This window comes from Bradyrhizobium sp. SZCCHNRI3052, from assembly GCF_032484895.1.
Lineage (GTDB): Bacteria > Pseudomonadota > Alphaproteobacteria > Rhizobiales > Xanthobacteraceae > Bradyrhizobium.
Genome location: NZ_JAUETW010000020.1, coordinates 1 through 57,671 on the forward strand (window position 1 = coordinate 1; position 57,671 = coordinate 57,671).

The following is a 57,671-nucleotide window of genomic DNA, read 5'->3' on the forward strand; positions in this document are numbered from 1 at the left end:
CTCCAGCAGAAGCGCTTGACGAGCTGCTGTCACGAATGAAAACACTTGGTGTTGCGACCACCGATTGAGCCCGCCGGGTCTATCCGGCCGAACCTGTGGTTCTGCCGCGTGCTTTTTTGCTGCACGCGGACCGCAGGCCTCGGTCGAGGCCTGGCCTTCCCTGCACCCTCCGTGAGTTGGAGGGGAACGACACCAGCAAGACTCGGACGCAGATGCGCCGCGAGGCAGCAATGTCATGTCTGCAATGGGGGCAGCGCATTCAGTGTTGTTTGGATACAGCGGATCGCGTGGCGAGTATCGCGCCACACAAAGGCTGTCGTCCCGGCGAACGCCGGGACCCATGATCATAAGACGACGGTCGAGGCACGCGGGTCGCTACGTCAGCGCTTACGACGCTGCCCTGTGGTTATGGATCCCGGGTCGCGCTTCACTTGCCCGGGACGACAGCGGAGCGCGGCGGCTACGGGCGAGAGCTTCCATCGGCATTGCAAAGCCGCGAGTCTGGATTGCCGTCGTTGCGAGCGGAGCGAAGCAATCCAGGGCCTCATCCGCGGCCCTGGATTGCTTCGGCGCAAGAGCGCATCGCAATGACGGTGGCGATCGAGGGAGCTGATGATGCCGCTACCCCACCATCCGCCCGCGGCCCTCCCAGAACCGTGCGCGCAGCACCTTCTTGTCGACCTTGCCGACGCCGGTCATCGGCAGCTCCTTGACGAACGAGATGCTCTTGGGCGCATGGGCCGAGCCCTTGCGCGCCTTCACGAGCTCGATCAGCTCGGCAGCGTCGATCTGCGCGCCGGCGCGGGGCACCACGATCGCGGTGACAGCCTCGCCCCATTTGTCGTCGGGCACGCCCACCACCGCGCACATCGCGACGTCGGCGTGCTGCGTCAGCACGTCCTCGATCTCGCGCGGGAAGATGTTGAAGCCGCCGGAGACGATCATGTCCTTCTTGCGGTCGAGGATGTACATGTAGCCGCGCTCGTCGCGGCGGGCGATGTCGCCGGTGTGCAGCCAGCCGTTCTTCAAGGTCTCGGCGGTGATGTCCGGCCGCTGCCAATACTCCGCCATCACATGCGGTGCGCGCACGCAGATCTCGCCGGCCTCGCCCAGCGCGACCTCCTGATCATGGTCATCGAGGATCTTGACCTCGCAGGCCGCGATCGGGAAGCCGCAGGACAGGAACAGCTCCGGCTGCTTCGGATCATGATCGGCCTTCCGCAGTACCGAGACGGGATAGCATTCGGTCTGGCCATAGAGCTGCGAGAACACCGGGCCGATGCGCTCGATGCCTTCGACCAGCCGTGTCGGCGACATCGCCGAGGCGCCGTACAGCACGAGCTCGAGCGAGGAGAGATCTGTCTTAGCTAACGCGGGATGATCGAGCAGCACGTAGATCATCGTCGGCACGAACAGCGTGAAGTTGATGCGCTCGCGCGCGATGGTCGCGAGCACGGCCTCAGGATCAAATCCCTTCAGCATGTGCACGGTGCCGCCCCGCATCAGGGTCGGCAGCACCTTGGTGCCGGCGACATGGCTGATCGGGGCGACCGTCAGATAGCGGGCGCGCTCCGGGATCTCGAAATCGGCGAGGATCGCGGTGGCGAAGCCGCCATATTCCCGGTGATGGCGCAGCGCGCCCTTCGACTTTCCGGTGGTGCCGCCGGTGTAGTTCAAGGTCGCGATGTCCTCGGGCGTGGCGAAGTTGCGCGCGCTGGCGTGGCCTGACTGCTCGATCGCGGCGAGGAGGTCGACGCCATAGCCGGCTGCGCCCAGCGTGAACACGTGGCGCAGGCCACCCGAGCGCGCGGCCAGTTCGCCGCCGCGGTCGTGGAACGCGGCGGCATCGATCACCAGCACCTGCGATTCGGCATCGGCGAGCTGGAACAGCTGATCGTCAAGCGAGCCCAGCGGATGCAGCCAGGTGATGGCGAGCCGCGACAGCTGCGCCGCCGTGCCGGCGCACCAGGCATCGGCGCGGTTCGCGCTGAGGAACGCGACGCGTGTTCCCGGCGGCAGGCCGAGCCGCATGAACACGGACTGCATGCGGCCGATCAGGTCGATGGCGCCCTGATAGGTCAGCGATCCGTCCGGCCAGCTGAAGGCGGTGCGCGACGGATGACGCGACAGCGTGAGCAGGGTCTGCTCGCAGACGACCGGAAACGAATGAAGCTGTGGGCTCATGGACGATCCTCCCGAGATGCCGCGATCGTTGTGGCGTCGCGGGGCTTGTTGCCGACGCTATCAGAAAGCCCATCGCGCTCAAGGCGCGCTTGTCGTCCTCGGAACATCGCTGCGCGCGCCGCGTTGCCCGGCCGAACAATAGCGGAGCAAGGCCATGCGCACCTCGACAGCTTTTTTTGCGGGAGCCGGAACGGTCGCCATTGCCGTCGCGGCCGGTCTCGGCGGCGGGCTCATGATCGCGGAGGGCATGCATCCGAGTTCGCAGGCGTTCGAGCAGGCCAAGCTCGCGCGTTCCGTGCCGGAGACGCCGTCGCCAAGTCCGACGACCACCTCGTATCTTGCGGCAACGCAGGCGGCCGCGACCACGCCGATCAAGGTGGCGCCCGCAGCAGCGGAGACGGGGCCGGCGACGCCGGTATCGCCCAATCCCTCGCCCCCGCCGCAGGCTGCTGTGCCGGACGCGACGGCTGTGCCCGCCGCCTCTTCGGCGCCGGCCAGCACGCAGGCCGGTACCGCCGAGGACGTTCAGGAGAAGGGACAGGACAAGGCCGCAGCGAAGGCCGAGGACGCGGATCTCAAGGCGCGCGGGGCGGAGCGCAAGCGCGTCGCGGAGCAGCGCCGCGCCGAGCGGCACCGGCAATATGTCGAGCGCCGGCGCCAGCGCCGCGAGCAGGATCTGCGCGCGGTCGAGCAGGCCGTGCGTGAGGATACGACGCCGCGGGCCTATGCGGCGCAGCCGGTCGGCATGGAGGGGCCGCGCTTCAGCTTCTTCGGCGACGATTGATCGCACGCGGCGGCGCCGTTATCCCTGAGCCAACAAGGATCGGGGAGGAACGCGCCGTGCAGGACACTCGATGGGACGGGCTGCGGGCGCGGCTGCGCCTGCCGCTGATCGCAGCGCCGATGTTCCTGGTGTCGGGAATCGAGCTGGTGAGCACGGCCTGCACCAACGGCGTGATCGGCGCGTTCCCGACGGTCAATTGTCGAACCCCCGACGAGCTCGACGCCTGGCTGCTCCAGATTGCCGATCGGCTTGCGCGCAGCAGCGATGCGAGCGGCGCTGCGGCTGCGCCGGTCTGCCCGAATCTGATCGTGCATCAATCAAACGCGCGGCTGCAGGACGATCTCGCGGTGCTGTTGCGGCGCCGCCCGGAGATCGTGATTACCTCGGTCGGCTCGCCGGCAAAGGTTGTTGCGCCCTTGCATGATGCGGGTGCGCTGGTGTTCGCTGACGTCGCCTCGATCCGTCATGCAGAGCGCGCGGTCGAGGCCGGCGCAGATGGCCTGGTGCTGCTCACGGCCGGGGCGGGCGGCCAGACCGGCTGGCTCAATCCATTCGCCTTCGTGCGCGCGGTCAGGGCGTTCTTCGCCGGGCCGATCGTGCTCGCCGGCGGCATCAGCGACGGCGTGGCGTTGCGGGCGGCCGAGGTGCTCGGCTGCGATCTCGCTTACATGGGCACGAAGTTCATCGCCACGCGCGAAAGCCTGGCCGATGACCGGTACAAGTCGATGCTGGTCGCGAGTTCGGCCGACGACGTGCTGCTCACCTCGGCCTTCACCGGCCTGCCGACCAGCATGCTCCGGCCGTCGATCGTCGCGGCCGGGCTCGATCCCGAAGCCTTGCCGGCGCGTGGCGCGATCGAGATCGGCAGTGACATCGACATCGCTGCGCGCGAGGCGCGGCCGAAACGCTGGCGCGAAATCTGGAGCGCCGGGCACGCGACCTCGGGGGTCACCGACATCCCGTCGGTCGCCGTGCTGGTGGCGCGCACGGCTGATGAGTACGGCGGCGCGGGTGGCCTCCGGCCATGAGAAAACGTGATGTGTGTCCTTAAGGCACCATTAACCATCGGGTCCCACAATCCGCGGAGCTTGAACTTGGCGGAATCGTGCGATGGGCATCGGGCTACGGCAGGACAAAGAGCGGGTGACGCTCGAGGAGATCCGGATCCGCGTCGGGCATGCTCTGCAGCGGCATCCGCTATGCCGCAACGTCCAGTTCGACATCATGAGCGTTCCCCGCACCGCCCGCGGCGGGAACTGGACCATCAGCTTGCATTCGGTGGAACCGGCCGCGCTTTGGGAAGCCTCCGACATCGTTGCCGACATCCAGGCCGCGTACGATCTGCTGATGCCGGCCGAGCTGTCTTCGGCGGCGTGAAAAAAAATGTCCGTCATGTTCACAGGGCAGAATGGTGGCCTCTGTGTTTCTGTGGCATCGTAAAGCCTTAATTAACTCCCACTTTTCGGCAAAGTGCGGCTTTCCGCCGGGATACGGAGAATTGCGTGACGAAGTCGATCGCTTTTGTCGCTTTGCTGGGCGTGCTGATTGCAGGCGCGGCCGTGACGAGCGTCCTGATGCAGGACAGCGTGCCTTCGGCCGGTGCGATGATGCCGCCGGTGGTGGCGAAGAGCCCGCTCTCCAATCGTGAAGCCAAGGGCGACCGCCTGGCGATGGTCACACTTGCGACCCCCGAGGTGCAGCAGCCGAGTGCCCCGTCGAAGGCGACGCTGCGTCAGGCCTATGCCTATGCGCCGTCCGAGCCGGAGATGGCAAAGGCGTCGGCTGCCGCGGTCGTCGCTGCCGAGCCGATGGTGCCGAAGTCCAAGATTCTCGCCAGGAGCGAGCCGGCCCCGGCGCCGCTGAAGCCGGAGGTGCAAAAGGCCTATTCGTTGCTGTCGGACGGCCAGATCGCAGGCATCAAGGAACGGCTGCGGCTCTCGTCGAGCCAGGAATATTATTGGCCGGCGGTCGAGACGGCGCTGCGCGCCGTCGCCCGCAAGATCCACGCCGGACGCCAGGGCGCGGCGAAGCCGGGCGCGGTGGCGCTCGATCCGGATTCGGATGAGGTGCAACAGCTGAAGTCGGCCGCGATGCCGCTGCTGTGGCAGTTGCGCGAGGATCAGAAGGACGAAGTGCGGCGGCTTGCGCGCACCATCGGCCTCGACAAGGTCGCAGCCGCGATCTGATCGGGGGGGATCCTCCCGGCGTGAACATCAAACTTGGAGTGAACATCAAGAAGGCCGCGCATTGCGCGGCCTTCTTGCTTTCGAGAGGCGCTTTTTCACCTCGCCGGGGGATTGGCCTCCGGATGCCCGCCGCTCTCGGGGCCGGCTCCCGTCGACGACGACGCGGGCGCGGTACGCAGGTCCGGGCCGGGCCGTGCCGGCTGGGTCATGGTCGGGGCTTCCGGCGGGGTGATCGCGGCGCCGGCGCCGACCGTGGTGCCGCGGTCGGTGTTGGTCGGCGCTGACGGCACTGGCGTCGGCTTGTCGCCGCCGGCGAAGCGCGTCGCGCCGCCGCTCTGATAGCCGGCAACCAGCAGGCCGGCGACCACCAGCGCGAGCACGAACAGGCCGCCGAGCTCGGGCAGGGCGCCTGACGGGGCCACGCCGCGGCCCCGGTCGTCTCCCTCGAGCGCCACCGCCGCGATCTCTCGGTTGTGCCGCGACCGCAGGAAGGCCAGGAACGCGCCGGCGGCGATGATGATCGCGGCCGCGAGCGTGAAGAACATCAGCCAGCTGATGGGTTGATCGCCTTGCATGTCGAACATCCTTTGATCCGTGAGGGCTGCGCGACGTGCAGCCGCGTCAAACCCGCATGACAATCTCTGTTCGTTGCAATCGTCAGTGGCGTGAAAGGTTTCCCGCTCGGCGGCGGAAATCTCGCGTCAGCGCCCTTCGCCGGCGGCCCATAGCGCCTCGAGCCCGGCGCGATAGGTCGGGTAGGCGAAGCCGACGCCGAGCTCCTGCCTGGCGCGGATATTCCGGATGCGCCGGTTGCTGGCATAGAAGCTGCGCGCCATCGGCGACAGCTCGGCGCGGTCGAACGGAAGTTCCGGCGGCGGGGCGATGCCCATCAACGCAGCGGCATAGGCGATGACGTCCTGCGGCGGCGCAGGCTCGTCGTCGACGATGTTCCAGGCGCCGCCTGACCCGCGCTGGATCGCGCCCATGATCGCGCTGGCCGCGTCATCGACATGGATACGGTTGAACACCTGTCCCGGCTTGACGATGCGCCGCGCCCGCCCGGCCCGCAGCTCGACCAGCGCGTTGCGGCCCGGCCCGTAGATGCCGCCGAGCCGGAGCACCGCGAGCCGGTCACCGATCCGCGCGCGCCAGTCCTGCTCGACGCGGACCCGGGCCTGCACCCGGTCGTGCTCGGGTGCCAGCGGCGTGTCCTCATCGATCCAGCCGCCCTGATGGTCGCCATAGACGCCGACGGTCGAGAGATAGACCACGTGCCGCGCGCGCCCCGCCGTGATGGCGTCGCCGAATGCGGCCAGCACTGGGTCGTCGCCTCCTCCAGGCGGCACCGAGATCAGCACGACGTCGGCCTGCGCCGCCTTCGCCAGCGTCGCGGCCGCGGGGGCCGTGCCGTCGAACAGGTCGATGTCATCATGCGCCAGTCGCGCGCGCTTGTCGGCGCTGCGGACCGTGCCGCCGATGCGGGCGAACGCGCCACGGTGCAGCTCGACGAAGCGCTGGGCGGTGTAGCCGAAGCCGATGACGAAGAGGTTCATGGATGCCGTTCACCTGGACTTGCGCGAAGGAGCGAGCCTTCGAGTTACCCGGCACCGGGTGGCCCGCGCAATTCAAATGACGCGCGCGGAGTCACCCTGCGGACTTGGCGGTGCTGACCTGCCGCGCTTGTTATGGCTCCCGTCATGGTCCATGTCGTATGATGAGGCGACAGGAGATGGACTGCCACGATGAATTTCCATTCGATCTACCGCCACGGCTTTGCCCGCGTCGCTGCCTGCGTCACCGCCTCGAGCGTCGCCAACCCGACCGCCAATGCGGCGGCGATCCTGGCCGCGGCGCGCGCCTGCCATGACCAGGGCGCGGCGGTCGCGGTGTTTCCGGAGCTCTGTCTGTCCGGCTACGCGATCGAGGACCTCGTCAAGCAGGACCCGCTGCTCGACGCTGTCCAGCGCGGGCTGCTCACCCTCGTCGAAGCCTCGCACGACCTGATGCCCGTCCTGATCGTCGGTGCGCCGCTGCGCTTTGCGCATCGTGTCTACAATTGCGCCGTCGTGATCCACCGCGGCGAGGTGCTCGGCGTTATTCCCAAGAGCTACCTGCCGACCTATCGCGAATTCTACGAAGGCCGCCACTTCGCCTCCGGCGCCGGCATCCGCGGCGAGATGATCGAGGTCGCCGAGACCATGGCGCCGTTCGGCACCGACCTTCTGTTCGCCGCCGCGGATGTCGCCGGCCTCGTCATCGGCGTCGAGATCTGCGAGGACATGTGGATCCCGGTGACGCCGGCGTCCGAGCTCGCGCTCGCCGGCGCCACCGTGCTCGCCAATCTCTCGGGCAGCCCGATCACGGTCGGCCGCGCCGAGTCCCGCTCACTGTTGTGCCGCTCGACCTCGGCGCGCTGCCTCGCGGCCTATGTCTATGCGGCGGCGGGCGTCGGCGAATCCACCACGGATCTCGCCTGGGACGGCCAGACCTCGATCTTCGAGAATGGCGTGCTGCTCGCCGAGAGCGAGCGCTTCCGCCAGACCGGACAGACCATCTTCGCCGACGTCGATCTCGATCTGCTGCGCCAGGAGCGGGTGCTGATGGGCACGTTCGACGACAATGCGCGCGCGCAAGGCGCCGGCATGCACTGGCGCCGCATCGGCTTCGAGCTGCAGCCGGCCGAGGGCGACATCGGCTTCATGCGCAGCATCGAGCGCTTTCCGTTCGTGCCGAGCGATGCCGCGCGGCTCGATCAGGACTGCTACGAGGCCTACAACATCCAGGTCGCCGGCCTGACGCAGCGGCTGCGCGCAACCGGCACCAAGCGCATCGTGATCGGCGTCTCCGGCGGGCTCGATTCCACGCATGCGCTGATCGTCGCGGCGAAGGCGATCGACCTGCTCGGCCTTCCCCGCACCAACATCCTGGCCTACACGATGCCCGGCTTCGCCACGGGCGCGCAGAGCAAGTCCTACGCGCATGCGCTGATGTCGTCGCTTCAAGTCAGCGCCGCCGAACTCGACATCCGCCCCGCGGCGACGCAGATGCTGAAGGACATCGGCCATCCCTTCGGCCGCGGCGAACAGGTCTACGACGTCACCTTCGAGAACGTGCAGGCCGGGCTGCGCACCGACTATCTGTTCCGCCTCGCCAACGATCGCGGCGGCCTCGTGCTCGGCACCGGCGATCTCTCCGAGCTGGCGCTGGGCTGGTGCACCTATGGCGTCGGCGATCAGATGGCGCACTACAATGTCAATGCCGGCGTGCCGAAGACCCTGATCCAGCATCTCATCCGCTGGGTCATCGCCTCCCATCAGTTCTCGGCCGATGTCGACCGCACGCTCGAGGCGGTGCTGTCGGCCGAGATCTCGCCGGAGCTGGTCCCGGTGAAGGAGGGCGAGACGCCGCAGAGCACCCAGGCCACGATCGGCCCCTATGAGCTGCAGGACTTCAATTTGTTCTACACGCTGCGCTACGGCATGCGCCCGTCGAAGATCGCCTTCATGGCGCATCACGCCTGGAAGAATGTCGGCGACGGCGCCTGGCCGCCGCATTTCCCTGCCGACAAGCGCCACGCCTATACGCTTCCCGAGATCAGGAAGTGGCTGGAGGTGTTCCTCAAGCGCTTCTTCGCCTTCAGCCAGTTCAAGCGCTCGGCGATGCCGAACGGCCCGAAGGTGGTGGCCGGCGGCGCCCTGTCGCCGCGCGGCGACTGGCGCGCCCCGTCCGACGGCAACGCCACCGCGTGGCTGGAGGACCTGGAGCGCAACGTGCCGAAGTGACGACCATCTTGCTCCGCCGCCGCGCTTGCCATATCCGAGACGTGCGCGTCCGCCTTTGCGGCGTCGTCATCGACATCGTTGAACGGAGCAGATCATGAGCGTGACCGCCGCCGGCATTTCCTCGATGGCGACGAGGCAGATCCTCGCTGAGCTCGCCGCCGCCTATGAGGAGGCGACCGGCGAGGTGATCACGATCGAATCCGTCGGCGGCGTCGATGCCGCCAAGCGCATCCGCGCCGGCGAAGCGTTCGACTTCGCCGTGCTCGCCTCCGATGCGCTGCAGAAGCTTGAAAGCGACGGCCATCTCGTTCCCGGCAGCATCATCGAAATCGCGGAATCGCCGATGGCGATGGCGGTGCGCGCTGGCAGCCCCAAGCCCGATCCGCTCGACGAGGCCGCCGTGCGCAGGGCGATGGAGAACGCCAGGGCGATCGGCATCTCCACCGGCCCGAGCGGCACGTATGTGCAGAAGCTCGCCCGCGACTGGGGCCTGGAGAGCGAGGGCACTTCGCGCCTGGTCCAGGCCAAGCCCGGCATTCCGGTCGCCAGGCTGCTCGCCGACGGCGAGGTCGAGGTCGGCTTCCAGCAGCTCAGCGAGATGCTCGGCGCGCCCGGCATCGATATCGTCGGCCTGCTGCCCGCGTCGCTGCAGCCCGGCACGGTGTTCGCGGCGGCGTTGTGCAAGGCCGGCGCGCATACCGAGGCGGCGCGGGCCTTCATCGAATATCTGGTCTCGGAGGAGACCGCCGAAACCAAGCGCCAGCACGGCATGACGCCGGTGTGAGGCGCCGGCTCCACAGCCCGCGAAAAAATCCGATCGCCGCGTGTCGTCTCGGCCTTGTCCCGATCGTCTTCCAACCGAACAATCGGGAAGGAGACGGCGGATGAGCACATCGTACTATCGCTGGGTGATCGTGGCGGCCGGGGGCGTGCTCGGCTGCGTCGCCGTCGGCGGCCTGTTCTCGCTGCCGGTGTTCCTCAAGCCGATGGCCGCCGAGACCGGGTGGTCGGTTGCGGGGATCTCCACCGCGATGACGATCGGCTTCCTGGCGATGGCCGTCACCAGCATGGGCTGGGGTACGCTGTCCGACCGCATCGGCCCGCGTCCCGTGCTGCTGATCGGATCGATCCTGCTCGCCGTCAGCCTGCTGCTGGCAAGCCTGACATCCTCGCTGTTGGCGTTCCAACTGCTGTTCGGCCTGATCGCAGGCATCGCGACGGCGGCGATCTTCCCGCCGGTCATGGCGACCGTCACCGGCTGGTTCGACACCCATCGCAGCCTCGCGGTGTCGCTGGTCTCGGCCGGCATGGGCGTGGCGCCGATGACGATGTCGCCGCTCGCGGCCTGGCTCGTCTCCAGCTACGACTGGCGGACCGCGATGCAGTGCATCGCCGCGATCGTGGCCGCCATCATGATTCCCACGTCGCTGCTCGTGGGCCGTCCGCCATCGTCCGCGCCCGGCGACGCCGTCGCGTCGGGTCCCGCCGCCGGGCCGGCCGAGATGACGCGATCGGCGGCGCTGCGCTCGCCGCAGTTCCTGATCCTGCTCGCCACCAACTTCTTCTGCTGCGCCACGCATTCCGGCCCCATCATCCACACCGTGAGCTACGCCGTCACCTGCGGCATCCCGCTGATGGCGGCGGTGACGATCTACAGCATCGAGGGGCTCGCCGGGCTCGGCGGCCGCATCGCCTTCGGCCTGCTCGGCGACCGCTTCGGCGCCAAGCGCGTGCTCGTTCTCGGCCTGCTCGCGCAGGCGTTCGGCGCGCTCGCCTACGTGGTCGTGCGCGACCTCGCCGCGTTCTATGCGGTCGCGGCCACCTTCGGCTTCCTCTATGCCGGCACCATGCCGCTCTACGCCGCGATCGCGCGTGACAACTTTCCGCAAGGCATCATGGGCACGGTGATCGGCGGCACGGCGATGGCCGGCAGCCTCGGCATGGCGACCGGCCCGCTGGCCGGCGGCCTGATCTACGACAGCTTTGCGAGCTACACTTGGCTCTATGTCGGCTCGTGGGTGATGGGCCTCGGCGCTGTCATGATGATGATGACCTTCCGGCCGTTTCCCAAGCCGGTGTCGCAGCCTGGCGCCGTGCCCATGCAAGCGCCGGCCTGACGCTGCTGCATCGCACCTTCACGCGCGCCGTCGGAATCGAACAACAACGCTTGATCCCCCGGCAGGAACTGTGATGTCGCAGCCGGGTTGGGCGGCGTGGAGTTCAACCGGATGGAGATCGGATCCATGAAGAAGACCCAGCTCGCCATTGCCACCCTCGTCGCCGCCACCCTCGCCGCCGTCCCGCTCGCCGCGCAAGCGAAGCACCACAAGAAGCACAACGCCGCGGCGTCGACCACCTCGTCGCAGACCACCGGCAGCAACATGAAGTCCGGCCGCGATTCCACCTCGTCGAGCCAGGGCAATGTCGGCCCGGGCACGAACCAGGCGGGAAGCATGGGGAAGTAACAAGCCGGGCACTTTCGTTCAGCGACGGGAAAGCAGCGCTGGCCTTCCCGTCGCCGCTGGACAGCATTCTTTTCCAGACGGCGTGTTGCAGACCTTGCTGCCATCGTTGGCGCTTGATGCTAAACGAACGTTCAGTGACGTCAGTGATCGCCGTGTTGCGAATTCGTGCGGTGGAGGTGCATCGTCGATGTTGGCGAGGGGGCGAGATTATTATCTCGGGCTGAGACGCCGCTATGAGCCGGACGTCGCCAAGCTTGTCATCGTCGCGGAATCGCCGCCGGCCTCAGGAAAATACTTCTATGACTCGGCCGGCTCGATCAGCGAGCCGTTGTTCACGGCCCTCATGCGCCAGATGGGAGCCACCCCTGCGACGAAAGAAGAGGGGCTGCGACAATTTCAGCGCAAGGGATGGGTGCTGGTCGATGCGACCTACCAGCAAGTGGACAAGCTGCCGAAAGACGCGAGTCAGGATAGGAATGCGTTGATCGAAGACGATTACCCGCTGCTCGTCGCGGACCTATCCAGCCTTGTGTCGGATCGCGGCGTTCCCCTGATCTTGATCAAGGCAAACGTCTGCCGGATTCTGGAGCCTCGACTGACAAAGGACGGCTTCAACGTGATCAACGCCGGCCGCCCGGTCTATTTTCCGAGCACGGGACAGCAGAAAAGGTTCGAGCAGCAGTTCGCCGACGTCCTGAGGTCGGCTGACTGAGGTTTGACGGTCAAGGGCGAGGCACTGGTCGGCGATGTGCCGTCACTCTCGGTCAGCATCCCCCATCTTGCGTGGGTCCAGCAGGTGACGGCAACGTGCGATGCACGCTGCCGATCATTTCGACGCCTCCTTGATCTTGTGCTCCAGATGCCCGGTGCCGTGATCCCTACGCAGCTGGCTCAGCGAGGTCTCGTTGAGCTGAAGCAGCACGTCGCTGAGTTTGGTCGAATCCGGATAACCGGCCGCGAACGACTTTCCGTAGATCTTGCGCAACGTGCCGACCAGCGTGTTGCCATGCTTCCTGCTGATCTCGCCATCCTTGTCGCGGTGGCGGCCGTCGAGGCCCGGTTCCTTCATGCGTCTCTCCCCTGATGCGGCTGGTGCCGTAATGCGACTTGCGCGCTTAGGAAGGGGAGCCTGCGCTCAATCGATGCGATTGGCAATGCTGCGGCGTGATACGCGGGGTTCACGCGCGGTGCACCAAGAGAATCTGCGAATGAGTTGCTTGTCATACCGGGCTCCGTCCTTCCTGCGCGGCCGCAACCGCCTCGACTCGGCGAAGGCTCGGGCATGCACGTCGTTCAATCATGTTGGTCGAAGTGAATGGCCGGGACGGAGCCAGGCTATGACGGTGGAAAGATATCTGGGCGGAAACCCGGGTTCTTGGATGCGATCGCCGGGCCGCTCGACGCTGGCCAAAAATCCCTCGTTCTTTTTATCGGAAATCATGCTTTACTCCGTTCATCCCGCCTCATGCAGAGGGCGTACGCGTCGTCACGATACGTGGAGGTGGGCTGCGATGGACGTGGATGCTGCGCCAGACGAGCGCTTGCGTCGCGGACGGCGAAGTCGTGTGGTCCCGGCCTCCCGATGCTGAGGTCAAGCCTGCTGTTGATGCGCAAGCGTCGCGCGGGCGATGGGGGCAAGAAAGCCCGGTCCCCAAGGAGAGCACGAAGGACACCGTTAAAACTGATCGCGCAGGGAGGGCCGGGTCGTCCGGCTGGACCTGTGGTACCTGCCGCCTGCATTTTTTTTCGCAGGCGGGCCACGGGCCTCAGTCGAGGTCCGGCTCTCCCTGCGCCTCTCGTGTTTCGAGACGCGCGCGACCAACGCATTCCTCGGACTCATCGAGCCGCGAGACCGCGCGCGCACGCCTGAACCGACCGCAAGTGGCTGTTTGACATCTGAATGACGTGACGATGCTTGTCTGCGCCCGTGACAACGCCGAGCAGCGTCGGGCCGAACCCACGGATAGGAGACGCGGTCAGTCGCAGTGCGTCTCAAGAAGCGTGACGCGGTCAGAAACCGGGTCACGCATCGGTCTCGTACCCCCGCGGGGACAGCGACAAACCCGATGACAACGAGATGCTCTACGCCGCCGGCATATGCAGCAGGATTGGCCCCAGTGATGGAGAGCTCCACTCGGCAAACGACGATTGCAGAAGGATATCGAAACAGTATCACGTTGAGGTTGTATTGAGAAGGCTTGGGTGTACAATCTCGTGATGCCAGATTTCCGATGGGAACGACGGGCTTCCCAATAGTTCTGCTGGCTGAGAGAGGGTTGTGCCGGCATGCCTCTCATCGTCTATCCGCATTGCGACATGCACGTCGCGCTGAAGAAGCCCGCGACCAAGGTGCTGCCGTTCCGCGTGTTCGACCAGGATCTGCCGAACGGCTCGACGACCTACACGCTGACCGACGTCACCGCGGACTGCAATTTTCGAATCCTGGCGCCGTACAACCCGGTCGGGTCCCGGCTGACCAGCTTCGTGACAATCGATCCTGCGGCGCGCACCATCACCGGCGACGACGTCGGCACCAACCTCGTGGTGATCGAATACGGCCCCGGCTACATCGTCGCGCGTATCCAGGTGCACGACGATGTGCTCGGCTGGTGGTTCGGCAACTCCTCGATCACCACGGCGCTGCATCCGACGGTCGCCCACAGCCAGCCGACGCTGTGCGCGCTGTTCAGCGACGATCCGACCGGGACCGATCTCGTCGGCGACATCACCGGGCACGGCTTCGTCACGCTCAGCTCGGCAAGTCCCGGTACCTTCGTGGTGGCAAATACGAACAATGAGGGACGGTTGAGGGGCGTGAGCGAGGGGGCGGCCCAGCTCGACGGCAGCTTCCTCGGTGTCAACCAGAGCCTGCCGGTGAAGGTGGTCGACTACGCCAAGATCCGCGACAACATCTCAACGGTGCGCGCCGGCGACCTCGCCAATGCCGCCGAGATGCACAACATCCTGTTCCTCGCCGAAGGCTTTCGCGCGTCCGAGAAGGACAAGTTCGACAAGATCGTGCAGGAAGCGGCGGACGGTCTGTTCTCGCAGAAGCGCCACGAGCCCTACGGCACGCTCGCGGGCAGTTTCAACGTATTCAAGGCGTTCCAGGCGTCGGAAGAGCAGGCGGTGACCTGCGGCTGGCGCGTCAACGACGAGGAGACCTCGGAGCTTAGCAGGGGCGGACCGATTCCGTGGAATTACAGCGTTTCGGACGACAAGAGCATCTACGAGGTCGGCGAGCTCGTGGCCCGCGTCGGCCTGCCGCTCCGCAACGAGACTGCGACGCCGGCGCAATTGAAGGCGCGCTGGGCGGGTCAGTCGCTGCCCAACTACGATGCGGCGAAGGTCAACGACACCCTGATCGAAGCGTGGAGGAAGCAGAAATCGCTCGGCATCCTGGAGGCACGTGACACTTTCTACGGCCTGATGCTCGGCTCCCGCTGGGGCGACCGGTCGGCAAAGTCCGGGGCCGCTTTGACGATGCCGGCGGCGGATGCGGCGGGCGATGCCAACCTCGCGCCACTGATCGCCCGCGCCTATCAGTTCTTCAAGCCGGCCAGCGTCACCCGGCACCTTGCCCCGGATCCGCGCCGGCATCCGCCGGAGCTCGCTCGGAACGGCCGCGCGAACGTTGCGGCGCCGATCATGGCCTACCTGTCCGGACTGCGGCTCGGGTCGTCGCCGCATACCGCGCTCGGCGCCGAGTGGATACCGGACGGCACCTTCAAGCGCAGCCGCGGCCTGATCGCCATGATCACCAACGAGGACATGATCGGCGGCACCAATTTCAACCAGTCGACCGTGACCGCCAATTCGTTGCAGAGCCTGAAGACGCTCGACTTCGAATATCCTGCGACCAACACGGCGACGAAGAAGGTGATGCGGCGCAAGCCTGCCAGCGACATCGACGCCGACCTCACCGATATCATCGACACGGTTGCGCACGAATTCGGCCATTCCTTCAATCTCGGCGACGAATACGAAACCAGCGCCGAAGACAATGCGACCGCTTCGAGCGAGTACGATAACATCGTCGCGCTCGCCGACATCTTTCAGGATCCGAGCTACGCCGCCAACCACTCCCGTCTGGTCGATCCGTCCAAGGTGAAATGGTTCGAACTTCTCAGGGTCCAGCTTTCGGCCAAGCTGACCCAGGCTTCGACCCAGCAGGGTGGCTCGATCGAGGTCAGGATCGACCCGCGCCAGATCCCGCGCTGGGTGCAGGCGAAGGCGGCCGGCCGCCAGGCGTTTCTCCGCCGCATCCAGATCACGGCGATCGGCCAGCAACTGCCACTCACGTTCACCGATTCCGATTACCTCGTCAGACTCGACATCGGCGACATCGACCAGAACCTCGGCTCGATCCGGCTCGGCGGGCTGGAATTGCCGCCGGCGCCGTTTCCCGTGTTTCCGAAAGGCTCGCTGCTGTTCGTGCCGCGCCGCGACGATGCGGACGCGCTGGTCTATGTGGTGGAAAAGAAGGTGCGCGACTTCATCACAGGCAACCATCTGCCGCTCAACAAGGATACCGACACCGCTCATGTGAACGACGAGGCCGACGACCCGAAGGACATCCCGAATTTCAAGCCGCCATGCAAGGCGCAGCGGCTGGTCGGCCTGTACGAAGGCGCAAACAACTTCACCGGGCTGGTCTATCGTCCGGCCGGCGACTGCAAGATGCGGAACAGCAGCGGCACCTTTTGCCATGTCTGCAAATGGCTGATCACCAACCGCATCGATCCCGCACTGCACGACGTCGTCGACCGCGAATTCTATCCGGAGGCCAAGAAGAATGGCTGAACCGGGCGCCCTCGAAACGATCGTCGCCGAGATCGGCAAGCTGCTGCTGCCGCTGCGGGCGGCGGTGGAGTCGCCGGCCGCGTTCCAGGGCCTGCTGCTCAAGCTGGGCTGGGATTCCGACGTAATTCCGAAGCCGATCGCCGATCTCGCGGTCGACTTGCAGCTGCTGTTCGATCGGCTCCAGGCGCTGGTCGGCGGTGGGCTGTCGCTCGACGGCGAAGTGGCGTCCGACGGCGAGACGACGGTCGTGTCCGGCTCGCTCGAAGACGCCTTCAAGACCATCGAGGCGATCGCCGGCGTCGTGCAGGCGATCGACGACCTCGTCTCGGCGCCCGGCGGTGCATTTTCGGCGACGCTGAACGCCGATAATTTCAAGGGCGAGTTTCCGGGGCAGCTCGTCGGCTATCTCTTCATCACCTATCTGCGCAACCATCATCCGGGCATCGGTTTCGCGCTGCAGGCGCTCGGCGTCATCCGCACCCGCTATACCGCGCCCGCCGGTAACCGCCCGGACTACATCGACTACAGGTTCAGCTTCCCGGACCTGCCGAAGATCGTCTCCGACCCGGTGACACTGTTCGAGAACGCCTTCGGCTGGGGCACCGACAGCTTCGACTTCTCCAGCTTCGCGCGGCAGATCGACAGCCTCGCGACCGGGCTCGGGCTCGACGTCCGGATGGTGGAGGTGCCGGATCGGGTCGCGCGCGCGCTCGAAGGCGGCCCTCCGATCGGGCGTGCCGCCGTGCGCAAGCGGCTCCGCTTGGTGTTCTTCGAGCGGGCGCGCGACGCGGGACGGCTATCGGCCGAGCTCGGACTGTTCCCGCTGCCAAAGTCCGGGAGCAAGAAGCCGGGCTTCGCGCTGCTGCCGTCGTTCAGCGGGCTGCTGTCGGTGCGGATGCAGCTCGGTCCGACGATCGCGGCGACGATCTCGAGCGACCTCGATCTCACCGGCGGTGTCGGCCTGATGGTGCGGCCGGGCAGCGGCATCGACATGGTGATCGGCTTCGCAGGCAGCGGCGCGCCGACGTCGGCCAAGGGCACCGCGCGCGTCGAAGTGGAATACTCCGTCGCCTCCGGCAGCCCGACCATCGTTCTCGGCACCGGCGAGGGCACGCGGCTCGAATACCAATCGGTGAGCGGTGCCGGCGGTTTCACACTGGTGGCGGGCAAGGACGTCGAGGTGTTCGCCGAGGCGGACCTCAAGGGCCTCGCTTTCGTCCTCGACGCGTCCGGCTCGGACGGCTTCATCTCGACCATCCTGTCGGGCATCTCGACGCGGTTCGAGTTCGATCTCGGCCTCGGCGTCGCCTATCCGCGCGGCGTGTATTTCCGCGGCACCTCGCATCTCGAGATCCAGATCCCAGCGCATATCGACCTCGGTCCGATCCAGGTGCAGGGACTGACGCTCGCGGTGACACCGTCGGCTGACGGCCTCCCGATCGATATCGGCGCGACGCTGAAGGCGGCGCTCGGTCCGCTGGTCGCGGTGGTGGAAAACATCGGGCTGCGGACCGATCTCGCTTTTCCGGGGAGCGGCGGCAACCTCGGCCCGATCGATCTATCCTTCGGCTTCAAGCCACCGAACGGCGTCGGGCTGTCGATCGATGCCGGGGCGGTGAAGGGCGGCGGCTATCTCTTCATCGATCCGGACCGCGGCGAATATGCCGGCGCGCTGGAACTGAAGATCCTCGACTTCCTCTCGGTGACGGCAATCGGCGTCATCACCACCAAGATGCCGGACGGGTCAAAGGGCTTTTCCTTCATCGCCATCATCGCGGTCGAGTTCAATCCCGGATTGCAGCTCGGTTTCGGCTTCACCCTGCTGGGAGTCGGCGGACTGGTCGGGCTCAACCGCTCGATGGACCTCGACGCGCTAGTCAACGGCGTGCGCGCCGGCTCGCTGGACTCGGTGCTGTTCCCGCACGACGTCGTCGCCAACGCGCACCGGATCATCTCCGACCTCCGTACATTCTTCCCGCCAGAGCAGGGGGCCTTCCTAATCGGCCCGATGGCGAAGTTGGGCTGGGGCACGCCGACGCTGATCAGCCTGTCGCTCGGGATCATCATCGAGATTCCCGGCAACATAGCCATCATCGGCAAGTTGACGGTGGCGATCCCGGACGAGCGGCTGCCGCTCATCATCATCCAGGTCGCCTTCATGGGCGCGATCGAGTTCGACAAGAAGCGCGGCTGGTTCTTCGCCATCCTGTACGAATCCCGCGTGATCTTCATGCCGCTCGACGGCGGCATGGGCGTGCTCGCGTCGTTCGGCGGCGACGCCACTTTCATCGTCTCCGTCGGCGGCTTCCACCCGGCCTACAATCCACCGGCGCTGCCGTTCCCGCCGATCCCCCGGATCGCGATCAACATTCTCAACACGCCGGTGGCCCGCATCCGGGTCGACGCCTATTTCGCGGTGACGTCGAACACCGTGCAGTTCGGCGCACATGCGGAGCTGTATTTCGGCGTCTCGATCGCCAACATCGAGGGCCATCTCGCCTTCGACGCGCTGTTCCAGTTCTCGCCGTTCTATTTCATCATCACGATCTCTGCCTCGCTGTCGGTGAAGCTGTTCGGCGCGGGGCTGTTCAGTATCCGCTTCCGCGGCTCGCTCGAAGGCACATCGCCCTGGCACGTCGAGGGCACCGGGAGCATCTCGCTGCTGTTCTGGGACGTCGACGTCGACTTCTCCCACACCTGGGGCGACAAGGAGGACACCAGCCTGCCGCCGGTCTCCGTGCTGCCCCTGCTGGTGGCGGAATACTCGAAGGCGGAGAATTGGACTGCCGCGCTGCAGAACAGCAGCAGGCTGTTGGTGACGCTCAAGACCGTGGACGCGGGCTCCGATCTTGTCCTGCATCCGGTCGGTTCGCTCAAGATCACCCAGCGTGCGATCCCGCTCGGCATCACCCTCGACAAGATCGGCGCGCAGCGCCCGGACGACGCCAATTACTTCTCGGTTGCGACCGCGACGTCGGGCATCGAGAAGCGCGCCACCATCCGGGAGTCGTTCGCGATCGCCCAGTTCAAGGACCTCAAGGACGGCGAGAAGCTCAGCGCGTCCGACTACGAGGCCGAGGAGGCGGGGCTGGAGCTGTCGGTCACTGGCAACCAGGCAAAGACCAGCTATGTCACCAAGCGCATCGCCCGCTACGAAGAGATCATCGTCGACAACAATTTCAAGCGGGCACGCCGGCGCTTCGTCACGCTCATCTCCGGGCTGTTCACGCACTTCCTGGCCAACAACGCCGTGGCGCGGTCCGAGATCTCGGCGAAGTCGCGCGATCTGAAGCACGTATTCGACGACAAGATCGCGGTCGATCAGACGTCCTATGTGGTGGTGAGCCTGGCCGACAATTCGCCGATCGCCGGCGCGCCTGCGTCGTTCCAATCGCGCGCCAGCGCCGGTGAATTCATGGCGGCGGAGGCGCGACGCAATCCGAACTTCACCAGCGAGGCCCATATCGTGCGCCCGCACGAGATGAAGCGCGCGGCGTAGCGGAGGCACGATGATGGCGGGCGATCCGGCGAGGCGGCGGGGAGGAGCGGGATGAGCGACACGATCGGCACCTATTCCTTCCTGCCCTGGCTGCGGCTCGGCGTGGCGAACAGCATCACGGCGTCCGACAACGACAACTCGGTGGCGCTGCGCGCGACGATCAGGGTCGACTTGTCGCTGGCCGGGCGGCCGGTCCAGGGCGACACGGATCTGACGGCGACGATTTCGCGCGATGTCGCGCTCTATGGTCCCGGGGACATCGTCGGCATCGATCCGATGGCGGTGGTGAAGGTGGAGCCGCGCGACTGGATCACCAATTTCGAGCCGAACTACCTGCCCTTCGTTGAGTTCTACGACGAGGATTTTCCGTGGCGCTACACGCCAGCGGCGCCGGACGAGTCGCGCCACCGGCTGCGCCCGTGGCTCGCACTCCTGGTGCTCGAGGTGGAGGAGTTCAAGGAAGTCGCGGTGTCGTCGGCGCGGCCGCTGCCGGCGATCGAGGTGACGGGCGATCCGGCCTCGGTATTTCCGCCCGCCGACCAGCTTTGGGCCTGGGCGCACGTCCACGTCAACCGCGACCTGATCCAGCAGGACGGCGTGGTGGAATCGACCAATGCGGACCAGGCGAGGGCGCGACTGGAGAGCCTGCTGGCCAGCAATCCGGACTACGCCTATTCGCGCGTCCTGTCGCCACGTCAGTTGAAGCCGAATACGTCCTACCATGCGTTCGTGGTGCCGACCTTCGAGAGCGGCCGTCTCGCCGGCCTCGGAATCGCGCCGGCGGCGAATCCCGCACTCTTCGCCACCCTGTCGGCCTGGGCGGACTATACCGACCGGCCGTTCCCGACGCTGCATCCGGTGTACAAGCGGTGGTACTTCAAGACTGGGACGGTGGGCGATTTCGAGTACCTCGTCCGCCTGTTGAAGCCGCGTCCGCCGGACTCGCGGCTCGGCCGCCGCGACATGGACACGCAGACGCCCGGCTCCGGGATGCCGCCCATCGCGGTCGCCGGGCTCCACGGGGTGCTGCGGCTCGGCGGCGCGCTCAAGGTGCCGGACGAGGCGCTGACCGGCGCGCAGGAGGCGGAAGCCGCGGCCTACGAGGGCTGGGACGAACCCTACGCGCACGAATTCGAGAAGGCGCTGGCGGGCTTCGTCAACCTGACCGACGACTATGCCCGCGAAGGCGCGCCCGACCCGGTGATCACGCCGCCGCTGTACGGCCGCTGGCACGCGCTCACCGAACGGCTGCTTGAGGAGGCGGACGGCAGCGACGCGCCGCAGCCGCGCAACTGGGTGCACGAGCTCAATCTGGACCCGCGGTTTCGCGTTCCCGCCGCGTTCGGCACGGCGGTCGTGCAGAAGAATCAGGAGGCCTATATGGACGCCGCCTGGGACCAGGTCGGCGACATCCTTGCGGCGAACCGGCGGATCAGGCTGGCGCAATTCGCCAAGGCCGCGGCCGCGATCTGGCATGCGCGCCATCTCGGGCCGCTGAAGGATCTCAGTGCGGAACGCGGGCTGACAATGATGGCGCCGGTGCAGCGCCGGGTGATCGCCGACGGCTTCACGCTGCGCCATCGGCTCAAGGAAAGCACGGTGCCCCGCGCGGCGCTGTCCGCGCCGTTCCGGCGCGCGGTCCGGCCGCGCGACCAGCTCGCGGCGACGCTCGGCTTCGACTCGCCGAAAGGCGCCGAAGAGCTGCTGGAGAAGATCAATCGCGGCGAGGTCAGCGCGGCGCCGCCGCGGGTCACCCCGGAAGCCTTGCCGGTGGTGGAGGATGTCGCCGCGCAGCTTCAGCCGAAGTCGCTGCCCGCGGAGCTGACCAACTGGCTCACCAAGCACCGCTGGGCGAAGTGGGTCCTACTGGTCGTTCTGCTGCTGCTCGCCGTGCTGCTGCTGGCCGTCGCCGTCCCGCTCGCGATCGTGGTCGCGGCAGCGGCGCTGGCGCTGTTCCGATGGCTGGTGCGGCTGGAGAAGCAGGCCGGCATCGCGACCGGCGTGTTGCCGCAAGGGGCTTCGCCCGAGATCATCGACGCGCTGCCGGGCTTTCCGTCGTTCACCATCCGCGATCCCGATCCCGCCGCGCCTGAGCCTGTCGGCGGCGCTTCGTCCGCCGACAGCCCGGAGGCGGCGCGCTTCAAACTGGCCCTCAAGGATCTCAACCGGCTGCTCACGGTCAGCGCCGATCTCGGCAAGCCGCCGTTGCGCAAGCCGATCGACATCGCCGCGCTCGGAGCGTCGACCTTCGCTGCGATTGATCCCGACAAGACGGTGCCCGCCTTCACCTTCTCCTCGATCACCATTCCGCCGCGAGTGCTGGCCATCAACGGGATCGCGACGCTGCTGCAGCCGGAAGTGTTCAAGCCTGTGATGGCATATCCGGAAATCGACCTGCCGATGTACAAGCCGCTTCTCGGTCTGTCCGACGAGCACTTCCTGCCGAACATCGACAAGATTCCGCAGAACACGATCACGCTGCTCGAGACCAATCAGCGTTTCATCGAGGCCTACATGGTCGGCCTCAACCATGAATTCGCCCGCGAGCTGCTGTGGCGCGAATATCCCACCGACCAGCGCGGCAGCTGCTTCCGCCAGTTCTGGGACCCGAGCGGCGTGATCGACCGGGAGGGCCTGTCGAAGGACGAACTGCGCGAAAAGCTCCGCGATATTCCGCCGCTCCACACCTGGTCGCTGTTCTCCAAGCTCGGCGATCACGACCATCGCGAGAAGCCGGGCGAGAACGAGGAGGAAGTCGTCCTCGTCATCCGCGGCGAGCTGCTGAAGAAATATCCCACCGCGGTGATCTACGCCCAGAAGGCGCGCTGGCAGCGCGACGACGGCGGCGCGATCAATCCCCGCGTCGAGCGGGTGCTGGAGACCGACGGTCCGGTGGAAGACCGCCTGCGCACACCGCTCTACGAAGCCAAGGTCGATCCCGACATCACCTTCATTGGCTTCGACCTGACCTCGAAGGAGGCAAAGGGAGGCACCGGCCGCGGCAATTCGACGGCGCCGGGCTGGTTCTTCGTCATCAAGGAGCGGCCCGGCGAGCCGCGCTTCGGCCTCGATATTTCTCGCGACGGGCCGCTCAACGTCTGGAACGACCTCGCCTGGCCTGACGTGCTGTCCGACGCCGACAAGGGCTTTCTGCAGATCAGGCCGGGCGGGCCGACCCTCACCCTGGACGATCCGGTGGCGCCGGAGCTGCAGGAGAAGAAACAACAGTACGACGAGGACAAGGCGCTACGCTGGCATCCGGACAGCAACTCCGCGGAGCTCGCCTACATCCTCTACCAGGTTCCCGTGCTGGTCGCGGTGCACGGCAGCGAGATGCTGCCGAACTGATCGCGCAGCGGACACGACAGGGGGCGGCGGAGGCGAAATGTCCGAGTTCGATGATATCCGCAAGGAGCTGGAAGCGTCGCGCGCCGCGGCCGATGCGACGTCGCGCGAGATCGGCCGACTTCGCCACACCCGCGCGCGGCTGATCCGCGACCGCGCACGGGCCGCGCGCGTCAGCAAGGGCGCCGATGATCCGGCGCTGGCGGCGATCGACAAGGAGACCAAGGCGGCGGCCTCCGAGATCGAGCGGCTGGGCGGCGCGCTGAAGGCGGCGAAGGACGAAGTGGTCCGCAATATCGGGCTGTTTGCGAACTTCACCGACCCACGCCGCAACATCGGCCTGCTGTCCGATCAGACGCCGATCCTGCTGATGCCGCTGCGGATCGAAACGCGCTTCAAGCAGGTGGCGGAATTCGGCGGCGACCGCGACGAGCTGTGGGTCCGGGTTTATCCGGACGACATCGCCGTCGACAGCTTCGAGGAAGCGTTGTCGGAAGACGAGGTGAAGCGCGTCCAGGCCTATTGGGCCGACGTCTGGCGGGCGAACCACGACACCGCCGGGGAGCGGGCCGCCTGGCGAACGCTCGTGAGCGGACAGGGCTCGGGGCGGTCCTACTACGTGACCCAGACTCATCGTCCGCTCAACGAGGCGGCGCGACCGGCCAGGGTGGAAGGCGTGCCGACCGTGATCCTGACGGTGGTGACCAGCGCGCCGCTGGCCGATCCCGAGCGAGGTACGGTCAGCGCATTCTGGATCGCGCTGTGGCGCGCCGGCACGGACGTGGCCGCGCAGACGGACGCGATCGCCGCGCTCGACAACGCGCTCGGGGCCGAGCGCGCCGCGGCGGTCCGTGAGGCGTACCGGCCGCGGAATCTCGCCGACGCGCCGCCCGAGGGCGCGGACCGCGCGACCACCACGGTCATCGCCGCGTATCTGGAGTTTCCCGCCGCGGACGCCACGCCGATGCGCGAGACCGGCTGGTCGCAGCCGGCGACCGCGCGGACCTTGCCTGATCGTCTCGTCCTGCTCGGCTACAACGGCGGAACGCTCGAACTCGAGCAACTCGGAAAACCGATTCCGTCGCCGCTGCCGGTCACGCCGTCGCCGACCGGAACGGACGACGCGTCGGTCGCGCACGACGGCGACGACATCACGTTCGGTCCGGAGCTCGAATGGGTGCGCAACTTCGACCGCGCCGTCGAGACCGGCATGGGATTCCGGGTGCCGCTAACGCCGCCCGCCTTCCGCCGCGGCTTCGATCAGTTGATGGTGCTCGGTGTACGGCTCGGGGCCGATGCAGACGCCGGCCGGGTCGCGCTGGAGCAGTTGTTCGCCCATCATCATCAGTCGAAGGCCGGGTTCTCGATCCTGCCGCAGGGCCAGCCGACCAACAACGTCGAGGGCGAGGGCGCCGCCTACAGCTGGCGCGAGGAGTCCGACGTCAGCTTCGATCACTACTTCGGCACTCCGCCCCTGGACCCCGACGGATGGTTCGAGCGGACAGACGGACGCTGCCTCGCCGCCACGCTCGGTCTCGATCCGGCCGCGCTGGCGGCGATCCCCTTCTACCATCGCCACGACGTCAACGACGCCCGCGCCATGAACACGGCACTGTGGCCGGCTACGCTCGGTTACTTCATGGAGAGCATGCTTCATCCGGTCTTCGACGATTCGACGGTGGAGCGGACCCGCGACTTCTTCGTTCGGCACGTGTCGGCACGCGGGCCGATGCCCACGATCCGCGTCGGTCGTCAGCCTTACGGCATCCTGCCGGCGACGCCGCGCTCGCGCATCCAGTGGATCTTCGCGGGGGCGAACGTCGCAGTCGGAGCCGCGCACGCGCCGGACGATCCGGAATTACGGTTTCTGACGCGGTTGTATCAGTTGCTGCGCAAGGTCGAGGCCGACCTCGAGCCGCTGATGTCGCGGGTGTCCTACATCGGCAAGCCGGGCGGCGACCGTCATCAGATATTGCTCGATGTCCTCGGTCTGCACGCCGGATCGGTGGAATTCCAGCAGCGCTTCGCCGAAAGCTTCAAGGAACTGTACAACCGCCTCGCGATGCAGGGGGCGGGCGGCGCCTTGGTCGCGCTCCTGCTCGCCGCGGGCTATGTCGGAAGCGGGCTCGATCTGCTGAAGCAGCTCGGCTACACGCCGCCCGAGGGGATCGAGGTGCCGGACATCCTCGAGAAACTCTTTCTCAAGGCGCCCAACCAGCTCAAGGGCCCGCTGATCGACGACCGTCCGTTGTCGGAGACCGAGCAGATCCGCGCCTACACCGCCGGCGGCGACAACTACATCGGCTGGCTGATCAAGGCTGCGGCGACCTCACACGATGCGCTGCGGCTGCAGCAGGGCTTCACCCAGCGCCCGAACGCGCTGCTGTATCTCATGCTGCATCACGCGCTCGACCTGAGCTTCGTCGAGACCAGCATCCGCCTGTTCTTCAATGCCGGGCTGATCGGCGAGACCGAGTTGAAGGCGGCGCGGCGCGAGCCGAAGTTCTTTCAGGTCGAGGAGGCGAGCCTCGCCGTGCCGGCTGCGGCCGGCGGCAGCCGCTGGCGCTACCTCCACCGCAGCGACGCCGCGGTCACCGGAACGGGACTGAGGACGGTCGGCGAGTTCATCCCGACGGTGCTGACCTCGATGGTCGCCACCGCGTATCTCAAGCGCCAGCTCGATGCGCTCGAATGGCTGAAGAGGTCCCCGACGGCGGTTCTTGAACGGGTGTTCGTCGAGCATCTCGACCTCTGCACCTACCGGTTCGACGCCTGGTACGGCGGCATCATGAGCCGCCAACTGGAACGGATGCGCTATCCGCACGGTGCCGGCCGGGGGACCGCTCAGCCGGGCGCACCGGCCGGCGAGGCGAAGACCGGGATCTATCTCGGCGCCTATGGCTGGCTCGAGAACGTCAAGCCGGAGTTCAAGAAGCTGACGGCGGTCGAACTGCCGGCAAACCTCGCGGCGATCTTCGCCGATCCGGATGCGCCGCCGCTGATGCGCGACCGCAGCAACCAGGGCTACATCCACGCGCCGTCGCTGAACCAAGCGGTGACCGCCGCGGTGCTACGCAACGGCTATCTGTCCAACGCCACGCCCGACAATCCCGGCAGCCTCGCCGTCAATCTCAGCTCGGAACGAGTCCGCATCGCGCTGTCGATCATCGAGGGAATGAAGGGCGAGCAGAGCCTCGGCGCGCTGCTCGGCTACCAGTTCGAGCGCGGCCTGCACGACCGCCACGACGTCGAAGTGGACGGGTTCATCTACGACCTCCGCAAGGTGTTCCCGCTGGTCGGCGACCGGCTGAGTCCGACGCATACCGGCCGGCTCGACGCGTTCGGTCGGCGACTGCGGATCAACCGGGTGGAGGCGCGCAACGTCATCGACGGCTTTGCTTTGGTCGAGCACATCAAGACCAGCGGCGTGAGCAGCTACCCGTTCGGCCACGATGCCGACCTGCCGGCGGCGAGCCCGCAGCAGGCCGCGGCGATCACCGCCGAGGCCGCGCGGATTGCCGACATCGCCGACGCGGTCGCCGACCTCGCGATGGCAGAGAGCATGCATCAGGTGGTGCAGGGCAATTACGACCGCGCCGGCGCCGTGCTCGACACCTACTCGAAGGGAAAATTCCCGGCGACCCCCGACGTGGTGCGCACGCCGCGGTCGGGGGTGACGCTGACCCATCGGGTGGCGCTGCATCTCAAGGCCGGGCTCGACCCGAACGACGGCGCGCTGACATCGCCGCGGGCGAAGGCGGAGCCCGCGCTCAACGCCTGGCTCGCGGGCATTCTGCCGCCGCCGGCAGCGGTCGCCTGCTCGGTGACGGTCACCGACCCGCTCGATCTCTCCTCCGTCACCTACAACGTGACGCAGGCCGATCTCGGCCTGCTGCCGATCGACCTGCTGTATCTGCTCGATCCGGACAACGATCCAGCCGCCAAGGCGCTCGACGATCTGATCGAAGCGCATGTGACCGCCGTCCATGCACCGCGCCCGGACGCAATGCTGACGATCGCCTACCGCGAGAGGATTGCGGCGATCGCCGGGCATGTGCCGCTGTTCGAACTGTCGGCGTTGGTGCGGCATCTCAGAAGCCTGCTACTGCGTTCACGTCCGCTCAAGGCGAGCGACATGGCGATGGCCGGCGAGGCGAACGAGGCGGTCGATCTCGACGCGGCGCTCGCGCGCGAGCGGGCAACGCTGCCGCGCGATCTGCTCGCCGCGCGGCTTGCGGATCTCGACGCCTTCCGTACGGCGCTGCAGGCCCGCCTCGACGCCAAGCAGGAGACCCAGATCGCCACGGAGATCGAGCAGACGATCACCGGCTTCGTGTCGGTGATGCAGGGTCTCGGTCCGTTCGCGGCGTTGCAGACCGGTACCGGTGCCGTCTACGCCGACCGGCGGCGGATCTTCTCCCAGTTGCACGCCGCACTCGCCGGCTACATCGCTCGATGGACCAGGCAACTCGCCGAGTTCGACGCACGCATACTCGCCTACGACGCTGATTCCGGCGCGCCGGACGCGGCGAAGTTCCTGGCGCTGCGGGTGGCCGAAAAGCTGATCGCGACCACGGCGACCGACCCTCTACCGGCGCAGCCGGACGATTTCCGCGACGATCTCATGAGCGGCAAGCGCGCCGCCTTCGTTGGACAGCGCGCCGTTCTGATCATGCTCTACGACAATGCGTCCGATCTCGCCGCCTTGCATGACGGCATCGAGGCGTCGAAGGCTGCGAACGCCGCGTTCGACGCGGCGGCGATCGACATCGCGGCACAGCGCACGGCGATCGTCGCCCTCGCAGAGGACATGGCGAAGCGCACCGCCGCGCTCGCGCTCGAACTGACGACGCGTCTGCCGGCGATCCAGGCCCGGCTCGATCAATACGATGCCGCGGCGGAGGCGAAGAACAAGATCGAGGCGTTGACCGCGGCGGCGAAGCTGCTGTTCGGCGAAGATTTCAAGATCGTTCCGGATTTCGGTCTGCCAGCGGCGCAGGCCGGTGAATGGAGCAACGCCTGGGGCGCGGGGGCGCAGGCGGACGAGACCATTCTCGGGTTCCTCAAGACGACGATCGGACGCCGCTTTCCGCTCGACGACTGGTTCACGGGCGTCGCGCGGGTGCGGTCGAAGCTGCACGATCTGGAAGCTTCGCAGCACCTCGCCGACGCGTTCACGGGGGCGGGCGTCGCGCTGCAGGCGCTGCAATTTCCGCATCGCCCCGAGTTGCCGTGGCTCGGACTCGAATTCCCGGAGACCGATGCCGACGGAAAGCCGTTCGTGATCGACGAGGACAAGCTGCTCTATACCGCGCATTTCGCCGAAAGCTTGGATCCGGCGCGGCGGCAACTCGGGCTGTTGCTCGACGAGTGGACCGAAGTGATCCCGCGCCCGACCGAGGATACCGGTCTGGCGTTCCACTTCGACCGGCCAAACGCCGAACCGCCGCAGACTCTGCTGCTGGCGCTGCCGCCGAAATTTGTCGGCTCGTGGCAGTGGCAGGATCTCGTCGACACGGTACGCGAGACGATGGACCTCGCCAAGAAGCGCGCGATCGAGCCCGACCACGTCGACACGACCGCCTATGCCCGCTTCCTGCCGGCGCTGGTGTCCGCCGTGGCCTTCCATCCGATCACGGCCTCGCTCAACTTCGCTTTCAACAACAACCTCGCCGCGGTGCTGGCCGAGACGGAGACGGGCAATGGCTGACTATGTCGCGGTTCAGAACCTCTCCGCCGTGTTCTCCGGCAAGGTGAAGCTGCCCACCATCACGTTGTGGAACAGGCTCGAGGGCCGTCCACGCACGCACGATTTCGACCGCGCGCTCAAGGCCGAGGTCCGTGATCCGCTGTGGCTGCTGACGAAGCAGTGGCAGATGGGCGAGTTTCAGGGCGACGACGCCGGCTCGCCCGTCGTCGCCAAGGTGCACATCGAGACCACCGAACTGACGAAATACCGCGCGGCCGGCAATCCGCCGGAGGCGTTCGCCGACGACGTGCCGCTCGAAGCCAAGGTCGAGCGGCGGCCGATCCCGTTCCGTCTCGCCGGCCAGAAGATCGCGTTCGATCTCCGCATCGCCCTGGGCCGGCGCTGGCTGAAGCTCGTCGCCGGCATCGAGCCGGGGCTTGCCCAGCAATTCATCGCGGCGCTGCCGGTCGCCATGCCAGATCCGGCGCTCAAGGCCGATGCGCCGGTCGCCGCCCATCGCGAAGCCTGGCAGACGATGGCGGCGCTGGCCGGACGGTCGATGGACGGCTACGACCTCGTCGAGCATCTGACGGCCGCGCCCGGCAATCACGCGCACGACCTCGTCGTGCTCGGCAATCCGGCCAGCGCCGCTGCGATCGAGACGGCGGAGGCGGAATTCCTTGGGTGGTACCGGGAGGCGTTCTACCAGCCCGCCGCGGGTGCCGCCGATGCCTGGCTGCCCGATCGCCTCGAATACGCCTTTGCAGCGTCGGCGCCCAAGGCGGGCGGCGAGAAGCTCGTGGTCGCCGACGAATACTTCCAGGGGCATCTCGACTGGTACAACTTCGACGTCGACGCCTCCGGCGCAGGACTCGGTGACCTGGCGGACGCGCCGCCGCCGGCCGCCGTCGAGACGACCTTTACGGCGTCGTTCATCCCGGCGCCGATCCAGTTCGACGGGATGCCGAACACACGCTGGTGGACCTTTGAGGAGGGACGAACGAATTTCGGCGACATCGATCCGGAGACGACGGACGTCAACAAGCTGCTGCTGATCGAATTCGGCCTCGTCTACGCCAACGATTGGTTCCTGATGCCGTTCACGGTGCCGGCCGGGGCGATCACCCGGGTCGCCGGCATGAGCGTGACCAACGTCTTCGGCGAGCGGATCTGGGTTGAAGCCGCGGGCAAGGGCACGGACGCCGATTGGCAACGCTGGTCGATGTTTACACTGGCGACGAAGGGGAGCGACGACATTCCCGCCGATCTCAGCCTGTTCATCGTGCCCAGCGTGCCGAAGATCCAGGAGAGCGAGCCGCTGGAGTCGGTGGAACTGTTCCGCGACGAGATGGCCAACATGGTGTGGGGTGTCGAGTCGCGGGTGATGTTGGCTTCGGGCGACAGCAAGAGCGGGCGCAGCGCTGCGCTCGACACCCGCCGCTATTTCCGTCGCCTGGTGGAGGAGAGCCTGCCGCCGGACCCACCACCTGCGCCGCCGATCGAGAACGACGCCGCGATCCGCTATCGGCTGATGAGCGAGATGCCGGAGAACTGGATCCCATTCATCCCGGTGCACATCGACAACGACAGCCGCGAGATCCAACTGCGTCGCGCCGCAATGCTGCGGGTCATCGACCGTGACCCGGATCCGCCGGTGCGCGTCGAACCTCGCACCGATCTGCTGCGCCACGGTCTCGACCTCCCGCAGCAGCAGGGCTACAATCTCCATGAGGAGGAGGTGCCGCGCGCGGGCATTCGTGTCACCCAGAGCTTCCAGCGCACGCGCTGGTACAACGGCCGCACTTTCGTCTGGCTCGGCATCCGCAAGGAGACCGATCGCGGCGAGCGGTCGAGCAAGCTTGCTTTCGACGCGATCCTTCCGAAGCGGAAGGCATGAACGCATGAAACGTCACCGTCGAAATATAGCGGTGGCGCGGCCGCCGGAGATTGAGGGTTGAACGGGCGCGCGTCATTGCCAAGTCGGGAATTTCTCGCGCGACGGCAGACGCGCGGCGCCCCAAGATTACGTAGCGGCCAGCAAGTGTGAATATCCGAAGATCCGTTCTCAACCTCAGCGCTTCCTTCATGACATAGGAGCAACGGAGAGCGAGCACGAGGAACGCCGTTCAAGATTGAGCGCGAAGAAGTTCGCCTTGATTGTGCCGAATCGAGGGTCACTGCGTTATCGTACGTTGCGGCTTGAGCATCTTCGGCAGAGGCCCATATCCATAAGGGCAGAGATCACGCGGGATCGCTCATAGCACGGCAACCGCCGGCTCTGCTCAAACCTGGTGATGGGTAGTCCCACCGCAGCCCGTCTCAGCCGGGCTCATGAATTCTGTGCAGCCCAGTCACCAAGGCGGTAATCACGCTTATCACCGCGCTCGTACCATGGTCATTCAAGAACGAATCTCTGCGTCATGGTTGTCATGCACCCCCAGTCTGCACGTGGAGCGCGACGATGGTGCTGGTTGGTGACACCGTCGCACTTAAGGGGAGAACGGTGATCGACGCTCCGAAGTTTGGATCCCTTGAAGCCGTCGAATCCGCTAAAGCTCGACAAAGATTCGCAGGCTTGCCTTGCATTCGTCAATTCAGCACGAGAATTCAGTGACCACTGCTCTTCGTACGCCCCGTGGCTCAACGCCGCGCAAGAACACATCAGCAAAGCGCTCCGCGTCACCAAAGGCCGCCCCGCGGAAGAAGACATCTGTTGCGGCAACGACGAAGGCTCCGATCCGGACTGGCATTTCCTCCTCGTCGCCACTGGGCATGTTGGCGCTGTATCTTACCGCGCGATGGCGCGCTTCGGGCCGGGGCGGACTTGTGTTTCTCGCCGAAAATGAGAGCCGAGCCGAGCTGTTGGGTTCGATCATCCCAGTTATCGAGCCGGCCTGTGATGTGCTCGTCTATCCCCGTTTGAATACGCTTCCGTTCGATCAGCTTGAGCCGTCACGTGATATCGCGGGCCGGCGGAGCTCCGTCTTGAGACGCCTTGCCAGGGCCAAAAAGCCGATCCTGCTGATCGCGACGGCGGAGGCCATAATGGAGCTCCTGCCGTTGCCTGCGAACTGGTCTCGTATCGGATTTCCCCTTCGGACCGGGGCCGTCTTTTCCGAGGAAGACCTTGAGGCCTGTCTGAAAGCTCTCGGGTACGACCTGGACGACAGTCCGGATTATCCCGGTGGAGTTTTGTTTCACGGCAACACCTTCGAGATCTTCCCGGCCGGCGCGTTCGGACCTTTTAGGATAGAGCATTCCGGAGGGAGAATCCGGCGTATTGCAGCGATCAATCCGATAGACCAGGAGGTGATTTCCGAAACGAAGGAGCTCCTGATTGACCCGATGTCCGAGCGGCTGGCGTTCATGGGCCGGGCCCGAAGAAGGTCCAGCCTATTGGACTATTGTGCACGCGCCAAATGGATCGCCGACAGCACCGTGCCCAGGCACGCCGACACCTGGTTGAGCACGATCGAGGATGCGGCCGCCCGCAGTGAGCGTGACCGTGCCTATCTCAGCCGACGCGAATGGGAGCTGGCGGCCAGGAAGATCACTGTGTTGCCGCCAACCACTCCGTATCGTGCGACGCCAGAGTTCTACAAGGCAGCCTCTCCGCGGAAGGCACTCCGTGCATTTATCGAGGAAGCCCAGCGCGGAAGCGCACGTGTGCTTTTCGTCGCTGCGGTCGAAGCGGATTTGCGTCTGATGGCCCGGATGAGCGCTGTCAAGGCCGAATGCGTGCCGGATTGGGCGCACGCGACCGCAAGGGGCAGGCAGCAGGCCGCATTGCTGGCAGGCTTCGATGCGGGCTTTGTGGTTCCTGGAAAGAAGCCGCTCGTGGTCATCACTGCTGCCGACGTGCTCGGCAGCAGGGCACACCAACCGCAACCGATGAACTGGGCATGGACGCCCGGCTTCGATTCGGGAGATCTTCCCGAACTCGGATCCGTGGTCGTTCATCTGCAACGTGGACTCGCACGCCTTGGCGGCTTGAGGTCCATGGGCACGGGAGATCTTTCGGCGCGCGAGATGGTCAGGTTGGTATTCGCCGGAAACGACGCCGTTCTCGTCCCGCTCGCAGAATTGGCGCTGATCTGGCCCTACGCCGCTGAGCTCGGAGACACCTCGCTGGACAAGGCCGACGGCAGCTCATGGCGGCCGCGGCGAGCTGCTGCCGAGACGGAGATTCACGTGGTCGCAAAGGAGCTGGCCAAGCAGATGAGTCAGCGCCGTCGGCGCCCGGCTCCGAAGCTCGTGCCGCGCCCTGCTGTCTATGAGAAGTTCGTCGCGCGTTTTCCCTATTTCACCACCTCCGATCAGGCGAAGGCCATCCGCGACGTTCTGGATGATCTTGCATCGGGGCACCCGATGGACCGGATCGTCTGTGGAGACGTCGGCTTTGGCAAAACCGAGGTGGCGCTGCGCGCAGCGGCAGCCGCCGTGCTGGCCGGAAAGCAGGTCGCTATCGTCGTGCCGACGACAGTGCTGGCACGACAGCATGTCGAAACCTTCCGCAAGCGCTTTGCGCCTCTTGGCATCGATGTTGGAAACCTGTCGCGGGTTGCCTCGACCGCCGAAGCGCGAGAGGTAAGGGAGCGCCTCAAGAGCGGAGAACTCAGGGTCGTCGTCGGGACCCTCGCGCTCGCATCCAAGGAAGTGAGATTTGCCGAACTTGGCCTGATCATCATTGACGAGGAGCAGCATTTCGGCGCTGCCGAGAAAGCCATGCTATCGGGCCTCAATAAGAACGGCCACCGGCTCTGGATGAGTGCGACACCGATCCCCCGCACACTTGCGGCCGGCTTGACGGGCTTGAGGGATCTCAGCGTGATCGCAACCCCGCCGGTCCATCGTGTTCCGGTTGCCACCAAGGTGGCACCGCTTTCGGACATAGCTATCGCCGCTGCGCTGGTTCGTGAGCACAGACGTAACGGTCAGAGTTTTGTCGTTTGTCCGCGGATCCAGGATCTCGATCCCATGCTCGCCAGGATCCATGCGCTGGCGCCGGAACTACGTATCATTGCTATTCACGGCAAGATGCCGACGGACGAGATTGACGAGAGATTGATGGGGTTCGTCGAAGGCCGTGCCGATGTACTACTTGCGACCAACATCGTGGAAAGTGGCCTCGATATCCCACGTGCGAACACCATCGTTGTGTGCTGGCCCGAAAAATTCGGCCTGGCACAATTACATCAGCTGAGGGGGCGAGTAGGACGCGGCGGCATCCGGGCGTTTGCACATTTCCTGACGGAAGGCGGCTCCGAACGCTCGGAAAAGCGGCTTTCCGTTCTCGAGGAATTGAGCCGTCCGGGCGCTGGCTTCGCGATCAGCGCTCGCGACCTCGATCTTCGCGGCGGCGGCGACCTGCGCTCCGATCGACAATCCGGCCACATGCAGGTGTTCGGACCGACGCTCTATGGCCACCTTCTCACGCTTGCCCTGGAGGGAGACCGCGATGGAATGTCCGCGCTGTGGATCCCTGAGTTGAATCTTCCCATCCCTGAGCTGCTTCCCTCGAGCTATGTGCAATCGGAGGCGGTCAGGCTGGAGATCTACGCTCGAGCCGCTCGGTGCCGGAGTGATGACGAGCTGGAGGAGCTCGAGGATGAAACGCACCGCCGATTCGGCAAGCTGCCATCCGAGGCCAGCAATTTCTTTGCTGTCGCCAAGCTCAGGATAAGTTGCAGGCAACGGGGGATCATGCGTCTCGATGTCGGCCCGGATGCGATTGCTGCAACGATGCTCGCAGGGAGGATCGGTAAATTACGCTCGCGGTCACTGCAGCGCGAGGGCGATCGCGTCGTCTATCCCGGGCGCAGCGATGAACCTGCTTTACGACGGGTCGAACAGTTCTTGGATCTGCTGGACGAATGACGAGGGATGCGCCACTCAACTTGAAGCGGTCTTGTGTGACCTCCTCGGGCCCCGAAATGAAAGCGAGGCGCTTGAAACGAGGCTATTTGGGTTTTGATCCAATCAGCCCCATCTGAGCGGATGTCGCCGGCTCATCTGTTCGAGTCCCTGTCGCTGAACGGGTGCACGCGTCGGCTCGCGCCTTAGCGCGTCCGCGGCGAAACCGGAGACGCGCGCCGGGCGGATAGGCTCGCGCCAACTGATTGTGCTCGATCCGGTGTTGCATCATGTCCCGTCGGGTCTGGCGTTCGTCGAGCATCAGGACCAGATCCGAGCAGGGCTTGGTCGAACACAGCAGCAGAAAGCCGGCTTCAGCGTCCTGAGGGTAGACCGTCAGCGCATCGGAGCGGTCGACGTTGCCCGATACCAAGCGCGCGGCGCATGCGAGGCACCAGCCCTGCTCGCAGATGTAGGGCGTCTCGATGCCGGCGTCGATCATGCTGTACAGCAGATATTCGTCGGATATGGCGTCGAATGTGAACGTCCCCTCCGGACGTTCCAGCCGTATGCGAAACCGCCTGATGTCGCCTTCATTGGTCATGGCCGAGAGCTCCGTCATCGCTCACCACCGGCTGTCGGGCAATGCGACGTCGCCGATGCGGCCGCTCGCGTAGCAGTGCGCGGCCGCGATGATCCGCGCAGCAACCGCCAGCTCGCTTTGATCGCGCGGCGCGTAGACCACGAGGCTCTGCGGCGGCACGGCGCCGGCCATGTAGCGTGCGAACGGATGCACCGTGCCCCAGCCCTTGGCCGCCACCTTCTGGGCCCATTCCGGCCGCAAGGTCAGGTGCAGCGACCCGTCGGGGCGAACGATGAGCCACACCGGCGCGAACACGAAGGCCTCCGGCTGGCCCATGGCATGGATGTCATCGAGCGCGAAGGCGCGGCCTGCGGCGTTCATCGGCGCCGGCACCTCTTCGACGCCAGCCAGCGCGCAGGCGCAGGACACGAGCTGTGCGGCGTATCCGGCGGGCGAGGTGTCGCCGAGCTGGTGGCAGGGCCATGTTGGTGCGAGCCGCGGCGCGCTGCCGGGACGTGTGGCGAGACGGCGCAGTCCAGGCGCCATCGCCCAGACGGGTGCAGCACTGCGCAAGCCTGCTCTAGCCGAAGCTGTCATAATGAACCTGCGTGATCGGAACATCGGCGGCGCGCAGCAGTGACCTGACCGCGTTCACCATGACCGGCGGGCCGGCGACATAGAACTCGGCCGCCGCGGGATCCGGGATCGCGGCCTTGATGACATCGGTGACGAAGCCGGCCGCATGCGGCCAGCCGGACGGCGCGTGTTCGACCACGGGCAGGTAGCGCCCCTGGGGAATGCGCGCGATCGCGGTCTCGAGCATGTCATCGGCGGCGAGATCCGCCGGTGTACGGGCGCCGTAGATGACGTCCGCGGGCGATCCGAAATCGAGGCGCGCAGCCGCGGCCTCGCGCAGCATCGCCAGGATCGGCGCGATGCCGGTGCCTCCCGCCACGAACACCTTGCGGCCCGGCTGTCGACGCAGCGTGCAGGCGCCGAACGGCGCCTCGATGGTGATCTGCGCGCCTGGGATCAACGCGGCGAGCGCGTTGCTGCCCGTGCCGCCATCGTAGCGCTTGGCAATGAACTGCAGGATGGTGCTGCCCGGCAGGTTGCACATCGAGTAGCAGCGCCGCAGCCCTTCGCCGAGATGCAGGATCGCATACTGACCCGGCCGGAAGTCGATCGGTTCGGCCGTCTCGAAGCTGAACTGGCGGGTCTCCGGCGCGAGATCGTCGACGCCGCGCAAGGTCGCCTGTTGCTCGACGCATCGCGGCGTCGGTGCGGACCAGTCGCCGGGACCGCGGCCGATCGTGACGTCCGAGATCGCGCGGGACTGACAGGCCAGGATGCGGTTGCGTCGTGCGTCGCGCGGATTGACCGCCGGCGCGCCGGGAAAGATCAGATCGACCTGCCCATCGATGAGCGTCACCTTGCAGGCACCGCAACTGCCCCAGCCGCATTCGTAAGGCAGCGCGACGCCCCCGCGTCGCGCTGCCTGCAGGATGGTGTCATGGCCGGCCGCGTCGATCGCGACACCGTCGGGCTCGATGCGGAGTTGCCGGGTCATCCACGCCATCCTTTCGGCTTGGGCGGTCGGTGCAGCATGCCGACCGCGTCTGCCAGACTACAAGCCGCAATCCGCGATCAGCCTCGCCTGGGCCGTCATGGTCCGCTCCAGGATCGCCCGTGCATCGTCGGCGCCGGGCGCGGTCGAAAGTGCCTCGCTGAGGCCGCGCGCGGCGCGCTCGCCGAGCGGCATCCACTTCGCGACCCATTCCCGCAGCAGAACCGCGTGCTCCGGGACCTTGCCGGTGGCGTAGCGCACCAGGGCCTTGGTGGTCTCGACCGCATAGGCTTCGTCGTAGTTGCGGAAGTCGTCGTGTAGCAGCGCCAGCAGGTCGTCGTCGTTCGTGCGCGCCAGATCGGCGATCTCGCGATTGAAGACGTGATCGAAGATCGGCCGCAGCACCAGATTGCGGGACACGAACGCTTCGCCCCAATCGTAGGCGATCAGCTGCTTCTCGATCAGCTCGCGCAGGCCCTGCCATTGCGGCGCCTGCGTCCAGACGGTACGGGCAATGTTGCTGTCGGCGAGCTCCGGGCGGCCGGTGTCGAGCGCGAGCGCCTTGGCCAGATAGGCCTGGCGCTGCACCCGCCGCATCTCGTTGCCCATCTGGAAGTAGAGGGTGTTGGTCACGAACGCCGACGGCGCCATCTGCGCGACATAGGCCGCGCTCATCTGCATCGCGTGTCCCGGGAAACGCACCGGCAGATAGGCCTGGCCGAGGAAGTCGAGCCACGGCGCAGACAGCTTGCGATAGCTGTCCTGGCGCTCGAACTCGTCGATCAGGTTGTCGCAATAGACCTCGCGATCCTTCTGGTCAGTGACATAGCGGCGATAGGTGTAGGTGAGGGGATCGCGATAGCCCTCCCAATCGTCCAGCGTGAGCCTCGAGCCTTCGCGATTCCTGAGATAGAACTGGTTGATCGACCAGTTCTCGGACAGCTCGAACGGTGCCGGAGCGCGGCGGAAGTGGCTGTGGAACTTGTAGGTGACGGCCTCGTATTCCGACGGCAGCCGGCGCTCGGTCCACAGGCTCCAGGTCTTCTTCTGCTTGCGCGCAGCCGGCTTCGCGGTCATCGCGGTCATGACGTATCCTCCCCGAATTTGTTATGTGTGGATGGTCCAGACCCATTCGTCGTCCATCGACTCGAGCCGTCCGCCGAACGACACCAGGCTCGGCTCGATCTCGGCGAGCCGGAATGGCCGCCCCAGCGCCGCCTGCATGCTCTTCTGCGTCAGGCGGAAATTCCGGTCGGCCTGGACGCGGACATAGCCGCCGCGGTCCTCGATGACGATCTCGACGTCCGGATTGTCCTGCTCGCTCGCCGCGATCACGGCGTCGATGATGTCCTCGTCGACGCCCCTGATGACGGGGCCGACCAGTTTCGGTGCTGCTGTCGTGGTCATGGGCTTGTCCTATGCGTCCTGCTCGGTCTTGTGGCGGAGGCGGCGCAGCCGTCCGTCGTTGGGCACGCCGACCCAAATGGCGTCGCCGTCCTTCTTCACCGCGTAGCGGAAGAGGCGGCAGTCGCGCGGGTTGAGGCCGCGGCCGTCATCCATGCTGAACTCCCATTCGTGGGCGGAGCAGGTGATGGTGCCGGCTTCGAAATCGACCTTGCCGTCCGCCAGCAGGATCTCCTGGTGCGGGCACATGCCCTGGAAGCAACGCAACTCGCCGCCAGGAAGGTGCATCACGATCACTTCCTCGCCGTCGACCTCGACGCCGATGAAATCACCTTCCCAAAGGTCGTCCAAGGTCGCGACCTGCCTCCACGTCACGTCGGCATCGTCAGACATAGGCCACCTCGATCCAATCCATCGGCTGGATTCCGGACTGCGCCACCGTCATCGCGGACGGCAGCTCGCGGCCGTTGTAGTAGACGCATTTCGAGGCGTTCTTCTCGGCGACGCGCAGTCCGACCGCGTGCTGGGCGACCTTGTCGGCCACGATGCTCATGCTATCGCCGTCGTCGACGGGGATCAGCAGGACGACGAAGTCGCCGCGGAAGTTGGCTTGGAGCGGGAACAGGGCCACGCTTACCTCCCAGATTTGTTGTTATATCTGTGGTCGTGTCGGGTGGGGGCGTCGCTCGTAAGCGGCGCCTGTCAATTCATGCTGGGCGGATCATTCGGCCGCGAGGCGAGACGCGCCATTCCAGGCGTAGCTCTGCGCGTCATTGCCGGCGACATCGGGCGTGATGCCCATATATTGCAGCGCGCCTTCCAGGGTCGGCGGCTGGATGTGTCCGGCCAGGAATCGGTCGACGATCGAGAGATGGGTGTCGTAGCGCTCGGGCTGGCTCTTCCACACCCATTCGCAGACTTCGCAGCAGAAGTTCAGCTTGCGACCATTGTGCGTGGTGATCCGCGGCGCCTTGCCGATGCTCGGGCTGCAGATCGGAATGTGGCAGCAGTTGCAGACGACGGGCAGCGTCGCCGGATAGGTCTTCTCGATCTGGCCGGTGCGGACATTGTCGCCGATCACGTCCCACAGCTTGCCGAAGCGATCGTTCCAGCCGGGATATTTCTGCTCGAGCCAGTCGCGCTCGGCCGCGGACACGCCCGCGTCGGGATTCCACCACACCGTCGGCCGCCAGAACCAGACGCCCATGTGATAGGCGTGATGGACCCAGTCGAGCTCGGGCAGGAAGTGCTTTTCCCAGTACCATGGCACGTTCATGCCGAGGTCCTTGAACTGGTCCATGAACTGCCGGCAGATCCAGTCCTGCATGAACTCCTTGAACGACATCGTCCGGCTTTCCAGTGGCGTGTAGTAGTCCATGGAGATGCCGGTCAGCAGCGCGAACAGCTTCCACGACCGCCAGAACATCTGGTCGACCATGTTCTGTGCCTCGGCCTTCTTGCCGTTGTTGATCATGATCTTCAAGGTCGGCTCGCCCTGCTGCGAATGCCGCGCCTCGTCGGTCTGGATCGAGGAAATCAGCGCACCGAACTCGATGTCGCCGACATGCAGCGCATCCGAGGCCATGCCGAGGAACTGCAGGTTGGTGAAGCCGGTCTCGAAGGTGAAGGTCAGCTGGATCGCCGTCGACACCGCATCATTGGCGGTGAACATGTCGTCGAACAGGCTGCGCGCCGCGATCACGCCCCACTCGTTGGTGTGCATCGCCTTGTGGGCCCAGTCGAATTGCGGGTCCTTTCCGAGCAGGCAATAGGGGAAGTAGATCTGCGCCTGGCCGTGGCGGCATTCGTCGAGGGTGCCGAAGGTGGCCATGTTGCGCCAGGCAGCAGCGCGGCCGAACCGGGCCATGCGCGCCTCGCCGATCGAGGCGAAATATTCCGGAACCGGAATGGCGCCGTAATGCGCCTTGATCGCCGACTTCCAGCCGGCATCGAGATTGTCATACAAATTGGAGCGCGCAATCGTCGAGCGGATCGAGTAGATGCCGTCGTCCTTGCCGGCCTGGTTATGGACGTACTCGCGATAGGTCAGCTTGTACGGCTCGTCCCAGCCCCACCACTGCTCGCCATGGATGCCGAAGCTCTTGGACAGCTCCTCGGGAAAGACCTCCTCCTCGCTGACGTAGGAGAAGGCCCAGTTCATGTCGCGGGCCGTGTCGTAATAGTCCCGCCGCTGCAGCTTCGGCATGCGTTGCTCCTCCCGAGCTCTGTGATCGCGTTCGTTGCTCTTCGTTGCGGTCCGCTGCCGCCCTTGAACGGGCGAACGTTGTGCGGCTCGTGGCGATGGCGTACGAGTCAGGCGGTTAGACCTGATAGATCGTCGCGCGATGTTGTAGGATCCAGTGTAGGCCGCATTCTTTGGTTTTTCTTTAGGCCGCGGGTGCGCATGAACATCGGGCGTATTCGGGCGCGATTGTGAGCGTAGTCGACCGCATTCCTGCTGCTGCGCAAGCGACGAGATGATGCGATGCGAAGGGAAAGCGGCGGCGAGGATCGGCGCGGCCGTATCGACCAAGCGGGTCGATCTGTTCAAGCGAGCAGCTCGATGCCCGTCATCGTCCCACCGCCGATGATGCGTGCGGCGTGATCAAAGACCGGTGCAACCCTCCGGCCGTTCAGCGGCTGAGGCCGACGACCTGCAGCACCAGACCGTCGAGCGCGTCGGTGATCGAGATCTGGCACGCGAGGCGGCTCTCCGGGCGCACGTCGGCGGCCTCGAATTCGAGCAGGTCGACCTCGATGTCGCCGGCGGGGCCGACGCGCTCCAGCCATGCCTTGTCGACGTGGCAATGGCACGTGGCGCAGATGCAGGACCCGCCGCATTCGCCGATGATGCCATCGACACCATTGCGCTTCGCCGCCTGCATGGCGCTCTCGCCGGGCTCGGCCTCGACAAGGCGCACGGTGCCGTCCGTCTCGATGAAGGTGATTCTGGGCATGGGTCGTTGCGTGTCCCTAGATGAACTGCCGGCCGCCGTCGATGATCAGGGTCTGACCGGTGATGAAGGCCGCGGCCGCCGACGCGAAGAACAGCGCGCCGCCGACCATGTCGTCGACGTCGGCCGCGCGCTTCAGGGCTCCGCGGGACACGCCATATTCGGCGGCGTTCTCCATCAGGCCGAGGCTGGCCTCGGTGAGCGTGAAGCCGGGCGCGATGACGTTGACCGTGATCTTGTCGTCGCCGAGCTCGCGCGCCAGCGCACGCGTCATCGCAATGACGGCGCCTTTCGACGAGACGTAGTGCAGCCACATCGGCGAGCCGCTCATGACGGTGGCCGACGAGACGTTGACGATCGCGCCACCGCCGGCGCGTCGCAGCAGTGGCGCGGCCGCCTTGCTCATCATCCACACGCCCTTGATGTTGACGCGCATCACCCGGTCCCACTCGGCCTCCGGGATTGCCTCGAAGCCGCGGCGTTCGAGCCCGGCATAGATCGCGGCATTGTTGACCAGCACGTCGAGGCCGCTCATGCGCGCCAGCGCGAATTGCGCCAGCGCCGCGGTGGACGTCTCGTTCGCGACGTCGACCTCCGCCGCGTGCGCCTTGCCGCCGCGGTCGCGGATCAGCCGCGCGGTGTCGTCGGCGCCGCCGAGACGGATGTCGGCGGCGACGACCTCGGCACCGGCCGCAGCAAAGGCGAGCGCGAATCCGCGGCCCAGCCCGCCGGCCGCGCCGGTGACGATGACGCGCTTGCCTTGCAGTTGGATCGGACTCATGTGGCAACCTCGATGTGCAGCAGATCCGCCATGAACGCAGACGCCGTGCCCTCGGCGATCAGCGCCCGGGCCATGGTGGTGCCGGCCTCGGTCAGCATCGACGGCAGCACGAAGCTTTCCAGCATCGCGAGCGTCTCCTTCGGCGGCGTATCGAACCAGCCGCCGATCGTCGCGACCCCATGGCCGGTGAAGCGCCACAGCTTGTCGGCGTCTTTCATCAGCGCATCCTCATGCGAGATCGCCGTCTTTCGGGTGTCGTGGCCGTCGATGATCGCCAGGATGGTCTCGACTCTTAGCCCGGGGATCGCCAGCCGTGCGAACGCCTCGGCTGCGATCTTCACGCCTTCGATCTCGTGGGCACGTTGCAGCTCGGGATATCTGGGATTGGGGCCGACGGCGGCGGCGAGCTGCTCGGGCGGGAATTTCTTCCAGCCGACGTCGTGCATGAGGATCGCCGGCAGCACCACGGCGGCGTCCGCTTCGGGATGGATCCGTAGCAGCGCCTGGCCAAGACGATAGGAGATCAGCGTATGCTCGTCGTTGGAGCGGACGTCCAGCCACGGCCGCGCCGCAAGCCAAATCGGCAAATCCTGTTCGCGCAGAAAATGCATCATCGCAGCTCCGTGTCGTAGCTGAGATAAATCGTCTTGTATTCGAGGTAGTCCTCGATGCCGTAGCGGCCCTTCTCGCGGCCGATTCCGCTCTGCTTCATGCCGCCGAACGGCGCGCGCTGGTTCGAGCGCTGGATGTCGTTGACCCACACGGAGCCGGCTTCGAGGCGCTCGGCCAGGGTCAGTCCTGTCGCCAGGTTGCGCGAGAACACGAAGGCGGCCAGTCCATAGACCGTCGCATTCGCGAGCCGCAGCGCCTCGGTGCGATCGTCGAACGGGGCGACACCAAGCACGGGGCCGAACGTTTCCTCGGTCATGACGAGCGCGGAGGGGGGCGCATCGGCGATCACGGTCGGCGGCAGGAACCAGCCCTTGTCGTAGAGTCCGCCCGTCAACCGAACGCCGCCGGTCAGCACGGTTGCGCCATTGGCACGGGCATCGGCGATCTGCCGCTCGCTGTTGCGGTATATCTTCTCGTTGATGAGCGGTCCCAGCGCGCAATTCGAGGTCAGGCCGTTGCCGACGTCGAGCTGCGCGACCTTGTCGGCGAGCGCAGCGAGAAAGGCCGCGTAGATGGGGCGCTCGACATAGACGCGATTGACGCGGTAGCAAAACTGGCCGGAATTGGCGAAGGCGTGACGGGCGATCGCAGCAGCCGCTGCGCCGATATCGGCGTCGGCGCAGACGATGGCCGGACACTGGCCGCCGAGCTCGAGGGTGACGCGCTTCATCGTTCCGGCTGCAGCAGCAGCGATCGCCTTGCCGGCCCTGGTGCCGCCGGTGAACGCAATCTTGCGCGGCGTCGGATGCGCGATCATCTGCATGCCGAGGTCAGGGCCGCGACCGGTCACGGCATTGAAGCAGCCGTCCGGAAACCCAGCGGCCCGAAAGAGTTCAGCGAGCCGCAAGGTCGACAGCGGCGTGTCCTCGGCGGGCTTGGCGACGACGGTGCAACCGGCCATCAGCGCGGCGCCGAGCTTGAAGCAGAGCAGCGTCACCGGATAGTTGAAGGGCGTGATCGCGACCACGACGCCGACCGGCTCGCGTGTGATGATGATCTTTTCGCCGGCCACACCCGTCAGCGGCATCTCGGCGTGCAGGCGCAGGCCTTCCTCGGCATAGACGTCGAGCAGTTCGGCCGAGCGCTGAATTTCGCTGACGGCTCCCGCCAGCGGACGGCCGAGCTCCCTGGTCAGCAGGCGACCGAGCTCACCGGCACTCTCGCGCATCAGCCGCGCCGCGTTCCTCTGCAGGCGGGCGCGCTCTGCCACGGGCGTTGTTTTCCACGATTGGAATGCGATGTCGGCCGCGTTGATGGCGGCATCGACATCCGCGCGCCCGGCCTCCGGAACGCTGTCGACCGTCTCGCCCGTTGCCGGATCGACGACGTCGAAGGTCGCGCCGCTTTGGGCTGCAACCCAGCGGCCGTCGATGAACATGTCCATGTCCGCGGCCCCAGGTTCAGATCAGGTCGAGCATCAGCGCGGCACGGGTCTCGCCCAACGCCTCCTCGGCCATCAGTCGTCCGGCTTCGGTCTCGAGCACGGCGAGCTGCGCCGTCAGGCGCGACGCATATTGGCGCGGCGTCATCTTGAACCAGTCGCAGGCCACCGCAACGCCGGTGGTCGTGTAGCGCCACAGCTTGTCGGCGTCGCGCACGATCCGGTCGTTCAGCGAGCGCGGGTAGGGGCGAGTGTCGTGGCCGTCGATGATCTCGCCGACCGCGACGATGATGTTCTCCGGCCAATCGGCCTGTTCGAGGACGTCGCGTGACATGCGGACGCCTTCGCTTTCGTGGAGAAAGCGCACATCGGACTGCATCATGTTGGGACCGAATCCCTTCTCGATGATGTCCTTCATGTCGATCGTGTACCAGCCGATGTCGTGCAGGATGATTGCGAGCGAAACGATGTCCTCGTCTGCGTCCGGATATTGAGCGAGCAGCTTGCGTGCATACGCATAGGACAGGGGAATGTGGACGTCGTTCTTGCGCGCGCGCATGTACGGCTCGCTGATGCGCCAGACTTCGTCATAGCGGTTGCCGACATCGGACCTATCGAGCATTGCAATGTTCCATATGCGGAGAGAGGCCGGCGCCGCCGGCCTCTCTCGATTGGGTCAGGACAGGATGGTCACTTCGCCGGTCGAGCCGTTGACGCGCAGCATCTGTCCGTTCTTGATCGAGGAGCTGGCGCGTCCCGTGCCGGTGACGGCGGGCAGGCCGTATTCGCGGCACACGATCGCGGCGTGGGACATCATGCCGCCGATGTCGGTGACGATCGCGTTGATCTTGCCGAAGATCGGTGCCCAGCTCGGCGCTGTGACCGGCGCAACCAGAATCTCGCCCTGCTGGATCTGGCCGAGCTCATCGGCGGAGCGCACCACGCGAGCGCGGCCCTCGACGATGCCGGGGGAAGCGGCCATGCCGGACAGCTTGGTGGTGTTGGCGGCGCCATCGAGCCAGCGGCCGATGCTCTCCGTGGTGATGCCCCACAGCATGATCGTGAACGGCTCGGTGATGACATCGGGCGGATTGTTGAGCGCGGGCTGCGGCGGCGTCGTCGCGAGCGCAGCCAGGATCTTTTTCCGCCGCTCGATCTCGGGCGGCCAATAGGTCGGACCGATCGCCGGTGCGCCAACGGCCCAGCCGTTGCCGTAGTCGAACAGCGCGTCGCGGACTTCCTGACGGTTCAGATAGAACAGGTCGTCGGCGTCCTTCCAGAAGCCGGCATCGCGGAAGATGGCGCCGAGCTCACGCATCTTGCGCCAGAATACGCTCATCGACCAATGCTCGATGTAGAAATTGTGGTTCTCGACATAGGGGAACACGGTCCGGGCGAGCCCGAGCTTGCCCTCGAAGGCTGCGCGGGCGTCGGCATCGAGCATCTCGGCATATTCGGACGTGATGCGGTCGCGCTCTTTGGCAATGGCCTCCGTCGGCCGGTCGATCTCCTCTCCCCGCTGCACGCGGACGACGTAGTCCCTGACATAGCCGAGCGGGATGTCGAGATGCTCGATCCAGTACTTGTCGGTCGAGTAGAAGCCGTTGCCGGAGGTGAAGTTGAACCAGGGATCCTGCGCCTCGTTCCAGGCCGTCAGCCATTCGGCGCCGTTCGGCGCACGGCCGACCGCAGCCAGCGCCTCGTCGACCGATCCGCTCTTCAGGGCATCGGCGACACCGAGCTTCACGGCGAGCTTGGCGAGCTTCTTCAACTCGTCGTCCGGACGGAACAGGTCGACTTCCACGCCCTGCACCATCTTGGCGATCGCCTGATCGGGAATGGTGGGGAATTGCCCCTTCATGAAGCTGAAGAAGTCGAGATAGGCCGCGTAGCCGAGATTCAGGAACTCGAAATGGTACTGCCAGGTCTTGTAGAGCAGCTGGATCGCCCGGTCGTAGGTCTCCATCAGCGCGTAGGTGTTGTCGAGGCCGACACCGGCCGTGATCCACTCCAGCGGCACGGCTTCGGGCAGCGGCTCGAAATTGAGCGCCTCGAGATCGGCGATGTTGGCGCGGACCTTCTTGTCCCAGTTCGCCAGCAGGCGGTCCCAGTTCTGGAAGTAGTAGCCGGCGCGCTCCATGAAATGCGGTACGCGACCAGCGATCAGCTCGGGCGCCACCGCCACCGGGCTCATGTAGCAATAGCCATTGTGGATGCGGTACTCGACGCCGTTCGCCGGCGGGATCAGATAGTGCCGCGTGTTGTACTGGCCGAGACACTTGACCGCGAACTCGACGGTGACGGCGTCGAACGGCTTGAACGGGCTCGGCCAGTGCTGCGAGTCGCAGAACCAGAACTTGCCGTCCTCCTTGTCGCGCAGGCTGTTCTGGAACTGGAGATAATAGGGATAGAGCTTCTCCCAGCCCTCGGCGCCGACCGGCGTCTTCAGGTCATAGGGACTTGGGAATTTCGCATGCGCCGTCATTGTCGTTTCCCCTCGGTTTCTCTGTTGCTTGTTGTCGTGATGCTCACCGCTTGGCCTGGACCGGGGCCAGCAGCGTTCCAAGTACACCCGCAATCCCGGTCTCGTAGATCGCGGTCGACTGCTTCTTCTTCTGGCTCCAGACGGTCTCCGGCCGGCTCTGCAGCGCCACGAGGTTCTCGTCTTCAGGGAGATCGGCGTCGATCGCCCATTCGACGTCCTGCGGACAGCCCATGCTGCGCTCGAGCGACTTGGCGAGCCTGGCGACGGCGAGCACCTGGGCATTGGTCAGGGAGGGCAGGGTGCGGCGCTCCGGCGCGATTACGCGCTCGACGGTCCGGCGCTCGGCGCGATCGGCGACGAGTTCGAAATCCTTCTCGGCGATGCGGTGCTTGATGACCTGCAGAAGCACCTTCTCGACGACGAAATTGTCGGGCGTGATTTCGCCGGAGACCACCGGCTCGCCGAGCCCGAAGGCGGAATCGATCACGATCTTGGTGCGGTCGCCGTTGATCGGATCCAGCGTCATCGCCACGCCCGCGGCGGCGGCGTTGACCATCTTCTGGACGCCGACCGACATCAGCACGTCGATCTGGCCGAGCCCGTTCTCGGCACGGTAGGAGATCGCGCGCGCGTTGAAGAGGCTGGCCCAGCACGCCTTGACCTTCTCGACCACGGCGTCCTCGCCGACCACCCAGAGATAGGTATCCTGCTGGCCGGCGAAGCTGGCGTCGGGCAGATCCTCGGCGGTTGCCGACGAGCGCACCGCCACCGGCAACTGACCGTCGGGCGACATCCGGCGATACGCCTCGCGGATCGCCTGCTCGACCGCGCCCGGCATCGGCTGCGCCATGATTGCGTCGCGGATCTCGTGCGACAACTTCTCTTCGTCATCGACATCGTCGAGCACGATCCGCGACAGGCGCTCGCTGATCGTCGCCTCGAGTCCGTTGCTTCGAAGATGAAGGGCGTAGGCGTCGGTCGCGACCGCAAATCCCGCAGGAACGCGCACGCCCTGTGCGATCATGCGCGCCAGGCTCGCGCATTTGCCGCCGATGCGCGGGAAGTCGTCCTCGCGTGCGTCTTCGAACGGCACGATGAAGGATGCGGCTGCGTTGGCGCCCATGCGTCTGTTCCCCACCTTATGGCCCGGATCGGCTCCGGACTTGTTGTTGCTTGTGAAACGCGGTCCAATGACGATCGTCGTGTCAGGCCACGTCCCATTCGATCCGAAGCGCCGTCGGCACGCGGAACGAGATGTTGTGAACGAAGTCGATGGTCTGGTCGGCAGCGAGCCGGAGGCCAGGAAGCCTGCGGGTCAGCTCGCCGAGCGCGATCGTGAACTCGATGCGGGCCAGCTGCTGGCCGACGCAGGTGTGAATGCCGTAGCCGAAGGCCAGATGGCTTCTCGCGTCGGTGCGCCGGACGTCGAAACGGGTCGGCGCGGAGAACACCGCCTCGTCGCGATTGGCGGAGCCGATGAGCAGCAGGATATTGGAGTCCTTCGGCACCGGCACGCCGCCGATCTGGGTGTCCTTCAGGGCGCGCCGGCGCCAGGCCACGATCGACGGGCTGAAGCGCAAGCACTCCTCGACCGCATTCGGAATGAGCTGCGGCTCGGCGATGATGGCTTCCCAGTTGTCGCGCCGCTGCAGCAGCTCGCGCATGCCGTTGGCCATCAAGGTCGTCGTGGTCTCGTGGCCGGCGAACAGTGCGCTGTAGAGCACCCCGGCGATCTCCTCGTCGCTGATCTCGGCGCCGTCCTTCTGCAGTCGGACCAGATCGCCGGGCAGATCGTCGGTCGGATCATCGTGGCGCTGACGCACCAGCGCGCGGCAGTAGGTCCAGTATTCGACCATGTTGCGCGCATGCACGATCTGCTCGTCGTCGCTGAGGTCGCCCCAGGTCAGCAGCGCGCGGCTCACCGCCCAGGACTTCACGCGCGGCACGTCCATATTGGGAATGCCGACCAGCTTGAACAGCACCAGCGCCGGCACATCATAGGCAAACTCGCGGAAGAAGTCGGCATGTCCGCGATCGGCGAAGGCATCGATCGCCTGGTTGACGATCGCCTTGATCTCCGGCTCGATCGCCCTGAACCGACGCGGCCCGAAGCAGCCCTGGACCAGCTTGCGGATGCGGGTGTGATCGGGCGGTACCCGCGCCGACAGGCCGGAATAGGCGGTGAAGCCGCCCTCGCGCATGATGCGCTTGCCTTCCTCGCACATCGCGCGAAGCGGGGCCTGGGCGTTCTCCGAGGAGAATGTGCGCCAGTCGTCGAACACGGCCTTGATGTCGGCGTGGCGCGCGACGACGTAGTATTTCAGCTCGTCGGAGAAGAAGACCGGCGCCTCGGCGCGGGCCCATTCATAGAACGGGAACGGATCGCGCATCTCGAAGGGATCGAAGTCTTTGGCGGCGTCGCTATAGGGGCACCGCGCCAGCTGAGCTGCCGAACCTGGCATGTCGTCCTCCCATTCGCCGCCTTTGCCGGCGACGTTGTCATGGGCTCACTCTAAGCGGCGGCCTTTGGGTTTTCTTTAGCCCCTAACTCTATGGCAAATTGAGATAAATCGTCAATTCTGCTGGCGGCGGCACCCCCATGGCGCATGGCTTGGCCGGCAAAGGTCGCGTGACCGAGCCGGTCGCGAACGAGCGGCCTCACGCCGTGAGCTTGCGGTGCAGCTCCTGAAGCGAGGCGCTCTTCGGCCGGTTGTCGAAATGCTTGAGCGAGTCGAGGTACAGCTTGAACTGGCGGTCGATCGCCTCGCGTCGGCCTTGCGCCTTGAACACCTGCATTGCCTCGGCATGCGCCATCTCGCACAAGGGGTCGATCGCCAGCGCCTTCTGGCAATGCGCGAGCGCGGCCGAGTGGTCGTTGCGTTCGAGATAGATCCGTGCCGCGTCGCGTTGCACCTTGAAGAACATGTCGCGCAGCCAATAGCGCTTGCTCCAGCACCAGTCGCGCTCGCCATCGTCGGCGTACTCGACCGGAATGTCCTCGAACAGGTCTCCGGTGTACAGACGGTCCGCCGCCTGCAGACAGATCAGCGCCTCGTCGCTCGCGCCGGCCTTGATGTGACCCTGGGACTGACGGCAGAGCTGTTCGAAGGTCGAGATGTCGAGCCAGCTGCGCTCCGGGGGCACCAGCACGTAGCGCGATCCCTCGCGCCGGACATAGTTGCGCGTCTCGTCGCGTCCGTTGGGCTGGCCGAGCGCCAGCCGCAGATAGCGCACGGTGTGATAGAGGCGGTTGCGCGCAGCCTCAATGTCCTCGGCGTTGGGCCAGAGCAGATCCGCAAGCTCGTCGGTGGCTGCGCCATGGCCGCCCTTCTGCAGCAGATAGGCGAACAGGGTCTTAGTCTTGCGGGTCGCTCCGCCGGGCGGGTCCCAGTTCACCTGGCTGCCGTCGTTGCGATAGATCCGCAAGCGTCCGAAGCAGCGGATCTTCCAGCGGTCGCGGCTGTCGAGATGAACTGTACTGGGCTCTTCCGCCGATCGCCGCAACAGCCACATGGGGTCGGCGCCTTCGGCTGCGTGCAGCGCGGCCACCGATGTCCCGATCCGCAACTCCGGCGCGATCGCGCCGAGCCAGAAATCGACCTGCTCGCGCAATGCGCCGCGCGTCTGCAGCCGCGACGGCAGCCAATGCGGATTGTCCACGAGTCCGGCGCTGGTGAGGATCTGCGGATGGCCGCGCAGCGCGACGAGCAACTGCTCGTCGATCAGCACCCGGCGGTTATAGAGAGAGGCGATCGAGACCTCGGACTGCTGGGTGAGCGTTTCCGCAAGTGCGGGCCAACCCTCGAAATTGGCCGTCGCCGAGTTGGTCTCGAGGCCCCAGCTCATGTCGACGACGAGCAGGGCAGGACCTTGTTTGCGGGTTGGTGCCACCCACCTCTCGATTCGGCCTGCGACATCTCGAAACGAGATCGGCACCCGCAGCAGCGCCATCTCGACAAAGCTCTTGCCCTCGACGAATCCGGTCTTGTTGATGCGCTTTGCGAGCTTCTCGACCCGCGCGACCGCGTTGACGTCCGCCGCGATCACGAAGATCCGGCAGGGCTGTGCGACAGTCTGGTAAAGCTTGAAGAAGTCCGCAAAAAGAAGCTTTTGCTGCGTCGCGAATTGCGCGAGGTTGACACAACTATTCTTGGTCATGGGTACTCACCCGAGGCAACCCCATTGCAGTTAGCCAGACTGGAGGTAGTCTAAGAGCGGCCGCCGGAAGGTTTCAAGGCCCTGTTTCGCGAGCATTCCTGCAAGCTGGCGAGATCCAGAAGCCGTGAAATGCGGCAGCGAAATGAATCGCTTCCAGCGACGATGCATGTTCGGGTTTGCGGGAACGACATGCGGATTGAGCACGCCAGCGGAGCTGATTGCCTCAACGCGAGGCTCTTCTAGACCGTCAGGCGCTCGTGGATCGCCGCTCCCTGACCTCTCGGATGAAGTGTGACGCCGCTAGAACTGTCGGGCTGGCAGCGAGTTGATGATTGATGTTCGATGGAGGCCAGCCGCGGGGTAGGCTTTATCCCTCAGCTTGTCATATGAGAAGTCCGGCTCCGTTGTCTGCAGCTTGCGAACCATCTCGAAAGAAAGCTCACGGTGCCCATTATGGGCATAGAGAGCTGACAAATATCGCAAGGGTGGAGCAAAGGTCGGAGCAAGAGCATGGCTGGCTTCTGCAAGATGGACGGCCTTGTCGAGTTCTCCCGCCATGGTCCCCGCAATGCAGCTCAGGGCATCGAGCTGAAAACGGAAAGGTGCCGCACCAGCGATCGTACGGGCAAGCAATGTGTGCTGGAAGCCGTCCTCTGGTTTGCCGAGATAGCTCTTTGCGATTCCCAGGCAGGCCCAGGCGATCGGGTTGGCGTGGTTCAGTTGAATGGCTCGCTCGGCCAGCTCATAGGCGGCAACATACGAGCGTCGCATCATGGAATGGACATGCGCGCTCAGGCCAGCAACATAGGAGTTGTAGGGTTCGAGCTCCAGCGCCCGGTACATCAGATCGAAAGCCTCCGCCTCAAGCGTCTGGCGGCAGTTGAATTGGCGCTCGGCGAGCATGAAGGTGCGCAAATAGGCGCGCCACGCGAGATAGATGCCGCGTGGCTCGGCCGCGAAAGCAGCCGCGAACAGCTTGTCGGCGGACTCGAAGTTGGCTCTGCCAAGTCGAAACAGGCGCAGGATACCAGCATAGCATAGATGGGAGGCAGACCTCGGAGCGCCATCCTTGATATGAGCGAGTTGATCGACGGCGAAGTTGACCACCAGGTTGATGGTTCTCATCACATTGGTGTCGTTCAGGTCGAGCGTACCCTCGCCGTTGATCTGCAATGTCGACGACCATGCCAGCGTGTTGGCAGGGCGCTGCAACAGCGCGAGCCGAACGATCTTGCTCGTGTCAGACCCGAACACATCAGAACGCAGGGAGAGCGTGCCGGCCGAGGAGCCATCGTCACCGATCGAGCCATCGCCAGGCAAAATGTCCGCCGGCCAGGCCGCCGACGCGCTCATGTCGCGCCGGTCTTGGATCGTGGCTACGCCCAGTTCCTTGATCGTCTTGGCGATGGAATCGACGAGGCTGTCCGTCACGACCGCAGTATCCGACGGGCCTGTCCGGCAGCCGGGGATCAGGACGATTCGGTTTCGCGAGGGCCGCTCATCGGCGGGCTGCAGGTGCGCTGCAAGATCGGTCGCGAGATTGGCAGCGTGGCGGAGGTCAGGCGACGGCGCGACGTGCATCTGGAATCGCGCACGCTCCTCGCGCAGCCAATCCTCGAACTCCTCCTCTGCAATGTCAAAGCCTTCAAGAAGCTCACCTTGGGGAGGCGCCATCTCCTGCTGCGGCGACGCGGTAGCGTAACGGGCGATGTCGGTCTCAAATAGCTTTGGATCGAGCGAAATGACGAAGCTGTCGGCGCACAGCAGGGAGCGGCAGTCGGCCAGCGCCTTGCGGATTTCGGTCAGGCTTTGGCGAAGGCTGGCCGCGCCTTGCTCCTTGCCGCGGCTCCCCCAGAGCCTGTCCTGGATCCAGACCCGCGACCGCTTGTGCTCACGCGCCAGCGCCAACATCGCAATGAGGGCGCAAGCCTTGCGTCCTCTAGGCGTGCAATCCTCGCCAGAAGCCTTGACCACGCGGAACGGACCAAGAAGCTTGATCAGCAATTTTGGATCTGAGCTCACATTCGTCGCCCACAACCATGATGTAATCAGTCGTGAAAATACGGAAACCAATGATTGAGTAGTGAAGTCTCCAACACCCTTGCTGTCAACGTGAAAAATCCGTGAAACGCCGTCATTTCGAAGGCCGGCGGCTTGACCGCGCGTGCCGTCAAAACGACCATTCAGTGGTAACGGGCGGAGCAAGTCCGCCGGGCCAGGCAGGGAGGCGGCAGATGGCATGGCTAAGCGGTGAGAGCGGAGAAAGCGGCGAAAGTGGTGAGAGCGGCGAAAGCGGCGAAAGCGGTGAGAGCGGCGAAGGCCGCCGTGTCCGCGCCTCATCGCGTGCACGCGCGCTGATTACCAGCCGGGAGGGCGTCGTCGGCTACTGGAACCAGCCGTCACACACGCCTGATCACTATACTGCCGGGCCAGAGGCGCTCGATCGCTGGTCGCGCGACGTGCGACTGCGCATCTTCGCTGGCGAGCTGTTGTCGGGCCTTGTCTATGACGAAGGCGAGACCTCGATCTCGCTTCAGTACCGTGGCCGCAGCGATGAGACGTTCACGCCGATCGTGCACATGATCCGTCCCAATGCCTCGGACTTCGCCGAACAAGCGGCTTGGGTGTTCAACTATGCCGCGCTCCGGATGGAACGCAGTAGCGAGATCCTGGCCGAGCTGCACGATTTCACCAGCTTCTTGGGCCTGGTCGGATACTGGAATCCGAGCCGCAGCCCGCACACCGCCGAGCTGCTGGCGCTGATCCTGCAGGTGACGACCACGATCGAAATGCGGGTCAAGCATGCGCTCACCTGCCGGCGCCCAATCGAATACTCACCGCAGATACAGCCGATGATCCAGACGCCGGGGCATGGGTCGCTGCCGAGCGGCCATGCCACGGAATCCTTTGCTGCGGCCTTCGTGATCAATGCGCTCATGCGCAAGGCTAGGACCGGGCGAGACGATGTCGATGCGACCGCTCCAGTGTTCGTGCAGCTGATGCGCCACGCCGAGCGCATTGCCATCAACCGGACGGTCGCCGGCGTGCATTTTCCGGTCGACAGCGTGGCCGGTATGGTGCTGGGCTGGACCTTGGCGGAGCTGTTCATTGCGCGCTGCTCTGGCTGCGGCCAGGTCACGATGCGCAAGTTCGACGGGCGGGGGTTCAACGACGATTTCCGCTACGACGATGTGCTGGCGATGTCCTACAGGCGAACGGCTGCTGCGAACGTCGCCAGCGAGCAGGGTGGCGGCGGCGCGATCATCGAGGCCGGCACGCCATCGACCGTTCCAGCCTCGCCGATCTTGCAGCATCTCTGGACGCAGGCGCTCGCCGAGTGCCGCCTGATCGTCGGCTGACACGAAAGGACAGGCGCATGAGAGACTGGCGAGGAGATCGGGCCGAACGAGCCAATCCCTATCTGGACTGGGAGTTGCGCAACAGGCCACTCGGCAAGAGGCTGGACTGGTGCAGCGTGCAGATCCAACTGCTGCCGGAGGCCAACGGCAGCTATGTGGTCCATCTCGGCCAGTTGGCCGCCATCGTGGCCGCCGGCCGCGAGCCGGACGAGCCTGCTGACGCGCTGACCATCCGCATGTCGGCCGACGAATTCGATCTGCTGACGAAGCTGATCGACGACATCCGCATCGGTCGCGTCCCCCCGCCGGACGATCCGCGCGATGTGCAGTTCTTCATCTACCGGCCCGAAGACATCGCCAATCGCACTGCCGCCAACGGTCTCTTCACCGCGATCCATGTCGGCCCGCCGATTCCAGGCCTGCGCTTCGACTCTGGCATCGCCGCGCCGACCGATCTCGGCAAGCCGTTGACGGATTTGACGCGGCAGGTCGCTATCGGCGTCATCGATGACGGCATCGCCTTTGCCAACCGCCGTTTTCGCAGCAGGAGCGGCAGATCGCGCATCCGAGCGATCTGGCTGCAGGATGTCGAGCGCCGGACCAAGGATTTCGGCGTCGCCGCCGGGCAGCGGCTCACCGGCGAGGAGCTCGACGTGCTGTTTGCGGCGAATGCGAGCGAGGCCGACATCTATCGCGCGTTCGGCATGACCGATTTCGGCAATGATCAGCACAAGCCGCTGGCGCAACGCGTCTCGCACGGCACACACATCCTCGATCTCTCCGGCGGCTACGATCCGACCGCGGAGGATATCGGCAGCAAGCGGCCTCTGTTGGCGGTGCAACTGCCGTCGCCGGTGTCCAGCGATACGACCGGCGTTACCATGGCGAGCTACGTGCTGCAGGGGGCGCGCCAGATCATGCTGTGGGCCGACCGGATCAACCCGAAGCTGCCGCTCGTCATCAATTTCAGCTATGGCATCGCGGCCGGCCCCAAGAACGGCAGCCACGAGATCGAGCAGGCTCTGTCGCGGATGATCGAGCGTCGCAACCAACGCGGCGGCCCGACCTATCTGGTGCTGCCGGCCGGCAACAGCTATCGCGAGCGGACGACGGGGCGGATGGTTGTGCAGCCCGGCGCCTCCGATCAGATCGATTGGATCATGCTGCCGGATGACGGTACGTCCAATCATCTCGAGATCTGGCTCGACGGCGAAGCGATCGCGCAGCAATGGCCGCGCGTCGGCGTCAGCCTGACGCCGCCCGGCGATGTGCCGCGCAAGATCGATGGATTCGGTGATGGCGATGTGCAGGTGCTGGAGGATGACGGCAAGCCGATCGCCGCCATCAATGGCCACCTCGCCAAGGTGGCCGGCCAGCCCGACCGCGTCCGCTTTCATCTGTCGGTCAATCCGACCACCGCGCGCTGGAGCGTGAGGCAACCGGCGCCGGCCGGACGCTGGCGGCTTTCCATCACCAACGGATCGGAGGCGCCGCTGACCGCACATCTCTACATCCAGCGCGACGATACCCCGCTGGGCTACGTGCAGCATGGACGTCAGTCCTATTTCGATCATGCAGGGGGCTATCAGCGTGCGGCGCTGGATGGCAGCTACAGCGATCCGGACAGCAGCGGCTGCCCCATGACTCGCGAGGACACACTGTCGGCGCTCGCGACCGGTGCGGGCGCGCTCGTGGTCGGCGCCGTCGATGCCGCGGGCCAGCCGACGGATTATACGGCGAGCGGTCCGACGCCGGGGCGCGCCGAGCCCGATTGTGCTGCCATCGCCGACCAGGGGCCCGCGCATTGGGGCGTGCTCGCGGCCGGTACCCGGAGCGGTTCGGTGGTGGCGATGCGCGGCACCAGCGTGGCAGCGCCGCAACTCGTACGTCGGCTCGCAGACTATCTCGCATCGCTGCAACCGGGCCCGGTGCTTGCGTCGCTTGCGGTGACCGACGGTCCCGTGGCCAGCTCCGACATCCCGCCGCCGGGCGCCGCCGTGCTCGAGCCGATCAAGCAGGACGCGGTCGCCACTTCGCCGTGTGACCATGCCCGTATCGGCAGTTTCATCCTGCGTGCGAGCGGCCACCCCGGCCTGCCGCCGCGGACCTATCCGCGCAGCCCAAACTTGCGGTGAGCCCGACTCCCTGGTTCGCCGCCGCGCAATCGCAGCATGCTGGCAGACAGTGAGCCAGCACAGCCGCGCGCCTCGACTCCCAGCCTGAATCCGATGCCTCTTGCGCTGCGCCCTTGCCGACGCGCGCGATAGCGCAAGTGCGTGAGTGCAGATGGCGTCGTTCCGATGCATTTTTGACGATGCTCTTGCGATGTCCTGACGATCGTCTCACACCGCCTCGGCATAGTTCCTCCCGTGCAAACGAGACACAGGAGGATTCAATGCGCAGATCCAATATCCGTATCGTGATGGGCTTGATCATCTCGCCCTTGCTGATGTCCCAGGCCTCCGGTCAGAACCTCAAGGACCTGGTGCCGACCTATCAGCCGCATCAACAGACCGACAGCGAGCGGTTGCAGAACTTCCGCGCTCCAGCCCCGCCTCCGACCAACTATCCGAACATCAGCCGTGATCCTTCCACCAACGAGCCGCGGCTCAACGTCAACCGCGATGTCTCGCTCGGCGGCAACGTGACCCGGAACAGCGCCGAGGGAAACGTCCGCTTCCCGATTCCGGGATCTCGCTAGGCGCTGTTCGGCGACATGGATGACTGCTCGCCGTCCAGGCGCGGCGTCTCGAAAGCGGGACGCTGCTTCAAACAATCATGATGACGTGAGGAGATTGCAGATGAAGAGTCTTCGACTGATGGCCTGCTCCGCCATGCTGTTGCCCAGCGTCGCTCTGGCGCAACAGCAGATTCCGACAGGCTCACTTCCGCCCGACATCGCGGCCGCGATCAAGGCGGCTCCGCTGACGCAGACGCTGATTCCGATCAGCGGCGAGGAGAAATTCGCGCAGCAGATCATCAAGGCAGACGAGATTTCCTTCGCGGCGGGGGCAAAGCTGACGCTGACCGGATTGAACTATCCCTACATCGTGGTGGCCGCGCAACGCATCAAGTTCGCCAACCCGGACACCTACAGCATCATCCAGCGCGATCCGCAGGCCGTGGCCGCCGTCGGCAGTGACGGCCCCGCAGGTCCCAATGGCGCCGACAATCCCGGCGAGACCAACCGGACTGGCAATCCCGGTTACCCCGGCGGCCCTGGCGGGCCTGCCGTGGCCGGACAGACCCGGCAACTGCCCGACGTCTATCTGGTCGCCGGAGAGCTCTCCGATCCGAAAGGGCCGATCCCGGCTGGTCTTCTCAACCTCGTCCTTCTCTTCCGCGGCATTGACGGCGGCGATGGTGGGACCGGGGGGAAAGGCGGCAACGGCGGCCGGGCTGGAAACGGCAAGGAGGGCGCTACGAGCCTGTTCGACTGCAAGGAGGGTGGCGGCCCCGGCGGGACGGGAGGCGCTGCCGGTCCCGGAGGACGGGGCGGTGACGCCGGCGCTGGGGGACAAGGCGCCGATCTCGTCTTCGTCACGACCAGACCTGCCTACGAAGTCCTGAGCTATTCGCGGATCAACAATGTCGGCGGGAGGGCCGGACTCCCAGGTCGGGGCGGCAGCCCGGGCAATCCGGGCCCCGGAGGCCAGGGCGCGCCGGCCAATGGCTGGTGCAAGGGCACAGGCGGAGGGTCGCCAGGCAATTTCCCGTCGCCTGCAAACCTCGGCTTC

The 57,671-nt window shown here is 65.7% G+C and carries 41 protein-coding genes (1 of these 41 running past the window's edge); 19 read left to right on the forward strand and 22 right to left on the reverse strand.

All coding sequences use genetic code 11. The features are described from left to right. Nucleotides 1–621 precede the first annotated feature (621 nt). Nucleotides 622–2,184: an AMP-binding protein gene (locus tag QW887_RS33180; RefSeq protein WP_316175717.1), complete on the reverse strand. Its 1,563-nt coding sequence runs from the start codon at nt 2,182–2,184 to the stop codon at nt 622–624. Nucleotides 2,185–2,338: 154 nt separating this feature from the next. Between QW887_RS33180 and QW887_RS33185 the strand changes: the two genes are divergently transcribed. The 4 genes from QW887_RS33185 to QW887_RS33200 all read left to right on the forward strand — a co-directional run bounded on the left by QW887_RS33185 (nt 2,339) and on the right by QW887_RS33200 (nt 5,154). After that, nucleotides 2,339–2,968 (forward strand): hypothetical protein, encoded by a 630-nt coding sequence (locus QW887_RS33185; RefSeq protein ID WP_316196052.1) that lies wholly within the window; start codon nt 2,339–2,341, stop codon nt 2,966–2,968. Between the two features lie 56 nt (nt 2,969–3,024). Beyond that, entirely contained in the window at nt 3,025–3,996 is a 972-nt protein-coding gene (locus QW887_RS33190; protein WP_316196054.1) for a nitronate monooxygenase, read from the forward strand. Nucleotides 3,997–4,078: 82 nt separating this feature from the next. Then, complete coding sequence (locus tag QW887_RS33195; RefSeq protein WP_315716274.1) at nt 4,079–4,345, forward strand: hypothetical protein; 267 nt, start codon at nt 4,079–4,081, stop codon at nt 4,343–4,345. A gap of 182 nt (nt 4,346–4,527) precedes the next feature. After that, a complete protein-coding gene (locus QW887_RS33200) occupies nt 4,528–5,154 on the forward strand; it encodes a hypothetical protein (protein ID WP_315716458.1) in 627 nt (208 codons plus the stop codon). 95 nt (nt 5,155–5,249) lie between these two features. On the opposite strand, the gene QW887_RS33205 is transcribed toward QW887_RS33200, so the two are convergent. Then, the gene (locus QW887_RS33205) at nt 5,250–5,729 is read right to left on the reverse strand and encodes a hypothetical protein (protein ID WP_315751524.1); all 480 of its coding nucleotides are present in this window, start codon (nt 5,727–5,729) and stop codon (nt 5,250–5,252) included. A gap of 126 nt (nt 5,730–5,855) precedes the next feature. After that, complete coding sequence (locus tag QW887_RS33210; protein ID WP_316165526.1) at nt 5,856–6,707, reverse strand: NAD-dependent epimerase/dehydratase family protein; 852 nt, start codon at nt 6,705–6,707, stop codon at nt 5,856–5,858. A 189-nt stretch (nt 6,708–6,896) separates the two neighbouring features. Here QW887_RS33210 and QW887_RS33215 point away from each other — a divergent pair, with 189 nt between their 5' ends. The 5 genes from QW887_RS33215 (at nt 6,897) to QW887_RS33235 (ending at nt 12,113) form a co-directional block, all read left to right on the forward strand. Next, nucleotides 6,897–8,936 carry an NAD(+) synthase gene (locus QW887_RS33215; protein WP_316196056.1) on the forward strand — a complete coding sequence of 680 codons (2,040 nt, stop codon included), beginning with the start codon at nt 6,897–6,899 and terminating at the stop codon, nt 8,934–8,936. 94 nt (nt 8,937–9,030) lie between these two features. Beyond that, nucleotides 9,031–9,720, forward strand: coding sequence for a substrate-binding domain-containing protein (locus tag QW887_RS33220; RefSeq protein WP_316179484.1), 690 nt, complete (start codon nt 9,031–9,033; stop codon nt 9,718–9,720). A gap of 100 nt (nt 9,721–9,820) precedes the next feature. Next, entirely contained in the window at nt 9,821–11,053 is a 1,233-nt protein-coding gene (locus tag QW887_RS33225; protein ID WP_316165524.1) for an MFS transporter, read from the forward strand. A 126-nt stretch (nt 11,054–11,179) separates the two neighbouring features. Further along, a complete protein-coding gene (locus tag QW887_RS33230) occupies nt 11,180–11,401 on the forward strand; it encodes a hypothetical protein (protein ID WP_316196058.1) in 222 nt (73 codons plus the stop codon). An 85-nt stretch (nt 11,402–11,486) separates the two neighbouring features. Continuing rightward, nucleotides 11,487–12,113: a hypothetical protein gene (locus QW887_RS33235; RefSeq protein WP_315716268.1), complete on the forward strand. Its 627-nt coding sequence runs from the start codon at nt 11,487–11,489 to the stop codon at nt 12,111–12,113. A gap of 114 nt (nt 12,114–12,227) precedes the next feature. Here QW887_RS33235 and QW887_RS33240 read toward each other — a convergent pair whose 3' ends face one another. Continuing rightward, nucleotides 12,228–12,470, reverse strand: a complete 243-nt coding sequence (locus QW887_RS33240; RefSeq protein ID WP_315716267.1) for a hypothetical protein — start codon at nt 12,468–12,470, stop codon at nt 12,228–12,230. 1,217 nt (nt 12,471–13,687) lie between these two features. Here QW887_RS33240 and QW887_RS33245 point away from each other — a divergent pair. The 6 genes from QW887_RS33245 to QW887_RS33270 all read left to right on the forward strand — a co-directional run bounded on the left by QW887_RS33245 (nt 13,688) and on the right by QW887_RS33270 (nt 34,614). After that, nucleotides 13,688–16,204, forward strand: coding sequence for a M64 family metallopeptidase (locus QW887_RS33245; protein ID WP_316196060.1), 2,517 nt, complete (start codon nt 13,688–13,690; stop codon nt 16,202–16,204). Further along, complete coding sequence (locus tag QW887_RS33250; protein ID WP_315826571.1) at nt 16,197–19,703, forward strand: DUF6603 domain-containing protein; 3,507 nt, start codon at nt 16,197–16,199, stop codon at nt 19,701–19,703. Before QW887_RS33245 ends, QW887_RS33250 begins: the two co-directional genes overlap by 8 nt. 51 nt (nt 19,704–19,754) lie before the next feature. Further along, entirely contained in the window at nt 19,755–23,051 is a 3,297-nt protein-coding gene (locus tag QW887_RS33255) for a hypothetical protein (protein WP_315826572.1), read from the forward strand. Nucleotides 23,052–23,088: 37 nt separating this feature from the next. Beyond that, nucleotides 23,089–28,758 carry a hypothetical protein gene (locus tag QW887_RS33260; protein WP_316196063.1) on the forward strand — a complete coding sequence of 1,890 codons (5,670 nt, stop codon included), beginning with the start codon at nt 23,089–23,091 and terminating at the stop codon, nt 28,756–28,758. Continuing rightward, nucleotides 28,751–30,634, forward strand: coding sequence for a hypothetical protein (locus QW887_RS33265; protein ID WP_315826574.1), 1,884 nt, complete (start codon nt 28,751–28,753; stop codon nt 30,632–30,634). Before QW887_RS33260 ends, QW887_RS33265 begins: the two co-directional genes overlap by 8 nt. An 875-nt stretch (nt 30,635–31,509) precedes the next feature. After that, complete coding sequence (locus tag QW887_RS33270; protein ID WP_316196096.1) at nt 31,510–34,614, forward strand: DEAD/DEAH box helicase; 3,105 nt, start codon at nt 31,510–31,512, stop codon at nt 34,612–34,614. A gap of 82 nt (nt 34,615–34,696) precedes the next feature. Here QW887_RS33270 and QW887_RS33275 read toward each other — a convergent pair whose 3' ends face one another. The 18 genes from QW887_RS33275 to QW887_RS33360 form a co-directional block, all read right to left on the reverse strand. After that, nucleotides 34,697–35,194: a 2Fe-2S iron-sulfur cluster binding domain-containing protein gene (locus QW887_RS33275; RefSeq protein WP_316196065.1), complete on the reverse strand. Its 498-nt coding sequence runs from the start codon at nt 35,192–35,194 to the stop codon at nt 34,697–34,699. Between the two features lie 21 nt (nt 35,195–35,215). Next, entirely contained in the window at nt 35,216–35,746 is a 531-nt protein-coding gene (locus QW887_RS33280; protein ID WP_315716257.1) for a luciferase family protein, read from the reverse strand. Nucleotides 35,747–35,753: 7 nt separating this feature from the next. Next, entirely contained in the window at nt 35,754–36,743 is a 990-nt protein-coding gene (locus QW887_RS33285; RefSeq protein WP_316196067.1) for a 2Fe-2S iron-sulfur cluster binding domain-containing protein, read from the reverse strand. A 57-nt stretch (nt 36,744–36,800) separates the two neighbouring features. Next, a complete protein-coding gene (locus QW887_RS33290; RefSeq protein WP_316196069.1) occupies nt 36,801–37,826 on the reverse strand; it encodes a toluene hydroxylase in 1,026 nt (341 codons plus the stop codon). A gap of 21 nt (nt 37,827–37,847) precedes the next feature. Beyond that, a complete protein-coding gene (locus QW887_RS33295; RefSeq protein WP_315716254.1) occupies nt 37,848–38,147 on the reverse strand; it encodes an MmoB/DmpM family protein in 300 nt (99 codons plus the stop codon). A gap of 9 nt (nt 38,148–38,156) precedes the next feature. Then, entirely contained in the window at nt 38,157–38,537 is a 381-nt protein-coding gene (locus QW887_RS33300) for a Rieske 2Fe-2S domain-containing protein (protein ID WP_316196070.1), read from the reverse strand. Then, a complete protein-coding gene (locus QW887_RS33305) occupies nt 38,530–38,775 on the reverse strand; it encodes a toluene-4-monooxygenase system B family protein (RefSeq protein WP_315716251.1) in 246 nt (81 codons plus the stop codon). The genes QW887_RS33300 and QW887_RS33305 overlap by 8 nt, the downstream gene beginning before the upstream one ends. Before the next feature lie 90 nt (nt 38,776–38,865). Beyond that, nucleotides 38,866–40,350 (reverse strand): aromatic/alkene/methane monooxygenase hydroxylase/oxygenase subunit alpha, encoded by a 1,485-nt coding sequence (locus tag QW887_RS33310; RefSeq protein ID WP_315751472.1) that lies wholly within the window; start codon nt 40,348–40,350, stop codon nt 38,866–38,868. Between the two features lie 427 nt (nt 40,351–40,777). Continuing rightward, nucleotides 40,778–41,101 carry a 2Fe-2S iron-sulfur cluster-binding protein gene (locus QW887_RS33315; RefSeq protein ID WP_315826581.1) on the reverse strand — a complete coding sequence of 108 codons (324 nt, stop codon included), beginning with the start codon at nt 41,099–41,101 and terminating at the stop codon, nt 40,778–40,780. 16 nt (nt 41,102–41,117) lie between these two features. Beyond that, nucleotides 41,118–41,879, reverse strand: a complete 762-nt coding sequence (locus QW887_RS33320; protein WP_315826582.1) for an SDR family NAD(P)-dependent oxidoreductase — start codon at nt 41,877–41,879, stop codon at nt 41,118–41,120. Continuing rightward, complete coding sequence (locus QW887_RS33325) at nt 41,876–42,493, reverse strand: HD domain-containing protein (protein WP_315751478.1); 618 nt, start codon at nt 42,491–42,493, stop codon at nt 41,876–41,878. Before QW887_RS33325 ends, QW887_RS33320 begins: the two co-directional genes overlap by 4 nt. Continuing rightward, nucleotides 42,490–43,935, reverse strand: coding sequence for an aldehyde dehydrogenase family protein (locus QW887_RS33330; RefSeq protein ID WP_316196072.1), 1,446 nt, complete (start codon nt 43,933–43,935; stop codon nt 42,490–42,492). Before QW887_RS33330 ends, QW887_RS33325 begins: the two co-directional genes overlap by 4 nt. Before the next feature lie 16 nt (nt 43,936–43,951). Further along, nucleotides 43,952–44,554, reverse strand: a complete 603-nt coding sequence (locus QW887_RS33335; protein ID WP_315716245.1) for an HD domain-containing protein — start codon at nt 44,552–44,554, stop codon at nt 43,952–43,954. 54 nt (nt 44,555–44,608) lie between these two features. Next, nucleotides 44,609–46,417, reverse strand: a complete 1,809-nt coding sequence (locus QW887_RS33340; RefSeq protein WP_315751484.1) for a PEP-utilizing enzyme — start codon at nt 46,415–46,417, stop codon at nt 44,609–44,611. A gap of 43 nt (nt 46,418–46,460) precedes the next feature. After that, nucleotides 46,461–47,540, reverse strand: a complete 1,080-nt coding sequence (locus QW887_RS33345; RefSeq protein WP_315751486.1) for a PEP/pyruvate-binding domain-containing protein — start codon at nt 47,538–47,540, stop codon at nt 46,461–46,463. Between the two features lie 82 nt (nt 47,541–47,622). Beyond that, complete coding sequence (locus QW887_RS33350) at nt 47,623–48,879, reverse strand: cytochrome P450 (protein ID WP_316196074.1); 1,257 nt, start codon at nt 48,877–48,879, stop codon at nt 47,623–47,625. A gap of 196 nt (nt 48,880–49,075) precedes the next feature. Then, nucleotides 49,076–50,575, reverse strand: coding sequence for a bacterial transcriptional activator domain-containing protein (locus tag QW887_RS33355; protein ID WP_316185416.1), 1,500 nt, complete (start codon nt 50,573–50,575; stop codon nt 49,076–49,078). Between the two features lie 300 nt (nt 50,576–50,875). Further along, nucleotides 50,876–52,579, reverse strand: a complete 1,704-nt coding sequence (locus QW887_RS33360; protein WP_316175732.1) for a hypothetical protein — start codon at nt 52,577–52,579, stop codon at nt 50,876–50,878. A 230-nt stretch (nt 52,580–52,809) separates the two neighbouring features. Here QW887_RS33360 and QW887_RS33365 point away from each other — a divergent pair, with 230 nt between their 5' ends. The 4 genes from QW887_RS33365 to QW887_RS33380 all read left to right on the forward strand — a co-directional run. After that, complete coding sequence (locus tag QW887_RS33365; protein WP_316175733.1) at nt 52,810–53,934, forward strand: phosphatase PAP2 family protein; 1,125 nt, start codon at nt 52,810–52,812, stop codon at nt 53,932–53,934. Nucleotides 53,935–53,951: 17 nt separating this feature from the next. Continuing rightward, nucleotides 53,952–56,069, forward strand: a complete 2,118-nt coding sequence (locus QW887_RS33370) for a S8 family serine peptidase (protein ID WP_316175734.1) — start codon at nt 53,952–53,954, stop codon at nt 56,067–56,069. Nucleotides 56,070–56,329: 260 nt separating this feature from the next. Next, nucleotides 56,330–56,635, forward strand: a complete 306-nt coding sequence (locus QW887_RS33375; RefSeq protein WP_315716237.1) for a hypothetical protein — start codon at nt 56,330–56,332, stop codon at nt 56,633–56,635. Nucleotides 56,636–56,735: 100 nt separating this feature from the next. Then, nucleotides 56,736–57,671, forward strand: the 5' portion of a protein-coding gene (locus QW887_RS33380; protein WP_316175735.1) for a hypothetical protein. Its footprint extends 81 nt past the window's final position; only the first 936 of its 1,017 coding nucleotides appear in the window; its start codon is at nt 56,736–56,738; the stop codon falls past the right edge of the window.

Excerpts from the sequence above, each read along its gene's own strand:
- QW887_RS33215 (WP_316196056.1), top strand. The coding sequence starts at position 6,897 with ATGAATTTCCATTCGATCTACCGCCACGGCTTTGCCCGCGTCGCTGCC.
- QW887_RS33285 (WP_316196067.1), bottom strand. The coding sequence starts at position 36,743 with ATGACCCGGCAACTCCGCATCGAGCCCGACGGTGTCGCGATCGACGCG.
- QW887_RS33240 (WP_315716267.1), bottom strand. The coding sequence starts at position 12,470 with ATGAAGGAACCGGGCCTCGACGGCCGCCACCGCGACAAGGATGGCGAG.
- QW887_RS33180 (WP_316175717.1), bottom strand. The coding sequence starts at position 2,184 with ATGAGCCCACAGCTTCATTCGTTTCCGGTCGTCTGCGAGCAGACCCTG.
- QW887_RS33350 (WP_316196074.1), bottom strand. The coding sequence starts at position 48,879 with ATGCCAGGTTCGGCAGCTCAGCTGGCGCGGTGCCCCTATAGCGACGCC.
- QW887_RS33270 (WP_316196096.1), top strand. The coding sequence starts at position 31,510 with ATGTTGGCGCTGTATCTTACCGCGCGATGGCGCGCTTCGGGCCGGGGC.
- QW887_RS33370 (WP_316175734.1), top strand. The coding sequence starts at position 53,952 with ATGAGAGACTGGCGAGGAGATCGGGCCGAACGAGCCAATCCCTATCTG.
- QW887_RS33295 (WP_315716254.1), bottom strand. The coding sequence starts at position 38,147 with ATGACCACGACAGCAGCACCGAAACTGGTCGGCCCCGTCATCAGGGGC.
- QW887_RS33290 (WP_316196069.1), bottom strand. The coding sequence starts at position 37,826 with ATGACCGCGATGACCGCGAAGCCGGCTGCGCGCAAGCAGAAGAAGACC.
- QW887_RS33300 (WP_316196070.1), bottom strand. The coding sequence starts at position 38,537 with ATGTCTGACGATGCCGACGTGACGTGGAGGCAGGTCGCGACCTTGGAC.
- QW887_RS33245 (WP_316196060.1), top strand. The coding sequence starts at position 13,688 with ATGCCTCTCATCGTCTATCCGCATTGCGACATGCACGTCGCGCTGAAG.
- QW887_RS33210 (WP_316165526.1), bottom strand. The coding sequence starts at position 6,707 with ATGAACCTCTTCGTCATCGGCTTCGGCTACACCGCCCAGCGCTTCGTC.
- QW887_RS33185 (WP_316196052.1), top strand. The coding sequence starts at position 2,339 with ATGCGCACCTCGACAGCTTTTTTTGCGGGAGCCGGAACGGTCGCCATT.
- QW887_RS33310 (WP_315751472.1), bottom strand. The coding sequence starts at position 40,350 with ATGCCGAAGCTGCAGCGGCGGGACTATTACGACACGGCCCGCGACATG.
- QW887_RS33345 (WP_315751486.1), bottom strand. The coding sequence starts at position 47,540 with ATGGGCGCCAACGCAGCCGCATCCTTCATCGTGCCGTTCGAAGACGCA.
- QW887_RS33365 (WP_316175733.1), top strand. The coding sequence starts at position 52,810 with ATGGCATGGCTAAGCGGTGAGAGCGGAGAAAGCGGCGAAAGTGGTGAG.
- QW887_RS33195 (WP_315716274.1), top strand. The coding sequence starts at position 4,079 with ATGGGCATCGGGCTACGGCAGGACAAAGAGCGGGTGACGCTCGAGGAG.
- QW887_RS33355 (WP_316185416.1), bottom strand. The coding sequence starts at position 50,575 with ATGACCAAGAATAGTTGTGTCAACCTCGCGCAATTCGCGACGCAGCAA.
- QW887_RS33225 (WP_316165524.1), top strand. The coding sequence starts at position 9,821 with ATGAGCACATCGTACTATCGCTGGGTGATCGTGGCGGCCGGGGGCGTG.
- QW887_RS33230 (WP_316196058.1), top strand. The coding sequence starts at position 11,180 with ATGAAGAAGACCCAGCTCGCCATTGCCACCCTCGTCGCCGCCACCCTC.
- QW887_RS33325 (WP_315751478.1), bottom strand. The coding sequence starts at position 42,493 with ATGATGCATTTTCTGCGCGAACAGGATTTGCCGATTTGGCTTGCGGCG.
- QW887_RS33315 (WP_315826581.1), bottom strand. The coding sequence starts at position 41,101 with ATGCCCAGAATCACCTTCATCGAGACGGACGGCACCGTGCGCCTTGTC.
- QW887_RS33265 (WP_315826574.1), top strand. The coding sequence starts at position 28,751 with ATGGCTGACTATGTCGCGGTTCAGAACCTCTCCGCCGTGTTCTCCGGC.
- QW887_RS33250 (WP_315826571.1), top strand. The coding sequence starts at position 16,197 with ATGGCTGAACCGGGCGCCCTCGAAACGATCGTCGCCGAGATCGGCAAG.
- QW887_RS33205 (WP_315751524.1), bottom strand. The coding sequence starts at position 5,729 with ATGCAAGGCGATCAACCCATCAGCTGGCTGATGTTCTTCACGCTCGCG.
- QW887_RS33335 (WP_315716245.1), bottom strand. The coding sequence starts at position 44,554 with ATGCTCGATAGGTCCGATGTCGGCAACCGCTATGACGAAGTCTGGCGC.
- QW887_RS33330 (WP_316196072.1), bottom strand. The coding sequence starts at position 43,935 with ATGGACATGTTCATCGACGGCCGCTGGGTTGCAGCCCAAAGCGGCGCG.
- QW887_RS33375 (WP_315716237.1), top strand. The coding sequence starts at position 56,330 with ATGCGCAGATCCAATATCCGTATCGTGATGGGCTTGATCATCTCGCCC.
- QW887_RS33260 (WP_316196063.1), top strand. The coding sequence starts at position 23,089 with ATGTCCGAGTTCGATGATATCCGCAAGGAGCTGGAAGCGTCGCGCGCC.
- QW887_RS33340 (WP_315751484.1), bottom strand. The coding sequence starts at position 46,417 with ATGACGGCGCATGCGAAATTCCCAAGTCCCTATGACCTGAAGACGCCG.
- QW887_RS33275 (WP_316196065.1), bottom strand. The coding sequence starts at position 35,194 with ATGACCAATGAAGGCGACATCAGGCGGTTTCGCATACGGCTGGAACGT.
- QW887_RS33220 (WP_316179484.1), top strand. The coding sequence starts at position 9,031 with ATGAGCGTGACCGCCGCCGGCATTTCCTCGATGGCGACGAGGCAGATC.
- QW887_RS33320 (WP_315826582.1), bottom strand. The coding sequence starts at position 41,879 with ATGAGTCCGATCCAACTGCAAGGCAAGCGCGTCATCGTCACCGGCGCG.
- QW887_RS33255 (WP_315826572.1), top strand. The coding sequence starts at position 19,755 with ATGAGCGACACGATCGGCACCTATTCCTTCCTGCCCTGGCTGCGGCTC.